58 protein-coding genes (1 of these 58 running past the window's edge) are annotated in these 53370 nt (G+C 68.1%); 28 read left to right on the top strand and 30 right to left on the bottom strand.

What is annotated here, in order from left to right; translation table 11 throughout:
• The 3 genes from IFJ75_RS09960 to IFJ75_RS09950 form a co-directional block, all read left to right on the top strand.
• Window positions 1–47: the 3' end of a hypothetical protein gene (locus IFJ75_RS09960; protein ID WP_207867786.1), read on the top strand. It extends 550 nt beyond the left edge of the window; only the last 47 of its 597 coding nucleotides appear in the window; its start codon lies off the left edge, out of view; its stop codon occupies window positions 45–47.
• A 69-nt stretch (window positions 48–116) separates the two neighbouring features.
• Complete coding sequence (gene gor / locus IFJ75_RS09955; RefSeq protein WP_207932401.1) at window positions 117–1514, top strand: glutathione-disulfide reductase; 1398 nt, start codon at window positions 117–119, stop codon at window positions 1512–1514.
• 120 nt (window positions 1515–1634) lie between these two features.
• Window positions 1635–3005 carry a class II 3-deoxy-7-phosphoheptulonate synthase gene (locus IFJ75_RS09950; protein WP_207932400.1) on the top strand — a complete coding sequence of 457 codons (1371 nt, stop codon included), beginning with the start codon at window positions 1635–1637 and terminating at the stop codon, window positions 3003–3005.
• Here IFJ75_RS09950 and IFJ75_RS09945 read toward each other — a convergent pair whose 3' ends face one another.
• Window positions 3006–4274 (bottom strand): FAD-dependent oxidoreductase, encoded by a 1269-nt coding sequence (locus IFJ75_RS09945; protein ID WP_207932399.1) that lies wholly within the window; start codon window positions 4272–4274, stop codon window positions 3006–3008.
• 153 nt (window positions 4275–4427) lie between these two features.
• Between IFJ75_RS09945 and IFJ75_RS09940 the strand changes: the two genes are divergently transcribed.
• From IFJ75_RS09940 to IFJ75_RS09925, 4 genes are all read left to right on the top strand, one after another.
• Window positions 4428–5009 (top strand): prephenate dehydratase domain-containing protein, encoded by a 582-nt coding sequence (locus IFJ75_RS09940; protein ID WP_207932398.1) that lies wholly within the window; start codon window positions 4428–4430, stop codon window positions 5007–5009.
• Window positions 5010–5297: 288 nt separating this feature from the next.
• The gene (locus IFJ75_RS09935; protein ID WP_207932397.1) at window positions 5298–6089 is read left to right on the top strand and encodes a chorismate mutase; all 792 of its coding nucleotides are present in this window, start codon (window positions 5298–5300) and stop codon (window positions 6087–6089) included.
• A 38-nt stretch (window positions 6090–6127) separates the two neighbouring features.
• Complete coding sequence (locus tag IFJ75_RS09930; protein WP_207932396.1) at window positions 6128–6961, top strand: hypothetical protein; 834 nt, start codon at window positions 6128–6130, stop codon at window positions 6959–6961.
• A 73-nt stretch (window positions 6962–7034) separates the two neighbouring features.
• Entirely contained in the window at window positions 7035–7502 is a 468-nt protein-coding gene (locus IFJ75_RS09925; RefSeq protein ID WP_207932395.1) for a Gmad2 immunoglobulin-like domain-containing protein, read from the top strand.
• A 54-nt stretch (window positions 7503–7556) separates the two neighbouring features.
• Here IFJ75_RS09925 and panC read toward each other — a convergent pair whose 3' ends face one another.
• Window positions 7557–8408: a pantoate--beta-alanine ligase gene (gene panC, locus IFJ75_RS09920; protein WP_404822099.1), complete on the bottom strand. Its 852-nt coding sequence runs from the start codon at window positions 8406–8408 to the stop codon at window positions 7557–7559.
• Window positions 8409–8525: 117 nt separating this feature from the next.
• On the opposite strand from panC, the gene IFJ75_RS09915 reads away from it, so the two are divergent.
• The 3 genes from IFJ75_RS09915 to IFJ75_RS09905 all read left to right on the top strand — a co-directional run bounded on the left by IFJ75_RS09915 (window position 8526) and on the right by IFJ75_RS09905 (window position 10612).
• Complete coding sequence (locus IFJ75_RS09915) at window positions 8526–9203, top strand: SPOR domain-containing protein (protein ID WP_225897073.1); 678 nt, start codon at window positions 8526–8528, stop codon at window positions 9201–9203.
• A gap of 116 nt (window positions 9204–9319) precedes the next feature.
• Window positions 9320–10162 carry a division plane positioning ATPase MipZ gene (locus tag IFJ75_RS09910; protein ID WP_207932393.1) on the top strand — a complete coding sequence of 281 codons (843 nt, stop codon included), beginning with the start codon at window positions 9320–9322 and terminating at the stop codon, window positions 10160–10162.
• A 9-nt stretch (window positions 10163–10171) separates the two neighbouring features.
• The gene (locus tag IFJ75_RS09905; RefSeq protein ID WP_207932392.1) at window positions 10172–10612 is read left to right on the top strand and encodes a J domain-containing protein; all 441 of its coding nucleotides are present in this window, start codon (window positions 10172–10174) and stop codon (window positions 10610–10612) included.
• 157 nt (window positions 10613–10769) lie between these two features.
• On the opposite strand, the gene IFJ75_RS09900 is transcribed toward IFJ75_RS09905, so the two are convergent.
• Window positions 10770–12314 carry a D-alanyl-D-alanine carboxypeptidase gene (locus IFJ75_RS09900; protein WP_207932391.1) on the bottom strand — a complete coding sequence of 515 codons (1545 nt, stop codon included), beginning with the start codon at window positions 12312–12314 and terminating at the stop codon, window positions 10770–10772.
• A gap of 355 nt (window positions 12315–12669) precedes the next feature.
• Here IFJ75_RS09900 and IFJ75_RS09895 point away from each other — a divergent pair, with 355 nt between their 5' ends.
• Entirely contained in the window at window positions 12670–13140 is a 471-nt protein-coding gene (locus IFJ75_RS09895) for a phasin family protein (RefSeq protein ID WP_207932390.1), read from the top strand.
• Window positions 13141–13222: 82 nt separating this feature from the next.
• Here the strand turns inward: IFJ75_RS09895 and IFJ75_RS09890 are convergent, their stop codons facing one another.
• The 5 genes from IFJ75_RS09890 to IFJ75_RS09870 all read right to left on the bottom strand — a co-directional run bounded on the left by IFJ75_RS09890 (window position 13223) and on the right by IFJ75_RS09870 (window position 15622).
• Window positions 13223–13753: a nuclear transport factor 2 family protein gene (locus IFJ75_RS09890; RefSeq protein ID WP_207932389.1), complete on the bottom strand. Its 531-nt coding sequence runs from the start codon at window positions 13751–13753 to the stop codon at window positions 13223–13225.
• Between the two features lie 123 nt (window positions 13754–13876).
• The gene (locus tag IFJ75_RS09885; RefSeq protein ID WP_207932388.1) at window positions 13877–14599 is read right to left on the bottom strand and encodes a DUF4386 domain-containing protein; all 723 of its coding nucleotides are present in this window, start codon (window positions 14597–14599) and stop codon (window positions 13877–13879) included.
• A 36-nt stretch (window positions 14600–14635) separates the two neighbouring features.
• Window positions 14636–15082, bottom strand: coding sequence for a hypothetical protein (locus IFJ75_RS09880; protein WP_207932387.1), 447 nt, complete (start codon window positions 15080–15082; stop codon window positions 14636–14638).
• Window positions 15082–15297: a hypothetical protein gene (locus IFJ75_RS09875; protein ID WP_207932386.1), complete on the bottom strand. Its 216-nt coding sequence runs from the start codon at window positions 15295–15297 to the stop codon at window positions 15082–15084. Before IFJ75_RS09875 ends, IFJ75_RS09880 begins: the two co-directional genes overlap by 1 nt.
• A gap of 10 nt (window positions 15298–15307) precedes the next feature.
• Window positions 15308–15622: an ArsR/SmtB family transcription factor gene (locus tag IFJ75_RS09870; RefSeq protein ID WP_207932385.1), complete on the bottom strand. Its 315-nt coding sequence runs from the start codon at window positions 15620–15622 to the stop codon at window positions 15308–15310.
• A gap of 216 nt (window positions 15623–15838) precedes the next feature.
• On the opposite strand from IFJ75_RS09870, the gene clpS reads away from it, so the two are divergent.
• From clpS to IFJ75_RS09855, 3 genes are all read left to right on the top strand, one after another.
• Entirely contained in the window at window positions 15839–16171 is a 333-nt protein-coding gene (gene clpS / locus IFJ75_RS09865; protein ID WP_207932384.1) for an ATP-dependent Clp protease adapter ClpS, read from the top strand.
• A gap of 12 nt (window positions 16172–16183) precedes the next feature.
• Entirely contained in the window at window positions 16184–18493 is a 2310-nt protein-coding gene (gene clpA / locus IFJ75_RS09860) for an ATP-dependent Clp protease ATP-binding subunit ClpA (protein WP_207932383.1), read from the top strand.
• 142 nt (window positions 18494–18635) lie between these two features.
• On the top strand, window positions 18636–19583 hold the full coding sequence (locus IFJ75_RS09855; RefSeq protein WP_207932382.1) for an intradiol ring-cleavage dioxygenase: 948 nt from the start codon (window positions 18636–18638) through the stop codon (window positions 19581–19583).
• A 57-nt stretch (window positions 19584–19640) separates the two neighbouring features.
• Here IFJ75_RS09855 and IFJ75_RS09850 read toward each other — a convergent pair whose 3' ends face one another.
• Window positions 19641–19949, bottom strand: coding sequence for a CsbD family protein (locus IFJ75_RS09850; RefSeq protein WP_207932381.1), 309 nt, complete (start codon window positions 19947–19949; stop codon window positions 19641–19643).
• A gap of 131 nt (window positions 19950–20080) precedes the next feature.
• Between IFJ75_RS09850 and IFJ75_RS09845 the strand changes: the two genes are divergently transcribed.
• The 3 genes from IFJ75_RS09845 (at window position 20081) to IFJ75_RS09835 (ending at window position 22535) form a co-directional block, all read left to right on the top strand.
• A complete protein-coding gene (locus IFJ75_RS09845) occupies window positions 20081–20431 on the top strand; it encodes a phage holin family protein (protein WP_207932380.1) in 351 nt (116 codons plus the stop codon).
• 3 nt (window positions 20432–20434) lie between these two features.
• A complete protein-coding gene (locus IFJ75_RS09840; protein WP_207932379.1) occupies window positions 20435–21025 on the top strand; it encodes a DUF4287 domain-containing protein in 591 nt (196 codons plus the stop codon).
• Window positions 21026–21104: 79 nt separating this feature from the next.
• Window positions 21105–22535 (top strand): M20/M25/M40 family metallo-hydrolase, encoded by a 1431-nt coding sequence (locus IFJ75_RS09835; RefSeq protein ID WP_207932378.1) that lies wholly within the window; start codon window positions 21105–21107, stop codon window positions 22533–22535.
• A 48-nt stretch (window positions 22536–22583) separates the two neighbouring features.
• Here the strand turns inward: IFJ75_RS09835 and IFJ75_RS09830 are convergent, their stop codons facing one another.
• On the bottom strand, window positions 22584–23888 hold the full coding sequence (locus IFJ75_RS09830) for a UDP-glucose dehydrogenase family protein (protein WP_207932377.1): 1305 nt from the start codon (window positions 23886–23888) through the stop codon (window positions 22584–22586).
• Window positions 23889–24152: 264 nt separating this feature from the next.
• Here IFJ75_RS09830 and IFJ75_RS09825 point away from each other — a divergent pair, with 264 nt between their 5' ends.
• Window positions 24153–25826 carry a copper resistance system multicopper oxidase gene (locus tag IFJ75_RS09825; protein WP_404822098.1) on the top strand — a complete coding sequence of 558 codons (1674 nt, stop codon included), beginning with the start codon at window positions 24153–24155 and terminating at the stop codon, window positions 25824–25826.
• On the top strand, window positions 25826–26827 hold the full coding sequence (locus tag IFJ75_RS09820; RefSeq protein WP_207932376.1) for a copper resistance protein B: 1002 nt from the start codon (window positions 25826–25828) through the stop codon (window positions 26825–26827). The genes IFJ75_RS09825 and IFJ75_RS09820 overlap by 1 nt, the downstream gene beginning before the upstream one ends.
• 148 nt (window positions 26828–26975) lie before the next feature.
• On the opposite strand, the gene tipF is transcribed toward IFJ75_RS09820, so the two are convergent.
• The gene (gene tipF / locus IFJ75_RS09815; RefSeq protein WP_207932375.1) at window positions 26976–28250 is read right to left on the bottom strand and encodes a flagella assembly cyclic-di-GMP phosphodiesterase TipF; all 1275 of its coding nucleotides are present in this window, start codon (window positions 28248–28250) and stop codon (window positions 26976–26978) included.
• A gap of 153 nt (window positions 28251–28403) precedes the next feature.
• Between tipF and IFJ75_RS09810 the strand changes: the two genes are divergently transcribed.
• Window positions 28404–29174 (top strand): SDR family NAD(P)-dependent oxidoreductase, encoded by a 771-nt coding sequence (locus tag IFJ75_RS09810; protein WP_207932374.1) that lies wholly within the window; start codon window positions 28404–28406, stop codon window positions 29172–29174.
• The gene (locus IFJ75_RS09805; RefSeq protein WP_404822088.1) at window positions 29164–30093 is read left to right on the top strand and encodes a lysophospholipid acyltransferase family protein; all 930 of its coding nucleotides are present in this window, start codon (window positions 29164–29166) and stop codon (window positions 30091–30093) included. Before IFJ75_RS09810 ends, IFJ75_RS09805 begins: the two co-directional genes overlap by 11 nt.
• A 9-nt stretch (window positions 30094–30102) precedes the next feature.
• Here the strand turns inward: IFJ75_RS09805 and IFJ75_RS09800 are convergent, their stop codons facing one another.
• The 4 genes from IFJ75_RS09800 to xseA form a co-directional block, all read right to left on the bottom strand.
• The gene (locus tag IFJ75_RS09800; RefSeq protein ID WP_404822087.1) at window positions 30103–30543 is read right to left on the bottom strand and encodes a response regulator; all 441 of its coding nucleotides are present in this window, start codon (window positions 30541–30543) and stop codon (window positions 30103–30105) included.
• A gap of 168 nt (window positions 30544–30711) precedes the next feature.
• Window positions 30712–31563, bottom strand: coding sequence for a M23 family metallopeptidase (locus IFJ75_RS09795; RefSeq protein WP_207932372.1), 852 nt, complete (start codon window positions 31561–31563; stop codon window positions 30712–30714).
• Window positions 31560–31766 carry a DUF2093 domain-containing protein gene (locus IFJ75_RS09790; protein ID WP_207932371.1) on the bottom strand — a complete coding sequence of 69 codons (207 nt, stop codon included), beginning with the start codon at window positions 31764–31766 and terminating at the stop codon, window positions 31560–31562. Before IFJ75_RS09790 ends, IFJ75_RS09795 begins: the two co-directional genes overlap by 4 nt.
• Before the next feature lie 214 nt (window positions 31767–31980).
• Window positions 31981–33459, bottom strand: a complete 1479-nt coding sequence (xseA, locus tag IFJ75_RS09785; RefSeq protein ID WP_207932370.1) for an exodeoxyribonuclease VII large subunit — start codon at window positions 33457–33459, stop codon at window positions 31981–31983.
• Between the two features lie 41 nt (window positions 33460–33500).
• On the opposite strand from xseA, the gene IFJ75_RS09780 reads away from it, so the two are divergent.
• Window positions 33501–33677: a hypothetical protein gene (locus IFJ75_RS09780; RefSeq protein WP_207932697.1), complete on the top strand. Its 177-nt coding sequence runs from the start codon at window positions 33501–33503 to the stop codon at window positions 33675–33677.
• A gap of 70 nt (window positions 33678–33747) precedes the next feature.
• Window positions 33748–35025 (top strand): phosphoribosylamine--glycine ligase, encoded by a 1278-nt coding sequence (gene purD, locus IFJ75_RS09775; protein WP_207932369.1) that lies wholly within the window; start codon window positions 33748–33750, stop codon window positions 35023–35025.
• Between the two features lie 3 nt (window positions 35026–35028).
• Here the strand turns inward: purD and IFJ75_RS09770 are convergent, their stop codons facing one another.
• The gene (locus IFJ75_RS09770) at window positions 35029–35721 is read right to left on the bottom strand and encodes a murein L,D-transpeptidase catalytic domain-containing protein (protein WP_207932368.1); all 693 of its coding nucleotides are present in this window, start codon (window positions 35719–35721) and stop codon (window positions 35029–35031) included.
• Window positions 35722–35847: 126 nt separating this feature from the next.
• Here IFJ75_RS09770 and IFJ75_RS09765 point away from each other — a divergent pair, with 126 nt between their 5' ends.
• Entirely contained in the window at window positions 35848–37176 is a 1329-nt protein-coding gene (locus IFJ75_RS09765) for a metal-dependent hydrolase family protein (RefSeq protein WP_207932367.1), read from the top strand.
• On the opposite strand, the gene lpxK is transcribed toward IFJ75_RS09765, so the two are convergent.
• From lpxK to IFJ75_RS09740, 5 genes are read right to left on the bottom strand one after another with little or no spacing between them, the layout of a single operon-like run.
• Window positions 37161–38168 carry a tetraacyldisaccharide 4'-kinase gene (gene lpxK, locus IFJ75_RS09760; RefSeq protein ID WP_207932366.1) on the bottom strand — a complete coding sequence of 336 codons (1008 nt, stop codon included), beginning with the start codon at window positions 38166–38168 and terminating at the stop codon, window positions 37161–37163. The two genes, IFJ75_RS09765 and lpxK, sit on opposite strands and share 16 nt — an antisense overlap.
• The gene (locus IFJ75_RS09755) at window positions 38165–39454 is read right to left on the bottom strand and encodes a 3-deoxy-D-manno-octulosonic acid transferase (protein ID WP_207932365.1); all 1290 of its coding nucleotides are present in this window, start codon (window positions 39452–39454) and stop codon (window positions 38165–38167) included. Before IFJ75_RS09755 ends, lpxK begins: the two co-directional genes overlap by 4 nt.
• A complete protein-coding gene (locus tag IFJ75_RS09750) occupies window positions 39451–40134 on the bottom strand; it encodes a lysophospholipid acyltransferase family protein (RefSeq protein ID WP_207932364.1) in 684 nt (227 codons plus the stop codon). The genes IFJ75_RS09755 and IFJ75_RS09750 overlap by 4 nt, the downstream gene beginning before the upstream one ends.
• A gap of 1 nt (window position 40135) precedes the next feature.
• On the bottom strand, window positions 40136–41971 hold the full coding sequence (locus tag IFJ75_RS09745) for an ABC transporter ATP-binding protein (RefSeq protein WP_207932363.1): 1836 nt from the start codon (window positions 41969–41971) through the stop codon (window positions 40136–40138).
• Between the two features lie 49 nt (window positions 41972–42020).
• Window positions 42021–42593 (bottom strand): hypothetical protein, encoded by a 573-nt coding sequence (locus tag IFJ75_RS09740; RefSeq protein ID WP_207932362.1) that lies wholly within the window; start codon window positions 42591–42593, stop codon window positions 42021–42023.
• 95 nt (window positions 42594–42688) lie between these two features.
• On the opposite strand from IFJ75_RS09740, the gene IFJ75_RS09735 reads away from it, so the two are divergent.
• Window positions 42689–43354, top strand: a complete 666-nt coding sequence (locus tag IFJ75_RS09735; RefSeq protein WP_207932361.1) for a fused DSP-PTPase phosphatase/NAD kinase-like protein — start codon at window positions 42689–42691, stop codon at window positions 43352–43354.
• 67 nt (window positions 43355–43421) lie between these two features.
• Complete coding sequence (locus IFJ75_RS09730; protein ID WP_207932360.1) at window positions 43422–44021, top strand: hypothetical protein; 600 nt, start codon at window positions 43422–43424, stop codon at window positions 44019–44021.
• 40 nt (window positions 44022–44061) lie between these two features.
• Here the strand turns inward: IFJ75_RS09730 and IFJ75_RS09725 are convergent, their stop codons facing one another.
• The 6 genes from IFJ75_RS09725 to IFJ75_RS09700 form a co-directional block, all read right to left on the bottom strand.
• Window positions 44062–44304 carry a hypothetical protein gene (locus IFJ75_RS09725; protein WP_207932359.1) on the bottom strand — a complete coding sequence of 81 codons (243 nt, stop codon included), beginning with the start codon at window positions 44302–44304 and terminating at the stop codon, window positions 44062–44064.
• On the bottom strand, window positions 44301–44633 hold the full coding sequence (locus IFJ75_RS09720) for a hypothetical protein (protein WP_207932358.1): 333 nt from the start codon (window positions 44631–44633) through the stop codon (window positions 44301–44303). Before IFJ75_RS09720 ends, IFJ75_RS09725 begins: the two co-directional genes overlap by 4 nt.
• A gap of 81 nt (window positions 44634–44714) precedes the next feature.
• On the bottom strand, window positions 44715–44960 hold the full coding sequence (locus IFJ75_RS09715) for a DUF4170 domain-containing protein (RefSeq protein ID WP_207932357.1): 246 nt from the start codon (window positions 44958–44960) through the stop codon (window positions 44715–44717).
• A 27-nt stretch (window positions 44961–44987) separates the two neighbouring features.
• Window positions 44988–45782: a 3'(2'),5'-bisphosphate nucleotidase CysQ gene (locus IFJ75_RS09710; protein WP_207932356.1), complete on the bottom strand. Its 795-nt coding sequence runs from the start codon at window positions 45780–45782 to the stop codon at window positions 44988–44990.
• Complete coding sequence (locus tag IFJ75_RS09705; protein ID WP_207932355.1) at window positions 45779–47122, bottom strand: TldD/PmbA family protein; 1344 nt, start codon at window positions 47120–47122, stop codon at window positions 45779–45781. Before IFJ75_RS09705 ends, IFJ75_RS09710 begins: the two co-directional genes overlap by 4 nt.
• Before the next feature lie 106 nt (window positions 47123–47228).
• Window positions 47229–47846, bottom strand: a complete 618-nt coding sequence (locus IFJ75_RS09700; protein ID WP_225897072.1) for a DUF2306 domain-containing protein — start codon at window positions 47844–47846, stop codon at window positions 47229–47231.
• Window positions 47847–47953: 107 nt separating this feature from the next.
• Here IFJ75_RS09700 and IFJ75_RS09695 point away from each other — a divergent pair, with 107 nt between their 5' ends.
• Both IFJ75_RS09695 and IFJ75_RS09690 read left to right on the top strand, forming a co-directional pair.
• Complete coding sequence (locus IFJ75_RS09695; protein ID WP_207932354.1) at window positions 47954–48730, top strand: LytTR family DNA-binding domain-containing protein; 777 nt, start codon at window positions 47954–47956, stop codon at window positions 48728–48730.
• A gap of 130 nt (window positions 48731–48860) precedes the next feature.
• Window positions 48861–50165 carry a cation:proton antiporter gene (locus tag IFJ75_RS09690; protein WP_225897071.1) on the top strand — a complete coding sequence of 435 codons (1305 nt, stop codon included), beginning with the start codon at window positions 48861–48863 and terminating at the stop codon, window positions 50163–50165.
• Here IFJ75_RS09690 and IFJ75_RS09685 read toward each other — a convergent pair.
• From IFJ75_RS09685 to IFJ75_RS09675, 3 genes are all read right to left on the bottom strand, one after another.
• A protein-coding gene (locus IFJ75_RS09685) for an IS5 family transposase (protein WP_207869564.1) occupies window positions 50162–50928 on the bottom strand; the annotation gives its coding sequence in 2 pieces (ribosomal slippage) (window positions 50162–50604 and window positions 50604–50928; 768 coding nt in all). The genes IFJ75_RS09690 and IFJ75_RS09685 overlap by 4 nt on opposite strands.
• Before the next feature lie 203 nt (window positions 50929–51131).
• Window positions 51132–51539 carry an MAPEG family protein gene (locus IFJ75_RS09680; RefSeq protein WP_225897070.1) on the bottom strand — a complete coding sequence of 136 codons (408 nt, stop codon included), beginning with the start codon at window positions 51537–51539 and terminating at the stop codon, window positions 51132–51134.
• 20 nt (window positions 51540–51559) lie between these two features.
• Window positions 51560–53329: a M14 family metallopeptidase gene (locus IFJ75_RS09675; RefSeq protein WP_207932556.1), complete on the bottom strand. Its 1770-nt coding sequence runs from the start codon at window positions 53327–53329 to the stop codon at window positions 51560–51562.
• Window positions 53330–53370: the final 41 nt, after the last annotated feature.

Genomic DNA, 53370 nt, shown 5'->3' with positions numbered 1-53370 from the left:
ACTATTGTCGCGGACGAGAGCGATACGCCGCCCAGGTCGGGCAATAGCCACGCTCGATCATTGAACCTTCGCCCGCCGCTTCCGATATTCGCCCATCTTCCCGCCGAAAGCACACAATGACCCAGACCTACGACTACGACCTCTTCGTCATCGGGGCGGGCTCCGGCGGGGTTCGGGCGGCGCGGCTGACGGCGCTGGGCGGCAAGCGGGTGGCCATCGCGGAAGAGTTCCGGGTCGGCGGCACCTGCGTGATCCGCGGCTGCGTGCCCAAGAAATTCATGGTCATGGCCAGTGACTTCGCCCACGATTTCGAGATCGCCGAGGGCTATGGCTGGACCATCGACGCCAAGTTCGACTGGCCGAAATTCCTCGAGGCCAAGGACGTCGAGATCGCGCGTCTGTCGGGCATCTATGCCGCCAACCTCGGCAAGGCCGGGGTCGATCTGGTCAACGGCCGGGCGGTGCTGACCGACGCCCATACCGTGAAGGTCACCAAGCGGGACGGCACGGACGGCGGGACCTTCACCGCCGAGAAGATCCTGATCGCCACGGGCGGCCGGCCCTGGGTTCCGGAGACGATGACCGGGATCGAACACGTGATCACCTCGGAAGAGGCCTTCCACCTGCCCGAACTGCCCAAGCGCATCCTGATCGCCGGCGGCGGCTATATCGCGGTGGAGTTCGCGGGCATCTTCGCGGGGCTGGGCGTCGAGACGACCCTGGTCTATCGCGGGCCGAACATCCTGCGCGGCTTCGACGACGACGTGCGCGCCCATCTGGCCGGCGAGATCGAGAAGCGCGGCATCAAGGTGATCCTGGGCTGCCAGCATTCCAGCATCGAGAAGACCGAGACGGGGCTGGTGAACCACCTCGAGAACGGTATGACCATAGAGACCGATGTGGTCATGTTCGCCACCGGCCGGATTCCCTACGTCAAGGATCTGGGCCTCGAGAAGGCCGGCGTCGAACTGAGCGACAACGGCGCGATCAAGGTCGATGCGCTGTCGAAGACGACGGCGGAGAACATCTGGGCCATCGGCGACGTGACCGACCGGATGAACCTGACGCCCGTCGCCATCCGCGAGGCGGTGGCCTTCCACCAGACCGTCTACAAGAACAATCCGCAGCATTTCGACTATGAGGCCGTGGCCACGGCGGTCTTCTCCCAGCCGCCGGTGGGTGTGGTGGGACTGTCGGAGAACGAGGCGCGCCATACCTGCAAGGGCGAGGTCGACGTCTATCTGACCCGCTTCCGGCCGATGAAATACGCCTTCACCGGCTCGGACGAGCGGGTCTTGATGAAGCTGGTCGTCGACGCCGACAGCCAGAAGGTCATCGGCGTCCATATCGTCGGGCCCGAGGCGCCGGAGATGATCCAGCTGGCCGCCATCGCCGTGAAGGCCGGCCTGACCAAGGCCCAATGGGACGCCACCTGCGCCGTCCACCCGACCATGGCCGAGGAACTGGTGACGCTGAAGGACAAGCAGACCCCGGCGTCGATGTCGGCAGGCTGACGAGCTGACTGCGCACGGTTGATGCGCGGCCCTGTGCCGCGCCGCCCTTCAGCTAAGCTGAGAGGCGTTTGCAGGGGTAATTCATTGTCCGTGCGCGCCCTTCGGATTATGTAGCGCGGCATGAGTATCCGTTGGACCCCAGAGAGCTGGAGATCGAAGCCCGTCGCGCACATGCCGACGGACTATCCTGACGCGCGCGCACTGACCGCCGTCGAAGACGAACTGCGCGCGATGCCGCCGCTCGTGTTTGCCGGCGAGGCCCGCACCCTTACCTCCAAGCTCGCCCAGGTCGAAAAGGGCGAGGCCTTCCTGCTGCAGGGCGGCGACTGCGCCGAGAGCTTCAAGGAGTTCTCGACCGACAACATCCGCGACACTTTCCGTCTGATCCTGCAGATGGCCGTGGTCCTGACCTTCGCCGGCCGCAAGCCGGTGGTGAAGGTCGGGCGTATCGCCGGCCAGTTCGCCAAGCCGCGCTCTTCTCCGGTCGAGGAGATCGGCGGCGTCGAGCTGCCGTCCTATCGCGGCGACAACATCAACGGTTCGGGCTTCACCCTGGAGGAGCGGCTTCCCGATCCCCAGCGGCTGATCAAGGCCTATAACCAGTCGGCCTCGACCCTGAACCTGCTGCGCGCCTTCGCCAGCGGCGGCTATGCCGATCTGTACAACATCCACCGCTGGACCCTGGGCTTCGCCGACAACGGCGCGGGGGCCCAGTACCGCGAGCTGGCCGACAAGATCACCGAGGCCCTGGCCTTCATGGAAGCGGTCGGCGTCACCCCGGAGACCCATCCGGACCTGAGCCGCGTCGAGGTCTTCACCTCGCACGAGGCCCTGCTGCTGAACGTCGAAAGCGCCCTGACGCGTCTGGACGGCGGTTCAGGCGAATGGTTCGATACCTCGGCCCATATGCTGTGGATCGGCGAGCGCACCCGTCAGCTGGACGGCGCCCACGTCGAGTTCATGCGCGGCATCAAGAACCCCATCGGGGTGAAGTGCGGCCCGACCATGGAGCCGGACGATCTGCTGCCGCTGCTGGACAAGCTGAACCCCGACAACATCTCGGGGCGGATGACGGTCATCGGCCGCTTCGGTCACGACAAGGTCGGCAAGCGCCTGCCCAACCTGATGAAGGCGGTCAAGGACAGCGGCCACAAGGTCATCTGGTCGATCGACCCGATGCACGGCAACACCCTGAAGGCCGACAACGGCTACAAGACCCGGCCCTTCGACCGGATCATGACCGAAGTCCGCACCTTCATCGACGTGGCCGAGGCCGAGGGCGTTCACCCAGGCGGCGTCCATCTGGAAATGACCGGTCAGAACGTCACCGAATGCATCGGCGGGGCCACGGCCGTGACCGAGGACGATCTGTCGAGCCGCTACCACACCCACTGCGACCCGCGCCTGAACGCTGATCAGGCGCTGGAGCTGGCCTTCCTGGTGGCCGAGCGGCTTAAGGTCGGGCGTCTGAACCAGTCGCGCGCCGCCTGATCAGGCGGCCGTAGCGCTCGCGAAAGCCCGGGCGAACAGCGGGGCGGCCCTTTCGATGGCCGCCTCGGCTTCGGCGCGGTCGGCGGTCTCGTTGTCGAGGCCATAGCCGAACATGTCGCCGCCGCGCAGGGCCTGGACCCCGATGCCGTCGGGCCGGGAAACCAGGCCGACGCCGTTGTAATAGAGGCTGTAGCGGACCTCCGGCTGGGGCGGCAGCCAGGCCATCTGGCCGCGCACCGGGACGATGCTGTCGTCGCCGAACAGTGCCCGTGCGCCATAGCCCGTGCAGTTGACGATGACCGGCTGAGGCAGGGTCGCGAGGTCGGCCGGGGTGTTGAAGGTCCGCTGCTCGATCCGGCCGCCCTCGGCGATGAAATCGGTCATCAGCCGGTGGCCCAGCTCGGCGATGTTGAACTGCATGTTCGAGGTCTGGCGCGCGGAGGCGACCGGGAAGGGATGCTGGTCCGGGGTCAGGGCGTGGGAGCGGGGCGTGATGTCGCGCAGACGGCCCTCATAGTCGGCGAAGCGGATGACGCCGGGCGGAGACGGCGGGGTCGCGGCGGTGATGGCCGGGTTCGAGGACGGCGGGGGCGGCGGGCCGGACGGTTCGGAAGACGGCGCCGTGTCGGACAGAATGTAGCGATCGAGGAAGGCCACCGGCTCGCCCGGTTGGCCGACGTACGTCTGGTGCATGGCCCAGGAGGCGCGAGCCATCTTTTCCCAGAGGTCGGGGAAGGCCGCGTCGATGTGGTTCTCATCGGCGATGCGGGAGGAGGGGGTCCAGGTCCCCGTGGCCCGGGCCGACCGGGTCTGGGGCAGGCGGTCGGCGGCGTAGATGGTCACCTTCGCCCCCGCGCGTTGAAGCGTGGTGGCGGCGGTGAGGCCGAGCGCGCCACAGCCGATCACCGCGATGTCGGTCGTCCCGCCCTGCATCGCCAGGTCGCGCACCAGCTGGGCCGAGCCCCACGAAAGCGACCAGCCCGAGCCGCCGTGGCCATAGTTGTGCACGACCCGCTTGTCGCCGATCCGCTCGGCCTCGATGCGCGGTCCGGCGGCGCGAAAGGGGCGCAGGCAGACGGTCATCCGGGTGATCCGGTCGGCCCTGAGGTTGATCGGCGCCAATGGCGGAACGACGAAGCGCGGGGTCGGCGGAACCGTGAGGGCTGGGGCGGGCGCGGCGCCGGTCACGCAGCCGGCGAGACTGCTCGCGCCCAGCCCCCCGAGCCCCATCAGGACCAGACGGCGGCTCTTCAGCATGGCGTCCGTCATCCGTGTTCCCCTGAAGCTTTGGCGATGTTCGAGGCTTAGCGGGAATGTCGGGGCTTGTCCCGCGCGCCCGGGCGCTGCAATTGCGATGAAGTGTGGACGCATGGCGGCCATTACCGCCCGGTCCAACGCCGGGACGCCAAGGCGAGAAGACAGATGACCACCCCCGTTGCCCCCATCGAAGACGACCGCAACGCCCGCGTGGCGTTCCAGGGCGCGCCCGGCGCCTTCAGCCACGAGGCCTGCGTCGCCCTGAGGCCGTGGGACGAGGCCGTGCCGTTCGAGACCTTCGCGGAGGCGCTGGGAGCGGTGCGGACCGGCGACTGCGACATGGCCCTGATCCCGATCGAGAACTCGACCATCGGGGCGGTCGAGCCGGCCGCGACCCTGGTGCGCGAAGCGGGGTTTGAAACCCTGGCCGACGTCTGGCGGCCCATCCGACACTGCCTGATGGCCATCGACGGCGCGCGGATGGCGGACATCCGCACTATCGAAAGCCACCCCATCGCGCTGGATCAGTGCCGTGAGACCCTGTCCCATATCAATGCGAAGATCGTGGTCGCCTTCGACACCGCCGGGGCCGCCCGCGACGTCGCCGAGGCCGGAGACCGCAGCCGCGCGGCCCTGGCCCCCATGGCCGCGGCCGAGGTCTATGGGCTGTCGATTCTGCGTCACGACCTGCAGGATTCCGCCGATAACCGGACGCGTTTTGTCCTGTTGGCGTGCAAAAAGGGTTGACGATGCACGATCGTTGCGTGTCTTAAGACCCTAACGGACCACCCCGGTCCGCGATTGGACCCTCCCATGTCCCCGCTGCGCGCTTCTGTTCTGACCCTTTCGACCCGTTCGCGCGCGGTTGCCGGCTTTTATTTTAGCGGCTCCTATTACGGCTTTCGATACGCCGGCTGAGGCCTCGAGCGCGGTTCGCTCCTGACAGCCTCACCGGCGACCGCTCGGACCCCGAGCGGCTGCGCGCCTGTTGGCGCCCCCACATCGAAATTCCCGTATCCCGAAAGCCCTTCTTAAATGACCGTCTCCACCCTGAATCCGAATTCCAATCTCAAGCAGGTCTGGCCCGCTGACATGAACCCTGCCGACATGACGCCCGAACAGATGGCCCTGACCGCCCTGCGCCACGAGATCGACCTGATCGACGACCAGATCCTGGAGCTGTTCGAGCGCCGTCTCGCCATCGCGGCCAGCGTCGGCAAGGCCAAGGACGCGCCGCACGGCCCGCACACCAAGCTGCGCCCCGACCGCGAACAGACCGTGCTGGGCCGTATGCTCGGCCAGTGCCAGCCCGAGAACGCCGAGGCCGTCGCCGGCCTGTGGCGCGAGATCGTCGGCTGGGGGCTGGCCCGTCAGGGCACGCTTCAGGTCCAGGTCTGGGCCCCAAACGATCCGACCCGCGCCTTCGACGGCGCCCGCCAGCGCTTCGGCATGGCCGCCGACATCCGCATGGTCCGCGATCCGCAAGCCGCGCTGGCCTTCGCCGCCGAGGGGCATGGCGTCGCCGTTCTGGCCGTCAACACCGACGACGCCTGGTGGGTCGGCCTGCGCCGCGAATGGTCCAGCCTGTCGGTGTTCGACGGCTTCGGCCTGGGCGGCGGTCAGCCCACCGCTCTGGCAGTCGGCAAGATCGATCCGCCGGCCCTGCCGACCGGCCGCCGGGTGGTTGTCGCCGCCGGCGGCGACGCGGGCGACGGCGGCGGCGCGCGCCGCTGGGGCCTGGCCACCGACCACGGCTGGACCCTGGCCCTGACCGACGCCGACCTGGCGCCGGGAGAGGTCGAAGGCTGCGTCGGCGCCATCGGCTGAGACTTGGACACGGGGCGGGCTCCGGGCAGTATCGCCCCATGCCCGCCCTTCGCCCTCTGCTGATCCTGATGTTCGCGCTGTTCGCCGGATCGGCGACGGCGCAGGAGAACCTGCCCTGGTCGCGCGGCGGCCGGGTTCCCGACCCTTCGGTGCGACTGGACGCCCAGGATCTGGCCGACCGTATCGGCGTGGCCTGCCGGGTCGGCCGGGCCGAGGCGCGAGGCATGGACGCCGACCGCGCGGCCCAGTTCGAGGTCACCTGCGCTGAAGGCCCCGGCTATCTGTTGGTGGACGGGGCGCGGCCGCGGGCGCTGGACTGTCTGTCGCTGGAGGCCTCGCGTCTCGCCAGCGACGGCCGGTCGCCCGGCTGCCGGATCGCCGCCAACCGCGACCCTGTGCCGGTCATCGCCCCGTTGGCGAGGGAGGCCGGGATCGGCTGTCGGGTCGACGGCGGGGCCCTGCGTGGCCGGACCCCGACGGACGGGACCCTCTATGAGGTCGGTTGCGCGGGCGAGGACGGCTTCTGGCTCGAACGGGCCGCGACCGGCTGGACCGTCAGCGCCTGTCTGAAGGTCGTCTCCCAAGGCGGTGCTTGCCGTTTCACCACCCCGGCCGAACAGGTTGCGACCGTCCGGCGCTGGCTGGCAGGGGGCCTGGCGTCCGGCTGCGACGTCGCCGAGGCCCGCTTCATGGGGCAGGGACGCGGGGATCAGGCCGGGACGGAGCTCTATGAGGCGCGGTGCCGGTCAGGCGATGGCTGGCTGGTCCGCGCGGTGTCGGAACCCGACGGACCGCCGAGGCGGGTGGTCGTGGTCTACCCCTGCGCCGAGGCCGGGCACATCGGCGGCGGCTGTCGCCTGACGCACTTCTGATACCGATCTTGACGAGAGGCAGGCGGGGCGCGCAGCGTCCCGATCGGTCCCCGGTTCGGCTCAGGAAGCATCGATGCGTCAACACCTTGCTCTCGGCGCCGTGATGCTGGGTTTGGCGGCCTGCGGTCAGCCCGCGACGTCGTCCGCGCCGTCTGACGCCTCAGCCCCGCCTGCGGAGGCCCCGTCTCCGGCCGTGACCTTCCCGACAGGGGTCAGCGTAACCTCGCCCGCTGCGGGGGCGACGACCGCCAGCCCGCTGACGGTCACCGGCGTGGCGCCCAATGACTGGTATTTCGAGGCGGTGTTCGACGCCGTCCTGCTGGACGCCCAGGGCAATCTGCTGACCCAGGCGCCCGCCCAGGCCCAGACGGACTGGACCCAACCCGGCCCCGTGCCGTTCAAGGCGGTGCTCAGCTATGCCGTCGATGCGACCCAGACGGGGACGGTGGTCCTGACCGAGGACCAGACCGCCAAGGGCGAGGACGGCGACGACGCCCCGGTGCGCGAGGTGCGGATCCCGGTGGTTCTGAGGGCTCACTGATCCCTCATCCCCAACCCCGAGGATGACGGTGGTGGGGAAGCGCTCGGCGGCGTCCTAAACAGCCATATTGTCGATCAGCCGCGTCCGTCCGATAGCGGCGGCGACGAGAATGCGGGCGGGGCCGGTCACCACGCCTTCCGCGAAGGGCGTCAGGTCATCGGCGTGACGGATCACGACATAGTCGACCCGGTCGAAGCCCGCCTTGAGAATGGCCCCATAGGCGTCGCGCTCGACGGCGGCGAGGGGGCGTTTGGCGGCGGCCTGATCGGCGGCCTGACGCAGGATGACGTTCAGCTTGCGCGCCACGGCCAGCTCGGCCTCGGACAGATAGGCGTTGCGCGAGGACAGGGCCAGGCCGTGGTCGTCGCGCAGGGTGGGGCTGCCCACGATCTCGGTGGGGATGTCGAGGTCGGCGGCCATGCGGCGCACCACCATCAGCTGTTGCCAGTCCTTCTCGCCGAAGACGGCGACGTCGGCCTGGACCTGATTGAGCAGTTTGGAGACCACCACGGCGACGCCGCCAAACATGGCCGGGCGGAACTCACCTTCCAGTCCCTGTGAGGGTCCGCCCCTGGCGGCGTCTCCGACGGCGACCGAGGTGACGAAGCCGGCCGGATACATCTCCGCGACCGTCGGGGCGAACATCACCGCGCCGCCGGCGGCCGTCAGAAGCGCGGCGTCCTGGGCCTCCTGACGCGGATAGGTGCCCAGATCCTCATGGGCGGCGAACTGGGTCGGGTTGACGAAGACGCTGGTCACGACCCGGTCCGCGCGGCGTTTGGCCTCTTCCACCAGCGTCAGGTGCCCCGCGTGCAGGGCGCCCATGGTGGGAACCAGACCGACACTCAAACCTTGCAGTCTCCAGCCCCGCACAACCGCGCGCAGTTCGCTGACGGTGCGGATGATTGGAAGGGTCTCAGGGTTTTCGGGGATGGTTATGACGTTAACCCTTCGCTTTAAGCGTGTTCGTGAACGGCGTTTCAAAGCCTGTTTTGTAGGGTTGCGCTTATGACGCCCAGCAGAATGCTTCGTCCAGTCCTGGTTTCGCTCGCCCTGTCGGGGGTCGGTCTCACGACCGCTTCCTGCGGCATGGTGGAGGGGGACCCGCACCGGTTTGAGAACCTTGCCCAGCAGGTCGCCGACATCCGTCTGGATGGATCGGAGGCCCCTGTATCGGCCGCCGAGGCGCCGAAACCCCTGACGGGAACCGCCGCCGAATCCGGGCTGCGCTCCGGCCTGCGTGTCGAGGTCATGGATCCGCATGAGTTGTGGGACGCTCGCGACGGCCTGACCCACGCGGTTCGCCAGGAGAGCGCGGCTGTCGTCGAGGCCGCCGCCCCTGCCGTGGCCCAGGCGGCGATGGGCGCTGTCGTCCAGCAGGTCTCGACCCGCGCCGCCGAGGTCGCTCGTCCCGCCCGGGCGGACGGCCTGCGCTCCGGCCTGTCCGCTGCGCCTGCTACCGCACGCACCACCATCCAGCTCGGCGCCTATTCCAGCGAGGCCGCCGCCCGGTCCGCCTGGACCACGGTCAAGGCCGGCGCCGCCCGCAATGCCCTGAACGGCCTGTCGCCGGTGTTCGAGCGGGTCACAGTGAATGGGCGCGCCCTGACGCGGCTGAAGGTCGCGGCCCCCACGGCCGCCGCCGTCGCCATCTGCCGCGCGGCCCAGGTCAACGACCCGTGGTGTGCGCGTCAGGCTTGAGGCCCTCGTCCACAGCTACGCATTAACCCTTCATTGACGTTCTGGGGCGGGCGCCCGAGTCTGGCCTTCATTGACGACGCGTGAGTGAGTCGTCGCCAGCATCGGGTCATCGCAACATGGCGCAGCCTCAGGTCGTCGTCGTCGGCAATGAAAAGGGCGGGGCGGGCAAGTCCACCCTCGCCATCCATATCGTCGTGGGCCTGCTGCACGCCGGCCATAAGGTGGCGATCATCGACCTGGACCTGCGCCAGCGGTCCCTGTCGCATTTCTTCGCCAACCGCGCCGCCTGGACCGCCGCAAACGGCCATGTCCTGCCGATGCCGACCGAGCCGGATCTGGGCGACGGCAAGGCCCTGGCCCGCGCCTCGGATGAGGACCAGCTGGCGACCTTCGAGGCCGCCTACGCCCAGTGCGGCGAGGTCGACATCATCCTGATCGACACCCCCGGCGGCGACACCGCCCTGTCGCGCGCCGCCCATGCCCGCGCCGACCAGATCGTCACCCCGATGAACGACAGCTTCGTCGACTTCGACCTGCTGGGTCAGGTCGATCCGGTGACGCTGGAGCTGCTCAAGCCCTCCATCTATTCCGAAAGCGTCTGGGAGGCCCGCAAGCAGCGCGCCATCAAGGAAGGCCGCCACGCCACGATCGACTGGCTGGTGGTGACCAACCGTCTGGCCGTCGCCGAGGCCCGCAACCGCCGCCGTCTGGAAGAGCGGATGGCCAAGCTGGCCAAGCGCGTCGGTTTCCGCGTCGGGCCGGGCCTGCGCGACCGGGTCATCTATCGCGAACTCTTCCCCTTCGGCCTGACGGTCGCGGACCTGTCCAACGATGTCCGCCCGGTGGCGGTGTCCCTGGCCCACGTCGCCGCGCGTCAGGAGATGCGCAACCTGATGATGGCCATGGGTCTGGATGAGGCCTCGCTGAACAGCCTGTCCGCGCTGGACGCGGCGGCCTAAGCGAACCTTATGGGTCTGATCTGGCTGGCTCTGGCGGCGATCGCCGTCTGGGCCCTGGTCCGGCTGGGGCGACAATCCGAGAAGCCGGGAAGAGGGCAGTGGCGTATCGCCGCGACCGTGCTCGGCGCGGTGCTGCTGGCCGGGGCGGTGCTGGCGGGTTCGCACGGGGCGTGGCTGGCGACGGCCGGGATGGTCGGGGCCGGTCTCTATCTGATCTTCTCGTCACGCATCCGCGCCAACCTGCAGAGGGCGGCGCCGAAGGCCGCGAGGCCGGAAGCCCTGTCGGAGGCTGAGGCGCGGTCGATCCTCGGGGTTGGGCCGACCGCGACAAAGGTTGAGATCAACGAAGCCTGGCGCCGGCTGATGGGCCGCGCCCATCCCGATCAGGGCGGCACCGAAGGATTGGCCGCGCGGGTCAATTCCGCGCGGGACAGGCTGCTGAGGCGGTAAACCCCATCACCGCTCATCCCGGCGAATGCCGGGATCCAGATCCAGATAAGGCGCATGCTGCAAGGACGCGGCCCTCGCGAAACTTCAGTCACCGATTTGCATCTGAATCCCGGCATTCGCCGGGATGAGCGGTGGAAGTGGTGAGCGGTAGGGGCGCTCAAGCCCCCGGGCGGATCACCGAACAGGTCACGCGGCGGGCGGCGAGGGCTTCGCAGGCGTCCTCGGCCTTGGCTTGGGTCATGCCGGTGAAGCGCGAACGGAACCAGCCGTCGTTCGACTGCACCGCGCGCTCGGCGTCCGTGAACTGCGCCCGGAAGCGGCGGTTGACCTCGGTCAGCCAGTCGCGGGCGACGGACTCGCTGCGGAAGGCGCCGACCTGAACGGCCCAGCGGCCTGCGGGCGGACGCGCCGGGGCGGCCGGACGCGTGGCGGCGGGCGGGGTGCGGGCCGGGGTCGTCGTACGGGGTGCTGCGACGCCGCCATTCAGGGAGGCGGTCAGGTTGGCGGGATCGTTGGCGACGGCCCGGTTCTCGGGCCGGGGCGCGGGCGTCGGAACCGGCGGCGGGGCGTTGGCGACGGCGGCGTAGCTGCGGGCGGTGTTCGAGGCGGTTACTTCCGATCCGGCGACATGGATGGGCGAGGACACGGGGGCGGGCTGACGCGGCGCGGCGGTATAGGCGACGGCGGTCGAACCTTCGCCGTCCTCGTCGTCACGCGCCGGAGAGCCGCGCTCGCCGTTCAGCGAGGCATAGGCGATGGCGCCGGCCCCGTCGGACAGGCCCCTGCCGTCGACGCCGAAGCCGCGTTGTTCGAAGAAGGTCTGGGCGACCTGGATGGTCTCGCCCTGGGCGCGGCGGTTCTCGACCTCGAAGCCGGTGTTCATCAGCTCGGCGACATGGGCGTTGCGGGTGGCGCTGGACCGTCCGCCCATGACGATGACGATGATCCGGCGATGGTTGCGCACCGCCGAGGCGGCGAGGTTATAGCCCGAGGCGTTGGTGAAGCCGGTCTTGATGCCGTCATAGCCGTTGCCGCCCAGCAGCAGGCCGTTGGTGTTGCGGTAGTCGCGGCCCTGGAAGGCCCAGTCATGCAGGCCGAAATAGCTGTAATACTGGGGATAGTCGCGCATGATGGCGCGGGCCAGGATGGCCAGGTCGCGGGCCGAGGTGACCTGGCGGCTGTCGGGCAGGCCGTTCGGATTGACGTAGTTTGTCTGGGTCATGCCCAGCTGGCGGGCCTTGAGCGTCGCCATGGCCGCGAACCGGGCCTGGGACCCGCCGACGTGCTCGGCCAGGACCATGGCCATGTCGTTGCAGGATCGGACGGTTGTGGCGCGCATGGCGTCGTCGAAGCGGATGGTCTGGCCGGCGGCGAGGCCCAGCTTGGACGGCGGCTGGGAGGCGGCGAGAGGGGAGACGGTGACGATATCGTCCAGCTTGACGCGTCCGGCCTGAAGCGCCTCGAACGTCAGGTACAGGGTCATCATCTTGGTGACCGAGGCCGGATAGCGCGGGTCGTCGGCACGGCGCGCGAACAGGACCTCGCCCGTCTGGGCGTCGACGACGATGGCGGCGTAGCGGGCGTTGTCGGACGACTGGGCCTCGACCATCGACGAGATCGGCGACAGGGGCGAAACCGAGACGGCTGTCACCGCCAGAACGGCCATGACGCCGACGGCGATACGGCGGAAGAAAGCGGTCATCGGCAACCGAATAGCCTCGTAACTGTGACGTCCCTGTGGCCAGGGACGCAACGCGAATGTCGGGCGGCCCCCCGGCGCAATGGGTGAGAGCCTAGCATGCGAGTTTCGGGTTTCACGGTGGTTAACGAGGTCTCAACGGAGATTTGAACGGTTCGCCCGAAAAGCGAAAGCTGAGCCGTTTCCGTCGCCTGACAGTTTATCGTCGATCATATTGTGCACTGCACAAAAAACCTTGACCCGTGTTCGCACATGCACCATATGAGCCGTGTCGCGAGGGAGAAATCCGTCGTGAGGGAAATCATTACGGGTCCGTCGAAACGAACAGGGCTCGATCACCGGGTTCAGGAGACTTCACATGGCCGACACCGCCGAAGCCGTCAAAAAGACCGTCGAACAAACCGCCGCCAACACCAAGGCCCAGACCGAGAAGGTCCAGGCCGCCGGCGCCCAGGCGTTCAAGGACGGTCTGGAAAAGACCACCGCCTCGCTGTCCGAACTGGGCGCCCAGTCCAAGCTGAACCTCGACGCCGTGGTCGCCTCGACCACCGCCGCCCAGAAGGGCGCCGAGGCCCTGTCGGCCCAGGCCCTGTCCTACGGCAAGTCGAGCTGGGAAACCGGCGTCGCCGCCGCCCAGTCGATGTCGAAGGCCCGTTCGGTTCAGGAACTGATCGAGCTGCAGACCAGCTTCACCAAGTCGGCCATGGAGGTCTACATGGCCGAAATGACCAAGATGACCGAGACCCTGACCTCGTCGGTCAAGGACAGCTTCAAGCCGATCAACGAGCGCGTCACCGCCTCGGTCGAAAAGTTCCAGGCCGCTCGCTAATCAGCGACCTGACACTGCAGTAGCGTACCAGTTCCGAGTACCAGAAGGGTCCGGCGCGAAAGCGCCGGGCCCTTTTGTTTGTTCAGTTTGCCGACGGGGGCGCCGACGCCGCCGCATGATCGATGCTGAAGGCGCGCGCCAGTCGCCACTGGCCGTCGGCGTCCAGCTTCCAGAACATCGAGAACCGGGCCCGGCCGACCAGTTTCTCGGGCCCGTCGCCCTGGCGTTCGTAGAAGAGATGGGTTCCCTCCTCGACGGCGCCCGACCCGGGAATGGCGTAGACCCGCATCGAGCCGGGGACGAGTTCACGCCGCGAGCGGAAGGCGTCGGGCGCCTTCTTCGCTTCGCAACCCCTGGCGTAGTCGGCGACGAAGGCCGTGCGCCCCGCCATCAGCCCGCCGCGGTCGTGATAGAATTCGAGGTCCTCGGTCACCAGATCGCTCAGGGCCGCCGGGTCGCAGTCGTCGGACATGACGCGAAACAGAACGGCGTCCCGATCCCCGATGGCGGCGCTCAGGGCAGGTTCGGCCGGGACCGTGACGGCGGCGGACGGGGCCGTTCCCTGACCCGGCACAGCCAATACCAGAGCGAGGAAGAGCGCGGGAATCGTCATCGGTTCGTCTCCGTTGCCGAACATCACGGCCAAGCTCACGATGTGTCCACGGAACGCCGGAGTCCCGTGAATCTTTGGTCATGGCCGGCTCTGGGCTCGACCTGAACGCGACTCCGCCCGCCGTCAGGGCTGGCCTCGTGCGATCGAGTCCTGACGCTCGTTCCATTTGCGGACGTTCACGCCCCGGATCAGCAGCCACAGGCAGAAGCTCGTCTCGCCCACCAGCACGGGAAGCAGGATGGCCGGGCTTATCATGCGGGCGAACGACGGCGCCAGCAGTTCGGAGAACGAGGCGACGAGATAGCAGAGGCCGGCGATCTGCATCAGTACGCCGATGAACCGCGGCAGATAGCCTGAGCGCCAGATCAGCGTCCCGCTGACGAGACAGGCCGCGCCGAAGAAGATCAGCGCGATGTTGAACGCCACGCCGTGGGCCGTCAGGGCGAAGGTCGCCATGGCCTCGGAGAGCGCCCCGCCGGCGCCGCCCGAGGCGAGCGGCACGACCATCAGCTGGAACATCTTGCTGACCGCCTCCACCGCCAGGGAGGCGAGGTTGAGCAGCAGGAACAGCAGGGCCAGCCCGCGTCCGGCCGGCCGGAGCAGCATGTATTCGATCCAGAGCTGGACCACCGCGATCAGGGGGATGACGAGGTTCGCCGCCAGACCCCAGGTCCAGAGCGAGGAGTGGGCGAGAATCGCGCGGATCGTCCCCGCGTCGTCGCCCGGAACCGTCACGGTGTTCATGACGATGCCCTCGGCGAGGGCCCCCGCCACGATGACGACGAGATAGATGGCGCCGGCGAGGCGGGCATAGGCGAGCGGGCGGCTGCGGATGTCGAAGGGCATGAAACGGTCCGGATCGGAAAGGGCGCGGCGTCTGGCTCAGCGCCAGCGGTCGCCGCGCGCCGTGATGAAGAGGGAAGCGACCCGGCGCCAGGGCGTCACGATGGGGAAGACGACGACCAGAAGGCAGGCCGACAGGGTGGACCAGGCGCCGTCGTCCATCTGTCCCGCCATCAGGCGGGGCGCGGCGACGAAGCCCAGCCAGAGCGCCTTCCAAAGCATCTCGAAGAACAGCAGCGGCAGCATGCGGACGGGGTAGCGCAGGCCGAGCAGCGCCAGCAGGCCGATCGCGCCCAGCATGCACTGGACCACGCCTTCCATCAGTTCCCAGTCCGAGTGGTCCGCGAGGATCCCGGGCCAGACCTGAACGCCCAGACCCACGGCCAGCAGCAGATAGCCGGCGCGCAGTCCGTACAGCCGCCAGAGGGGAAGGGGAGCGTCTTCGGGACGGGCCAGGGGGCCAGGCGCGATAGCGGCCTCGGTCACTATTCGACGTCCTTGAGGATCTTCTCGATGCCGTCGAGCCGCGCCTGCATGGCGGTCAGGGCGGCGCGCGTGCTTTCGGCGAGGGCTCTGTAGGCCTCGTCCTGATCCGTCTTCGCCTTCGCCTGACGGATCGCGGCGAGATAACGCATGCCAAACACCAGCAGGATGGTGCCGAGCGGCAGGCAGAGCGTCAGGAGGTAGATATCTTCCGACACGGGCGGTCTCCTATTTTTCAGTCTTGGCCGTCAGGGAGGCGGCAGCGTCCACGATGGACCGGGGTGTGACTTCCAGGTGGAAGGGGGCGATCTCGAAGTAGTTGAGCGCCTTGCCCTCCTGCGAGAGTTCGAGGTGGCTCGTCACGAGGCCGGCTTCTTCCAGCTTGTTCAGATGCAGATGCAGCAGGGGGCGGCTGATGCCGATCTCCCGCGCCAGCCGGCTGACGTAGTTGCGACCCCCGGCCTGCAAGGCGGCGAGCACCCGCAGCCGGTGCGGATTGTCCAAGGCTGACAGGACGGTCAGCAAACGATCACCGGGGGTCATAATGCATCCGTCCTTTCATGTGTAAGAAATATCTGACGCATGTAAGGTGTCAAGCTATTTTGGGGTCGCCTTGCTTTGACGCTGGAATTTACGGCGTGTGCGGCGACCGTTTGACGGGCGTGAACGGCGTTCACGAAACCCGTGACTGGACGAGGCTTAAAAACCGTCGAACACTGCCTATCTAGTGTTTCGACTCCCCGAAACTCCGGAATGCGAATGCCGTCACAAAGGCCAGGTGATCAACAGGGTGGAGGCCTCGGCGCCACCACGATCACCGAAACAAAGCCCAAGCTTCAGAAGCCCTCGCTGTATCGGGTGCTGATCCTGAACGACGACTACACGCCCATGGAATTCGTCGTCTATGTGCTGGAGCGGTTCTTTCAGAAGAGCCGCGAAGACGCGACCCGCATCATGCTGCATGTGCACCAGCATGGCGTCGGGGTGTGCGGCGTCTTCACCTACGAAGTGGCCGAAACCAAGGTCGCCCAGGTGGTCGAGACGGCGCGCCGTCACCAGCATCCGCTGCAATGCACGATGGAAAAAGACTGAGAGGATCTCCCCATGCCCTCATTTTCACGTCCTCTCGAAGACACGCTGCAACGTGCCCTGGTTTACGCCAACGAGCGCCGTCATGAGTACGCGACGCTCGAGCACCTCCTGCTGGCGTTGATCGACGACCCCGACGCCACGGCGGTGATGACCGCCTGCAACGTCGATCTCAAGAATCTCAAGACCGCCTTGACGCTCTATGTCGACACCGACCTGGCGGCGCTCGCCACCTCGGACGGCGACGACGCCAAGCCGACCGCCGGCTTCCAGCGGGTGATTCAGCGCGCGGTGATCCACGTCCAGTCTTCGGGCCGCGAAGAAGTGACCGGCGCCAACGTCCTGGTCGCTATCTTCTCCGAGCGCGAAAGCCACGCCGCCTACTTCCTGCAGGAGCAGGACATGACGCGGTACGATGCGGTCAACTTCATCGCCCACGGCATCGCCAAGAAGGCCGGGTCCGCCGAGGCCCGCCCCGCCAAGGGCTCCTCGCCTGAGGAGGCCGAGGACGCCGCCGCCGTCAAACAGGGCGGCGAGGCGCTGGAAGCCTATTGCGTCGACCTCAACGAGAAGTCGAAGAAGGGCAAGATCGACCCCCTGATCGGCCGTCACGCCGAGGTCGAGCGCGCCATCCAGATCCTGTGCCGGCGCACCAAGAACAACCCGCTGCTGGTCGGCGAGCCCGGCGTCGGCAAGACCGCCATCGCCGAAGGTCTGGCCCGCAAGATCGTCAACCACGAGGTCCCGGCCGTGCTGGAAGGCGCGACCATCTACAGCCTGGACATGGGCGCTCTTCTGGCCGGGACGCGCTATCGCGGCGACTTCGAGGAGCGGCTGAAGCAGGTCGTCAAGGAACTCGAGAACCACGAGAACGCCATCCTGTTCATCGACGAGATCCACACGGTGATCGGCGCCGGCGCGACCTCGGGCGGGGCGATGGATGCGTCCAACCTGCTGAAGCCCGCTCTGGCTTCGGGCAGCCTGCGCTGCATGGGTTCGACGACCTACAAGGAATACCGCCAGCATTTCGAGAAGGACCGGGCCCTGGTCCGGCGCTTCCAGAAGATCGACGTCAACGAGCCGACGGTCGAGGACTCGATCAAGATCCTGCGCGGCCTCAAGGCCTCGTACGAGAGCCACCACAAGCTGCGCTATACCGAGGCGGCCATCCGCTCGGCGGTCGAGCTGTCGGCCCGCTACATGACGGACCGCAAACTGCCGGACAAGGCGATCGACGTCATCGACGAGGCCGGCGCCTCGCAGATGCTGCTGGCCGAGTCCAAGCGGAAGAAGGTCATCGGTCAGAAGGAGGTCGAGGCCGTCATCGCCAAGATGGCCCGCATCCCGCCGAAGTCGGTCTCCAAGTCCGACGTCGAAGGCCTGCGCGAACTGCAGACCGACCTGAACCGCGCCGTCTTCGGCCAGGACGCGGCGATCGAACAGGTCTCCTCGGCCATGAAGCTGGCCCGGGCGGGGCTGCGCGATCCGCAGAAGCCCATCGGCTCCTTCCTGTTCGCCGGCCCGACCGGCGTGGGCAAGACCGAGGTCGCCAAGCAGCTGGCCTCCACGCTCGGCATCGAGATGCTGCGCTTCGACATGTCGGAGTACATGGAGCGGCACACCGTCTCGCGTCTGATCGGCGCGCCTCCGGGCTATGTCGGCCATGACCAGGGCGGCCTGCTGACCGACGCCGTCGACCAGCACCCGCACGCCGTGGTCCTGCTGGACGAGATCGAGAAGGCCCACCCCGACGTCTACAACATCCTGCTGCAGGTGATGGACAACGGGATGCTGACCGACGCCATCGGCAAGAAGGTCGACTTCCGCAACGTGGTCCTGATCATGACCACCAATGCGGGTGCCGCCGACAATGCCCGGGCCTCGATCGGCTTCGGCCGCGGCAAGGTCGAGGGCGAGGACGACAAGGCCATCCAGCGCCTGTTCGCGCCGGAGTTCCGCAACCGTCTGGACGCCATCGTCAGCTTCAAGCCGCTGCAGCCCGAGACCATCCGTCAGGTGGTGACCAAGTTCGTCCTGCAGCTGGAAGCCCAGCTGGCGGATCGCAACATCACCATCGAACTGTCGGACGACGCTGCCGACTGGCTGGCCAAGAACGGCTTCGACGAACTGTACGGCGCGCGCCCCCTGGGCCGGGTCATTCAGGAGAACATCAAGAAGCCGCTGGCCGACGACATCCTGTTCGGACGCCTCACCCGCGGCGGCCACGTCAAGGTTCTGCTCAAGGACGGCAAGATCGCCTTCGACATCGCCTCGGCGAGCGGCGAAGCGGTCAAGGAAGCCGCCAACGAGGAACAGGCGGTCTAGCGACCGTCACAGGCTGAAAGTGGGAGGCCCCGGTGGAAACGCCGGGGCCTTTTTCTTCGTTTGTCTCAGGCGTTGCAGCGCTGAAACACGCGCGGCTCGCAGGGTCTTTAAGGCTCGGGTTCAGACTGAAGAGAGAGCCGCCTTGCCGGAAGACACCAAGATCAACATCGCCCTGTCCCGCCGTCACGCCCTGACCGCCGGCCTGTTCGGAGGTTTCGCGGCCGTGGCCGGGCCCGCCAGCGCGAGGACGACGACCACCGGCGCCACCGCGGCCGGCGAAGTCTGCCTGATCACGCCCCAGGCGACCCAGGGGCCCTACTGGTTCGATCCGAAGCTGGAGCGGGCGGACATCACCGAGGGCCGCAAGGGCCTGCCTCTCCGCATCGCCATCAAGGTTCTCGAGGGGGCGACCTGTGCGCCGATCAAGGACGCCCGCGTCGACATCTGGCACTGCGACGCGCTAGGCGTCTACTCCGGCTATGAAGGGCAGGGGCCGACCGGCACGACCGAGGGCGAGACCTTCCTGCGTGGGCATCAGCCGACGGGGGTGGACGGCACAGCCCACTTCCTGACCGTCTATCCGGGTTGGTATCAGGGCCGCACGCCCCATGTGCATGTGAAGGTGTTCCTCGACAAAGAGGGCACGACCAATGTCCTGACCTGCCAGCTCTTCTTCCCCGACGCCCTGAGCGAATGGCTCTACGCCCATGCCCCCGGCTATGTGCGCGAGGGCCAGACGCGCGACACCCTGAACCGCACCGACGGCATCGCCCAGGGGCAGGGCTGGTCGACCTTCGGCGCCATCAGCGAACAGGCCGACCACTATGCGATGACCGTGACCCTCGGCGTCGGCCGGACCGCGCGGTCTCAGGAGTTGGGCTTCGGGCCCGGTGGTCCGGGTGGACCGCCGCCGGGGATGATGGGACCGCCTCCGGGCGGCATGAACGGTCCCCCTCCGGGCGGAATGCGGGGTCCGCCGCCGGGCGGCTTCGGTCCCGGCGGCCCGGGCGGCGAAGGCGGGCCGCCGCATCAGGAGATCCTGACCGGCGCCGAACGGATCGCGGCCATCCTGCCCAGGACGGCGTCCTGAAACGCAAAAGGCCCGGACGTCGCCGTCCGGGCCTTTCTCATACAGTCAGTGCCGAACTCAGCGGCGGCGGCGGCCCGCGCCGGCCAGCAGCAGGCCGAGGCCCGCGACGATGGCCGTGGTCAGGAAGGGCTTCTTGCGCGCGAAGTCGAGGCCGACGCGGGCCGGCTCCTGCAGATCAGTCGGGGCCTTGGCCACGAAGCCGTCGAGGCCGTCGATGACCTTGCCGTAGCCGTCGAGGTATTTGCCTTTCACCTGATCCAGCTTGCCGTCGAGCTGAAGCCTGGTGTCGCCGGTCAGCTTGCCCAGACCTTCCTGCAGCTTGCCGCCGAGGTTCGAGAGGCCGCCATTGATGCGCTGATCGGTCATGGGAGTGTCCTTTGCGGGGAGAGAGGGTTCGCACCCATAGTGCACGTGGACGGTCGCGGTTCCAGCGCCGGTGAAGACGCCGCACAGGATCGATGGCAGAGTGTCGGAACCACCACAGACAGGCGCCCTCCATGCTGCGTTTCATCGCCCAGTTCCTCGTCACCGCCCTTGGCCTCTGGCTGGCCTCGCGGATCGTGCCGGGGGTCAGTTTCACCGATACCGGGACCCTGCTGCTGGCGGCCATCCTGCTGGGGATCGTCAACGCCATCGTGCGGCCGATCCTGACGGTTCTGACCTTCCCGATCACCGTCATCACCCTGGGCCTGTTCCTCCTGGTGGTGAACGCGGCGATGATCGGACTGGTGGCGGTGCTGCTGGGCGGCTTCGTCGTCGACGGCCTGGCCGCGGGTATCGGGGCGGCGATCATCACCGGCATCGTCAGCTGGCTGGCCGGCGCCTTCATCAGCGACGGAAAGGCCTGAGCCATGGCCCCCGTCCTGACCACCCTCGTCCTGACCGAACGCCAGCAGAAGTGGTTCGCCACCGTCCAGGCCAATTTCGAGAAGAACACCGGCAAGCCCATGTCCGAGTGGCTCGAGATCATGAAGACCTGCCCCGAGACCAAACCACGCGCCCGGATGACCTGGCTGAAGGCCGAGCACGGCGTCGGCCAGAACAGCGCCGCCTTCATCCTCGACAGTCTGAAGACCGAAGGCGCCGGCATGGGCTGGGACGAGCCCGACCTGCGCGCCGCCCTGTGGAAAGAGCCCGGCTCTCTGGCGGTGCTGGAGGCGGTGGAGGCTGTGGCGGGTAGGCTGGACGGCGTCATCTCGGGTCAGAGGAAGAGCTTCACCTCCTTCTCGCGCGCGGTGCAGTTCGCGGCGGCGCGTCCGCTGAAGACCGGCGGGCTGCTGCTGGGTGTCAAACTCGAGCCCGCCGTCTCTCCGCGGCTGTCTCCATCGGTGAAGAAGGAAAGCTGGTCGGAGCGGCTGTCGGCCGTGGTCGAGCTGACCGCGCCCGATCAGGTCGATGCGGACCTGGCCGACCTGTTTGCACAGGCTGCTGACAACGGTTGACCCTGGGGCTGACGCAGACGCCTTGCCGGATGCGGCGGAGCCGTTAGGGTCACGCTTCCCGTTTGTCCGGAGTCGTTCCATGTCCCGCCGTCTGCTCGCCGCCAGCGCCCTTGCGCTCGCCTTCGCCGCCGCTCCGTTCGCGGCCTCCGCACAGGACGAGGCGACCATCCGTCAGGCCGAGCTGCTGCGCGACAAGGCGATGACTTCCAACGTCGCCCTCGACTACGTCACCCAGCTCACGACCCGCTTCGGTCCGCGCCCGGCGGGCTCGCATTCGGAACAGGCCGCCGCCGCCTGGGCCGCCGACTATCTGAAGGGCCTCGGCTTCCAGAACGTGCACATCCAGGAGTTCCCGCTGGTCGGCTGGGAACGGGGTCAGGACAGCGGCTCGATCCTCGGCGACAATCCGCAGCCCCTGGCCGTGGCCGCGCTCGGCCATTCGCCCGCCACGCCTGAAGGCGGGATCGAGGCCGAGGTGGTGCGCTTCACCAGCCTGGAAGCCCTGCAGGCCGTTCCGGACGGCTCGCTGGCCGGCAAGATCGCCCTCGTCGACGTGGGCCAGATGCACGCCATGCAGGACGGTTCGGGCTATGGCCCGCAGACGCGCATCCGCGGCGCCGGTCCCGATGTGGCGGCGAAGAAGGGGGCCGCGGCCTTTCTGATCCGCTCGGTCGGCTCCGACGAGAACCGCCTGCCGCACACGGGCACGACCCGCTATGTCGACGGCAAGGTAGCCATTCCGGGTTTCGCTGTCTCCGCGCCCGACGCCGACCAGATCGCCCGGCTGATGGACCTCGGCCAGACGGTGCGGGTGCGGCTGTCCTCGACCGCCCATGTCTATGAGACCCACTCCCAGAACGTGATCGCCGACATCCCGGGCCGGACGCGTCCGAATGAGGTCATCGTCCTGGGTTCGCACATGGACAGCTGGGATCTGGGCACCGGCGCCATCGACGACGGCGCGGGCGGGGCCATCACCATCGCGGCGGCCAAGGCGATCGCCGAGAGCGGCCAGAGGCCTGAACGCACCATCCGCGTGATCCTGTACGGGTCGGAAGAGGTGGCCCAGCCGACCAATACCGGCAACGGCGGCGGCGCCTATGCGCGGGAGCAGGGCGGCAAGGTCGCCGACCACATCATCGCGGGCGAGAGCGACTTCGGCGCAGACCGCGTCTATGCCTTCGCCCTGCCGCCGGGCGCGCAAGGGACGGCGTTCCAGCGCATCGTCACGCGCGTCCTCTATCCGATCGGCGTCCTGACCTCGGCCCGGCCCGAGACCGAGGGCGGTGCGGACGTCGGGCCACTGGCCGAGGCGGGCGTGCCGGTGTTCGGCCTCAAGCAGGATGGGACCCGCTACTTCGACCTGCACCACACGGCGAACGATACGCTGGACAAGATCGACCCGGCCCAGCTGAACCAGAACGTCGCCGCCTGGACGGCGCTGGTCTGGCTGATCGCCAATTCGAACGTGGAGTTCCGCTCGGCCATGCCGAAGCCGGCCGCCCAGTAAGGCTCGCTATCCCTCACCGGCCTGCGACAGGCCGGTGAGGAGCTGGGCTCAGGCCCGGCCGATCGAGGTGTATTTGAAGCCGCGGGCGCGCATGTCGTCGGGGCGGTAGACGTTGCGCAGATCGACGACGATCGGCGTCTTGAGCAGCAGCTTGACCTTGTCGAGGTCGAGGGCCCGGAACTGGTCCCACTCGGTCAGGATGACCACAACGTCGGCGCCGGTGATGGCGGCGTAGGGATCTTCCTTGAAGTCGACGCCGGTCAGCATCTTGCCGGCCTCATGCATCCCCTCGGGATCGAAGGCCTGAACCGTGGCGCCGGCGGCGATCAGGGCGGGGATCACGTCCAGAGACGGCGCGTCGCGCATGTCGTCGGTGTTCGGTTTGAAGGTCAGGCCCAGGACCGCGATGGTCTTGTTCTTGAGCTCCCCATCCAGCGCCTTCTCGACGCGCCCGGCCATGGCCTTCTTGCGGGCGTCGTTGACGGCGACCGTGGTCTCGACCAGCCGCACGGGCGTGCCGGCGTCGCTGGCCGTGCGGACCAGGGCCAGGGTGTCCTTGGGGAAGCAGGAGCCGCCGTAGCCGGGGCCGGCGTGCAGGAATTTCGAGCCGATCCTATTGTCCAGACCGATGCCGCGCGCGACCTGCTGGACGTTGGCGTCCACGGCCTCGCACAGGTCTGCCATCTCGTTGATGAAGGTGATCTTCAGCGCCAGGAAGGCGTTGGCGGCGTATTTGATCAGTTCCGAGGTGCGGCGGCCGACGTACAGCAGCGGGCTCTCGTTGAGGTTCAGCGGGCGATAGATCTCGGCCATGACGGCGCGGGCGCGGTCGTCCTCGACGCCGACCACGACGCGGTCGGGGCGTTTGAAGTCGTCGATGGCGGCGCCTTCGCGTAGGAACTCGGGGTTGGAGACGACGGCGAAGTCGGCGTCCGGGCGAATCTCGCGGATGATGCGCTCGATCTCGTCGCCGGTGCCGACCGGTACGGTCGACTTGGTCACGACCACGGTGAAGCCGTCCATCAGCTCGGCGACTTCCCGGGCGACCGCATAGACGAAGCTGAGGTCGGCATGGCCGTCGCCGCGCCGCGAGGGGGTGCCCACGGCGATGAAAACGGCATCGGCGGCCTTGATGGCTTCAGCCCCGTCCACGGCGAAGGACAGCCGTCCGCCGGCGACATTGGTCTCGACCAGACGGTCCAGCCCGGGCTCGAAGATCGGCATGATCCCCTGATGCAGGCGCTCGATCTTGCCCGCGTCCTTGTCGATGCATGTAACGGTATGACCGAAGTCGGCGAAACAGGCTCCGGACACCAGCCCGACATAGCCGGTGCCGATCATGGCGATACGCATTGGTCGTACTCCCTCGACGTCGAGGGGCTAGCTAGCTCGCGGCCCCCCATCGCGCAACAAAGGGCGCAACAAAGGGGTGCAACAAATGCGTCGGTGACCGTCCGTGACGTGCGTCGAATGGCCAACTGTGAAAGACACGCCTGGTCCGATCCGATGTCGGATCCGATGCGGGGCGACGGGAATGAGGACTTGGGTTTGACGGCTTCGACAGGACTGGATCGGCGGGCGCTTCTGAGGGGCGGTGCGCTCGGCGGCGGTCTGGCGATGCTGCAGGGACTGACCCCGGCCTGGGCGCGGACGGTGTCGCCGGGATCGCTGGCCGAGCCCTTGAACGGTCCCGAGGTCGCCCTCAGCATCGGCCATCAGATGTTTACCGCAGGCGGCAAGACGGCCCATGCGGTGACCGTCAACGGCAGCCTGCCCGGACCGCTGATCCGGCTGCGCGAAGGCCAGACGGCGCGGCTGTCGGTGACCAACACCCTGGACGAGGACACGTCCATCCACTGGCACGGCCTGCTGCTGCCGTTCCAGATGGACGGGGTGCCGGGCATCAGCTTCCCCGGCATCCGGCCGCGCGAGACCTTCGTCTACGAGTTCCTGGTCCGCCAGCACGGGACCTACTGGTATCACAGCCACTCCAACATGCAGGAGGCGATCGGCCTCTATGGCCCGCTGATCATCGACCCCTTGACGCCCGATCCGGTCGAGTACGACCGCGAGCATGTGCTGGTCCTGTCGGACTGGAGCGCCCTGCATCCGCACCAGATTCTCGACCGGCTGAAGAAGTCCCCCGGCTATTTCAACCACCAGCGCACGACCCTGGCCGGGCTGATCGACGGGTCGGACCGGATGAGCCTTGAGGAACGGCGCCGGTGGGGCGCGATGCGGATGGACCCGCGCGACATCCTCGACGTCAACGGCACGACCTACAGCTATCTGATCAACGGCCATGCGACCGATCAGAACTGGACCGGCCTGTTCCGCGCCGGGGAGCGCGTTCGCTTGAGGATCATCAACGCCTCGGCCATGTCGATCTTCAACTTCCGCATTCCCGGCCTGCCGATGACGGTGGTCGCGGCCGATGGTTGCGACGTGCGTCCGGTCGAGACCGACGAGTTCCAGCTCTCGGTCGCCGAGACCTATGACGTCGTCGTCCGCCCGACGGAGGACCGCGCTTTCGCGCTCGTCGCCGAGGCCATCGACCGGTCGGGGATGGCGGTCGCGACCCTGGCCCCCCGCGCCGGGATGCGGGCCGAGGCGCCGCCGCTGAGGCCGGTCCCCAACCTGACCATGCGCGACATGGGGATGGGCGGCATGGGCGCCATGGATCACTCGGGAATGGCCGGGATGGATCACGGGGCGATGAACCATTCACCGGGCGCCATGCGCGACCCGGAAAATGCGCCCGCGGAGATGGCGGTCGGCGTCGGGGTGGACATGATCGCGCCTGATCCGGTCGACCGGTTGGGCGAGCGGCCGCTGGGGCTGCAGGACGTCGATCACCGGGTGCTGGTCTATACCGACCTCGTCGCCCTGACCGCCAACCGCGACCAGAGGGCGCCGTCGCGGTCGCTGGAGATCCACCTGACCGGCAACATGGAACGGTTCATGTGGGGCTTTGACGGGCGGAAATTCTCCGAGCTGGTCGAGCCGATCCGGTTCGAGCGCAACGAGCGGGTGCGGGTGACGCTGGTCAACGACACCATGATGTCCCACCCGATCCATCTGCACGGCCATTTCTTCGAACTGGTCACCGGCGGGCCGCGCGGGCGTCAGCCGCTGAAGCACACGGTCAATGTCGCGCCGGGCTCGAAGGTGACCTTCGACCTGACCGCCGACGCGCCCGGCGACTGGGCCTTCCACTGCCACCTGCTGATGCACATGCATGCGGGGATGTTCAACGTCGTCACTGTGCGGCCGCTCGAGGCAGAGGGCTGATGCGCGCCGCTCTGCTTCCGATGCTTCTGCCGCTGGCCGTCGCGACGCCCGTGCTCGCCCAGACCGCCGATCCCCATGCGGGCCACGACATGAGCGGGATGACGATGGCGCCCGCCCAGACACCGCCCGCCCAGACACCGCCTGCCCAGACCCCCGCAAAGCCAACAGCCGATCCCCACGCCGGGCACGACATGAGCGGCATGAGCATGCCCGGGATGACCATGAGGCCGCCGGAAATCCCGAGCAGCGCCGACGACGCCGGGCGGCCGCCGCGCCAGCCGACGCCCGCCGCCGCCCTGAGCGGGCCGGCCCACGCCGCCGATCGCTATTTCGACCCGACCGCCATGGCCGCCGCGCGCGAGGCCATGCTGGCCGAGAACGGGGACGTGCGAACGACCGGCGTGGTCGTCGACCGGCTGGAAGCGGGGTTAGGCGACGGCGACACCACCTGGCTCTGGGACGTCCAGGGCTGGAGCGGCGGCGACATCAACCGCTTCTGGTGGAAGTCGGAGGGGGAGGGCGGCTCGGAACTCGAGGAGGCCGAGGTTCAGGCCCTCTACAGCCGCGCCGTCCGGCCCTTCTGGGACCTGCAGGCCGGTGTCCGCCAGACCTTCCGGCCCGATCTGAAGGACACGACCGACCTTGTGCTGGGCGTTCAGGGTCTCGCCCCGCACTGGTTCGAGATCGACGCCGCCGCCTTCCTCTCGACCGAAGGCGATCTCTCGGCCCGGATCGAGGCCGAGTACGACCAGAGGCTCACGCAGAAATGGATCCTGCAGCCGCGCGCCGAGGTGACGCTGGCGGCGTCTGACGCGCCGGATATCGAGGTGGGTTCGGGCCTGTCGTCGCTCGAGCTGGGTCTGCGCCTGCGCTACGAGATCCGGCGCGAGTTCGCGCCCTATGCCGGTGTCGAATGGACCCGTAGGTTCGGTGAGACGGCCGATCTCGCGGGGGAGGGGGAAGACCTGCGGGTGGTCGTCGGCCTCAGGACCTGGTTCTAAACCCGCACCCCACCACCGCTCATCCCGGCGAATGCCGGGATCCAGATGCAAATGGGATGTCTGGCGGTTTCCCACCGACAGAGTCTGAACGGCGAACGCCGCGTGTGAATCTGGATCCCGGCATTCGCCGGGATGAGCGGTGAGGGATTTACGCGTACCGACGCCTCTTCTCCGCCGACAGCAGGGTCGAGCGGACGAAGTCGGCGGGCGGATCGGTCTCAGCCAGCACCTGCTCCTTGATGGCGCGCGGCTCGCCGAACAAATGGCCTTGGCCCATGGAGATGTCGAGCTCGAGGATGTCGACGATCTGGCGCTCGTTCTCACACTTTTCGGCAATGACCTCGATGCCGTAGCGGCGGGTCAGATGGGCGAAGTCGGCGGCCTGGATGTCGCGCAGGCTTGGGATCGGCGAACCGCCGTCCAGATCCAGCAGCTGTTCGATCAGCAGGTCGGCGGCGACCTTGATGAAGCGGACGTCCGAGCGCTGCAGGTCGGCGAAGTTCAGATCCAGCGTCTGGACCTTGTCGATCGAGAAGCGGAAGCCGAGATCGGCCAGACGGGCCATGTTGCGGGCCTCGACCGCGCCGCGCGCGTCGAAGTTCGCCTGACCCAGTTCGAAGATCAGGGCCTGGTTCAGGTCGCGGTTCTCCGAGAGGAAGTCGAGGAACTGCGGGAAGAAGGTCTCATCGCCCAGCGAGGACAGCGCCACGTTGCAGAAGACGCCGACCTTGCGGTCCTGACGCGCCAGACGGCGCACGATCTGGGCGCAGCGGAACAGCAGCAGGTTGTCAATGGCGGGCACCAGACCCTCGCCCTCGGCGATCGACAGATATTCGGCCGGCATCATGATGCGGTCGGTCGAGTCGCGCAGGCGGGTGAAGCTCTCGTAGAAGATGGTCCGGCGCTGCGGCAGGCTGACGACCGGCTGCAGATAGAGGTCGACGCGGTTCTCCGACAGGGCGTCGTGCACCGTCTTGAGCAGGATATTGCCCTGCTGGCGGCGGATGGCGTCGGGGCTGTCGGGGGCGATCATCGGGGCGACGGTCAGCCGCTCCTCGATGGATTCGCTCATCTGCTGGATCAGGCCTTCGAGGATGCGGACCTCGCCCGTCAGCTCCTCGGTATTGGTCAGGGCGCCGGCCTCGATGGCCTGGGCCAGTTCGGTCAGGGCGCCTTGCGTCGACTCCATCGCGTCGGCCAGCAGCCGGTGCGCCTCGCGGACCTGGGCGATCTCGGCGCGCAGGGCCTTACGCTGCGATCCGCCGGTCAGGAACAGGTGCAGGGTCCCCAGCAGACCGAGCGAGCCCACGGCCGCGGCGAAGGCCGAGCCACCGCCCAGGCCCAGTCGCCACAGAAAGGCGCCCACCGTCATCGCCAGGAAGACGTAGCCGAAGAACAGGAAGGCGGTCGTCAGTGCGCGCATCGGCTGCCAGACTGGGGAGCCTCGCTTGATCAGACGAGGTTCCGGGTGGAATCGCCCGAGTATCAGGGTATCAGGACGGATCGGCTAGAGCGTCGCGGAAAGAAACCCGCGATGAAGCCTGGAAACGCCAACGAAAAGACAAGGGGATACGCGATGGAACTGTTCGATCTGACCGGCAAGGTCGCCATCATCACCGGATCGTCCAAGGGAATCGGCAAGGCCATCGCCGAGCGGCTGGCCGAACACGGCGCCAAGGTGGTCATCTCCTCGCGCAAGGCCGGGCCCTGCGACGAGGTCGCCGAGGCCATCAACGGCAAGTACGGCGAGGGCACGGCCATCGCCGTTCCCGCCAACATCGCCTCTAAGGAGGATCTGCAGCGGCTGGTCGATGAGACCAACAAGACCTTCGGCAAGATCGACATCCTGGTCTGCAACGCCGCGTCGAACCCCTATGCCGGGCCGATGGCGGGGATCGCCGACGAGCAGTTCGAGAAGATCTTCCACAACAACGTCCTGGCCAACCACTGGCTGGTCCAGATGGTCGCGCCCCAGATGCTGGAGCGGAAGGACGGGGCCATCCTGATCATCTCGTCGATCGGCGGTCTTCGCGGGAACGCCCTGATCGGCGCCTACAACGTATCGAAGGCCGCCGACATGCAGCTGGCGCGCAACCTGGCCGTCGAGTTCGGGCCGTCGAACGTGCGGGTGAACTGCATCGCGCCCGGCCTGGTCCAGACCGACTTCGCCAAATACCTGTGGGAGAACCCCGAGATCCTGGAAAAGACCGTCGAGCCCAATCCGCTGAAGCGGATCGGCCAGCCGGACGAGATCGCCGGCACCGCCGTCTATCTCTGCTCCCCGGCGGCGGCCTATGTGACGGGCCAGACGCTGGTCGTGGACGGCGGACTGACGATTGCCTGGTGAAGACCACAGGATTCCGCTGGGTCAGGACCTGATCTGGCGGATCGAGGCCGTGGCGTTCGCGGCCCTCTTCGCCCTGCTCAGGGCGTTGGGGGTCGAGCGCGCCTCGAATTTCGGCGGCTGGCTGCTGCGGACCCTCGGGCCGCTGGTCGGGACGCACAAGATCGTCCGCCGCAATCTGAAGATCGCCTTCCCCGACATGCCCGTCGCCGAGCGCGACCGGCTGGCGGTGGAGCAATGGGATCGGACGGGCCGTACCTTCGCCGAGCTGGCCGTCATGGACCGGCTGACGCCCGAGGGCGGCCGGGTCGAGGTCGTGGGCATCGAGCGGCTGCACGCCGTGCGCGACAGCGGCAAGCCTGTAGTGCTGATCTCGGGCCACCTGGCCAATTTCGAGGTCATGGCGGCGGTGATCATGTCGGCGGGCGTGCCGTGCCAGGTGACCTACCGCGCCGCCAACAACCCCTATGTCGACGCCCTCATCCGCCAGAGCCGCGAGCGCTACGGCATCCGTCTGTTCGCGCCCAAGGGCGACGGCACGCGCGAACTGATGGCCGGGATGAAGCGCGGCGATTCCATCGCCCTGCTGGTCGACCAGAAATACAATCAGGGCCCCGAGGTCCGCTTCTTCGACGAGCCGGTCAACGCCTCGCCGGGCGCCGCGCGTCTGGCCCTGAGGTTCGGCACGGTGATGCAGCCCCTGTCGGTGGTGCGCCTGCCCGGCGTGCGCTTCCGTGTCACCGCCCATGAGCCGATCGCGGTTCCGGACACCGGCGACAAGACCGGCGACGTCCTGCGCGGCATCCAGGCGGCCAATACCTTCGTCGAGGACCGCGTGCGCGAGGTCCCGGAGGACTGGTTCTGGGTTCACAAGCGCTGGCCTGACAGCGTCTATCAGGCGCTCGGCCCGCTCGACGCCTGAGCCGCGCCGCTATTTGCCGTCGGTGATCCGGCGGAACGGCCCTGCATAGCCGGCGGCGTTGGCGCGGCGGCGATCCGGTCCGAAATAGTCGTCGGCCTTCACGAAGGCGCGGGGGCGCACGATCACGGCCTGGATGCGGTCGAAGATGGCCTTGGCGGTGATCGGCTTGACCACGAACTCGGTCACCCCGGCGTCGCGCGCCGCCATGACCTTATGCCTCTCCGAATGACCGGTCATCATGATGATCGGCAGGTAGGGATTGGGGCTGTCCGGGCTGTTGCGGACCAGGCGGGTGAACTCGACCCCGTCCAGCGGGAACATGTTGAAGTCGACGATCGCGATATCGACGGGCGCCTCGCGCAGGGCCTCGAGCGCGGCGGCGCCGTCGCCGACCTCGCGGATCTTGCGGATGCCGGCGGATTGCAGGATCGCGGACGCGATCGTGCGCATAGGGGGGTTATCGTCGACCAGCAGGACGCTGAGCGCGTGAAGAGATGACATTGAGTATTCTGACCGTAATGCCGAATCCGGCACGCACAGCTGTATGTTAGGCGCCTTCGACGCGTCCGGTCCATCGGGTTGAGAATTCTCAACTCGCTACGGTTAAGCTTTCTAGCCTCAGGTTGTGGGCACCGAGACGCCGATCATCTGCGACGGGTCCATGTTCCGGTCCCGCCATTTCATGCGCCAGCACAGGTGAGGACCGGTGGCGCGGCCCTCCATCCCGACGCAGCCGATTTCCTGACCGCGCGTCAGCCTCTGGCCCACGGCGACGTCGATCTGCGACTGGTGCAGGTAACAGCTGACCAAGCCCTGACCGTGGTCGATCAACACCAGGCCGCCCTCGAAATGCATGCCCGAGCGGCTGAAGGCCACGACGCCGTCGGCGGGCGCGCGGATCGGGGTCCCCTGGGGCGCGGCCAGGTCGATGCCGTAGTGGGGCCGGGCAGGGGTGCCGTTCAGGATCCGCTGCGCCCCCCACAGGCTTGAAATCCGGTAGGTTTCCAAAGGCCAGATGAAGCCGTCGCGGAAATCGTCCGTATCGGCCTTGCTGGCGAAGCCGACGGCCTTGAGCGCCGCCTCTTCCTTGATCCGCTCCAGCAGGGCCGGATCGGTCGGCTCGACCGTTGCGGGCGGCAGGCCGTCGATCCGGCTCTCGGGGAAGGTCCCGGGGGCGATGTCCAGGGTGCGGCTCAGGCTCGTTAGGGCCGAGCGCGCCTCGATCGTGGTCGAGGGGCCGGCGTCGCGGTCGAAGCCGACCACGAACAGGCCGTGCTCCGACGCCGCCGTCAGGGGCTCGCCGTCGACATAGATGGCGGCGCGGGGCCAGGTGCGGCCGAAGGCGAAGCCGCCCTGTTTCCACTGGCCGTTCAGCGTCAGGCTGGGCGCGTCGGCGAAGACCGGCGGGGCCGTGGAGGCCAGCAAGGCCGACCCGGCGCCGACGATCAGGCCCCGACGGCTGGGGGTCACTCGGCGGGGACCATACGGGTCAGGGCCTCGGCCGGGCTGGCGTAGGGCTCCTGCCGTTCCGCCGACCAGTAGCGCAGCGCCTCCAGCGGGATGGTCTTGCCCGACACGGCGCAGACCACATAGGGGCCGGGCTTGAGCACGGCGAACTCGCCGTCGCCATAGTGCAGGGAGGCGGGGCCGGAGGAGGGATCGATGGCGTTCATGAGCGGAAGATAGCGCGGGTCTCAGGCGTTCGCCATCAAGACTGCGTCACTACTTTTCACCGCTCATCTCCCTCCCTCACCGCTCATCCCGGCGAATGCCGGGATTCAGATGCACATCGGGTGTCGGGAGTTTCGCGCCGTATGCATCCTTGCGGCCCGCACCGCGTCTGGATCTGGATCCCGGCATTCGCCGGGATGAGCGGTGTGAGGTGGGCTAGAACAAGTCGCCTTGATCCACAGGTCCGGCCTTGGGGCGCGGAGCGGGCTTCGGTCGCGCGACGGGAGCCGGGGAGGCCGCCTCATCCCCGCCATCGATCCTTGCGCCCTTCGAGCCATCCGGGAAGACGAGCGTCACCGACTGGCCGGGCGACAGGGCGGCGGCGCTGGCGATCATTTTGCCCGTCTCGTCGTCGATGCGGGCGAAGCCGGGCTTGGGCTTCTTGGGGTCAAGGCTGGCCAGGGCGCGCGACAGGCCGTTGAGTTGGTCTCGCGCCCGCTCCAGACGACGCGGGATCGGAACCGCCAGCCGGGCGGCGACGCCGTCCAGCCGGTCGCTACGGCGCTCGATGGCCCGGTCGAGCAGGGCGCGGCTCAGGCGGCCGCCCGTCGCGACCAGACGGCGCTCGTGCAGGTCGGCGTTCCGCTGCAGGCCCGAGGCCAGACGGCTCGAGGCATGGTCCAGACGCTGCTGGGCCACCGCCACCAGCTCCTCGGGGCGGGCGGGCAGGCCCCGCGCCACGGCCCTGAGGCGCGTGCGTCGGTCCTCCAGCAGCCGCGATCCGGCCCGGTCCAGCCGCCGCTCCAGATCGGCGACGGCGAAGCGGAGGTCGGACAGCACGGGGGTCGCGATCTCGGCCGCGCCCGTCGGCGTCGGCGCGCGCCGGTCGGAAACGAAGTCGATCAGTGTGGTGTCGGTCTCGTGCCCCACGGCCGAGATGATCGGGATGGTCGCCGCCGCCACCGTCCGGGCCAGGGCCTCGTCGTTGAAGCACCACAGGTCCTCGACCGAGCCGCCGCCGCGCGCCACGATCAGCAGGTCCGGGCGGGGCATGGCGCCGCCCGGGCTCATCGCATCGAAGCCGCGAATGGCGTTGGCGACCTGACCCGAGGCGGCGTCGCCCTGAACCACCACAGGCCAGACGATGACCCGGCACGGCCAGCGTTCGGCGATGCGGTGCAGGATGTCGCGGATCACGGCGCCGGTCGGGCTGGTGATCACCCCGATGGTCGCGGGGAAGGTCGGGACGGGCTTCTTGCGCCCGACGTCGAACAGGCCTTCGCCGCTGAGCTTGACCTTCAGTCGCTCCAGCTGGGCCAGCAGGGCGCCGGCGCCCGCCGCCTCCATCGATTCGATCACGATCTGGTACGACGACCGCGCCGGATAGGAGGTGATCTTGCCGGTGACGATGACTTCCAGACCGCTCTCCGGCTGGACGCCGAGGCCGCGCACCGACCCCTTCCAGATGACGCCGTCGATGGCCGACTTGTCGTCCTTCAGCGTCAGATAGACGTGGCCCGAGGCGTGGCGATTGACCTTGGACACCTCGCCCCGCAGCCGGACATGGCCGAACCGGTCCTCGAGCGTGCGCTTCAGCGCGAACGACAGCTCGCTGATCGACAGGGGCGGATTATTGTCCCGCGCGGGCTGGGGCGCCTCCGCGGGGCCTTCGAAAACATAGGAGTCGTCGCTCATGGCGACACTCTAGCGCGGCGTAGTGATTGGCGGAAACGGCGATGACCGACTATCCTCAGCCCATGGCTGATCCTCCCGGAACCGATCCCGACGACCGCGACCCTCGCGAGCAGGACCTTGAGCGCCGCAGCGACGCGCCCGCCATCAGTCCCTGGCTGGTCATCGGGTTGATCCTGATGCTCGGTGTGCTGGTCTACATCGTTTCGGCAATGCTCTGATCGGGGCTGTAACGCCTCGTAAACCCAACACCCGCTTGACCGGAGCGGTTCTGGCGGTCATTGCCCGCGCATGAACATCCTGCTTGTCGGATCGGGAGGGCGCGAACACGCCCTGGCCTGGAAAATCGCCGCGTCGCCGCTGACGAAGCGACTGGTGATCGCGCCCGGCAATCCGGGGATGGAGAAACTCGGCGAGCTGCGCGGCGACCTGAAGGCCGACGACGCCGACGGCCTGGCCGCCCTGGCGCGCGAGATCAAGGCGGACCTGGTCGTGGTCGGGCCCGAGCTGGCCCTGGCCGCCGGCCTCGCCGACCGTCTGGCGGCGGCGGGCATTCCCTGTTTCGGCCCGACCCAGAAGGCGGCCCAGCTTGAAACCTCCAAGGCCTTCTCCAAGGGCTTCCTCGAGCGGCACGAGATCCCGACGGCCGGCTACGGCGTCTATGACCGCGTCGCCGACGCCCGCGCGGCCCTGAACGTCTTCAAGCCCCCGTATGTGATCAAGGCCGACGGCCTGGCCGCCGGCAAGGGGGTGGCCATCAGCCCCGACAAGCCCGACGCCGAGGCCGAGATCGAGCGCATGCTGGGCGGCCGCTTCGGCACGGCCGGCGCCCGCGTGGTCATCGAGGAGTTCATGGACGGGGAGGAGGGCTCCCTCTTCGCCCTGTGCGACGGTCAGCGCGCGGTGCTGTTCGGCGGCGCCCAGGACCACAAGCGCGCCTTTGACGGCGACACCGGCCCCAACACCGGCGGCATGGGCGCCTATTCGCCCGCGCCCGTCTTCACGCCCGAACTGGTCGAGACGGTCGAGCGCGATATCGTCGCCCCGACCATGACCGGCATGGCCTCCGAGGGCGCGCCCTATCGCGGCGTTCTCTACGTGGGTCTGATGGCCACGGCCGAAGGGCCCAAGGTCGTCGAATACAACGCCCGTTTCGGCGATCCGGAGTGCCAGGTGCTGATGATGCGGCTGGCCGGGGACATCGTGCCCGTGCTGCTGGCCTGCGCGCGCGGCGATGTGTCGAAGGTCACGCCGCCCGCCTTCAAGCCCCAGACGGTGATCTGCGTCGTCATGGCCGCCAAGGGCTATCCGGACAGCCCGCTGGAAGGCTCGATCATCCGCGGCGCCGAGCAGGATTTCGGCCCGCACGTTCAGGTCTTTCACGCCGGCACCAAGCGCCGTCCGGACGGCCAGCTGGTCGCCGCCGGCGGCCGCGTGCTCAACGTCTGCGCCGAGGGCGACGACATCGCCCAGGCCCGCGAACGCGCCTATGAGGCGGTGCGCAAGATCGACTGGCCGGGCGGTTTCAGCCGCTCCGACATCGGCTGGCGCGCGTTGGACAGAGAGTAGGCTTTAAGCCCAGGCGAACAGCAGGCGGCCCGTGCCCATGCGCTCGCGCAGGGCGGGCAGATCGGTGTGGGCGGTGGAGAAGCAGCCATAGCTGCGACCCAGCTTGCCTTCGCGGGCCAGGAAGTCCGGATCGGCATAGTTGGCGCCGTGGACGATGATGGCGCGCTCGCGGGCCATGTTGTTGGTGTACTCCAGCCCGTCCAGCAGCACGTTCGGGCCCTGAGACGCGCCCCAGCTGGCGCCGGCGGTGGCGTATGCGCCGACCGAGGACATGAAGCTTTCCGGGGTGTTGGAGAAGTTGCGGGCGTAACCCGAGTGCTGGGGGTCCGAGCCGCGGCCGTGGCAGGTGCGGAAGGCCTTGACCTGACCGCTGTACAGATCGACCTCGTACAGACGCTCCTCGCCCGAGAATTTCTGGAAATCGACCAAATACATGCGGTCGCGCAGCGGCAGGCGGTCGTGGTGCACGTCCAGGGCCTGCATGGCGCGCTGCATCAGCTCGGGCCGGACCTGACGATAGGGATCCAGCGGCGGCGGCGTGTACTGCGTCGGCTGAACCACCACGCGCGGCGCGGGAGGCGGAACCGGGACGGAGGCCTGTGCGAGCTGAACCGGGGCCTGAACGGCCTGGTTGGTGGCGCAACCGGCGAGCATCGCCGATCCGCCCAGAATAAGGCCTCGTCTCGAAAGCCGCATGCGACGCCCCTCGCGCGGTTGATGTTACGAACTAACGTGTCCCATGAAATTGCCGGGGGTCCAACCTTGGCCTTGGCTCGGGAGGCATTCCGCCTATGGTGAAGCCGCTGTTTTCAGGAGGGGTGTATGACCAAGGTGAGCGTAGCCTTAGGGCTAATGTGTCTGGCGTTTGGCGGAAGCGTCGCCGCGCAAACCCCCACGGCCCCGACCAATTCTCCTGATACGGGAACTACGTTCGTTCAAGTGGGGCGGCTTTTGGCCGATCCGTCCACCGGCGTTGTGCAGCGCGATAAAACTCTCGTGATCGCAGGGAACAAAGTCGTGGATATCCGCGACGGCTTCGTCGGCGGGGGCCCGGAAGGGGGTCTGGTCGTCGATCTGCGCGACGAATTCGTCCTGCCGGGACTCATCGACAGCCATGTCCACCTGACCAGCCAGCAGGGTGCCGGCAGCCGGCTGGATCAGGTGACCCAGTCCGACGCCGATCAGGCGATGGTCGGCGCGGGCTATGCGCGCAAGACCCTGATGGCGGGCTTCACCACCGTCGCCGATCTGGGGGCCTCGAACGAGGCCATCTTCGCCTTGAGGAACGCCGTGAGGCGCGGCGACGTGCCGGGGCCGCGCATCATCGCGGCGGGCTCGGCGGTGTCGATCCACGGCGGGCACGGCGACGTCAACGGCTTCAGCGAAGACATCATGCACATCCTGTCGCCCGAGAGCGTCTGCTCCGGCGCCGACGACTGCATGCGCGCCGTGCGGCTTCAGGTTCGGTCGGGGGCCGACATCATCAAGATCACCGCCACGGGCGGGGTGCTGTCCAACACCGCCGCGGGCCTGGCCCAGCAGTTCACCGACGAGGAGTTGGCCGCCATCGTGGGCGCCGCCCACCGCATGGGCCGTCAGGTCACCGCCCACGCCCACGGCACGGACGGCATCAACGCCTTCCTGCGCGCCGGCGGCGACTCGATCGAGCACGGCACCTATCTGGACGACGAGTCGATCCGGCTGTTTCATCGTGAAGGCGTCTGGTTGGTGCCGACCCTGATGGCGGGCGATTTCGTCTATCGAATCGCGTCCGGGCCCAACAATTTCTTCACCCCGGCCCAGACCGCCAAGGCTCTGGAAGCGGGCCCGAAGATGCTCGACATGGCGCGCAGAGCCCATGAGGGCGGGGTGCGGATCGCGTTTGGAACCGACACGGGCGTTTCGGCGCACGGCGACAACGCCGGGGAGTTCGCGCTTCTGGTGCGGGCCGGGCTGACGCCGCTGGAGGCGGTGCAGACGGCGACGGTCGGGGCGGCCGAGCATCTGCGCATCTCGAACGAGGCGGGCAGGATCGCGGTCGGGATGCCGGCGGATCTCGTCGGCGTCCACGGCGATCCGCTGAGCGACGTCACGACGCTTGAGCATATGGCCTTCGTGATGAAGGGCGGGGTCGTCTACCGCGAGGACTGAAGCAGGAAGGCGGCGAACCCCGCCTCGTCCTCGAACCGCGCCACGACGGGCCAGGAGACGACCTTCGCGCGCCATTCGGGGCTCAGCCGGACCCAGTCCTTCTCGGTGGTGACCAGACCCGCGCCGTGCAGTTCGGCGCGCCCGGCGAGGAAGCGCAGGTCTTCGGGCCGGTAGTCGGCGTGGTCGGGGAAGGGGGCGAAGTCGACCAGATCGCAGCCCGCCGCGATCAACGACCGCTCGACCTTCCACGGCTTGGCGATGCCGGCGAACCCGACCTGCGGCCCCGGCGGCGGCGGTCTGGCGGGCTCCAGCCGGGCGATGAAGACGGGCAGGTCGCCGAAGGTCGCGACCAGTTCCGGATCGGCCTCGGGCAGGTCGGCGGGCAGCAGGATCACCACGGCGTCCGCCCGGGCCAGCCCGGCCTTCAGCGGTTCGCGCATCGGCCCCGACGGGAAGACCGAGCCGTCGCCGAACGGCCATTCGTCGCCGCGCGTCTCGCCGTCGACGACGATCAGGCTGAGAGTCTTCTTCAGCTTCATGTTCTGGTGGGCGTCGTCGAGGACGAGCGCCTTCGCCCCCGCCGCCACGGCGGCCTGCGCCCCCGCGACCCGGTCGGCCGAGATCCAGGCCGGGCTGTCGATGGCCAGCATCAGAGGCTCGTCCCCGACGTCGGCGGCGGTGTGGACGGCCGGATCGACCCGCAGCGGTCCCTTCAGCGTCCCGCCATAGCCGCGCGACAATCCTTGCGCCTCCACACCCGCCGCACGCAGCAGCCGCAGGGTCTCGCGCGCCACCGGCGTCTTGCCCGAACCCCCGACCGTCAGATTGCCGATGGAGACGACCGGGACGCCCGGATCGACCGGCGTCGCCCTGGCGATCCTGTTCGCGGTCACGGCGGCCCAGAGCCAGGAGGCGGGCTTGAGCAGGGTGCGGGTCACCCGGGCGTGGTTGCTGTCCCGGACATACCACCAGCGGGGCGTGGACAGCTTCATCGTCCGGCTCCTGACGGCGGCAGCAACGGCTGAAGCGCGTCCCACAGCCGGTCGAGGCCCGCGCCGGCGTCGGCGGCGGCCTTCCTCGCCCGCTCGCCCATGGCCCGGGCGGCGGCGGGATTGTCCAGCAGAGGCGTGATCACGTGCGGCAGGTCGGCGGGGGCCGCGACCACGGTCAGGCCGCCCGCCTCATGCAGGGCTTCGGTGACCTCGATCCAGTTGGGATAGTCGGCGCCCGAGACCGACGGCTTGGCCAGCCGCGCCGGCTCCAGCGGATTGTGCCCGCCGACCGAGGCCTGACCGATGGCCGGGCCGAAGCTGCCGCCCATGATCACCACATCGGCCAGCCGCAGGAACAGGCCCAGCTCGCCGAGGGTATCGGCGACATAGAGGTCGGTGCCGCCGTCGAGCTGGCCGCCGCGCGAGCGCATCACGAAGCGATAGCCGTCCCGTGTCAGCAGGCCCGCGATCTCGGCCGCCCGCTCCGGATGACGCGGCACGATCACCAGACAGACCCTCACCGGCAGGGCGTCGAGGGCGTGCACGATGGCGATCTCCTCGCCCTCGTGGGTGCTGGCGGCGACGATCACCGGCCGGTCGCCGATCGCGGCGCTCAGGCGGCTGAAGGCGGCGGTGTCATGGGGCAGGGGGGCGCCCGAGAGCTTCAGATTGACCAGCCCGTCGACCCGCGCGCCGAGCCGCTCCAGCCGCCCCGCCGAGGCCTGATCCTGGGGCAGGATGCGGTCATAGCTCGACAGGATCTGACGGATCGCACCGGGGAAGCGGCCCCAGCCTTTCGCCGTCTTCTCGGTGATGCGGGCGCTGACGAGGGCCAGTTTGACGCCCCGCGCCTTCGCCGCCGCGATCAGATTGGGCCACAGCTCGCTCTCGACGAAGACGCCCAGCGTCGGCTTCCAGTGGTCGAGGAAGGTGGCGACGGCCTGTGGCCCGTCGACCGGCGCGAACTGGTGGATCACGCCCGCCGGCAGTCGCTGCGCCAGCAGGGTCGCCGAGGTCAGGGTGCCGGAGGTGACCAGCACGGTCAGCTCGGGCCGCGCCTTGCGGATGCGCTCCACGACCGGCAGCAGGGACAGGGTCTCGCCCACGCTGACGCCGTGCAGCCAGATCAGGTCGCCTGGGGGCCGCGCCATGCGCGTCAGGCCCAGCCGCTCATCGACCCGGACCGGATCCTCCTTGCCCTGTTTGACCCGCGCATCGAGCAGGCGCGGCGCCAGAGGCTCCAGCATCCGGGTCAGCAGGCGATAGGCGAAAAGGGCGGGGCTCACTCGGTGAGGCCCGTGATCGCGTCCGCCCGCGCCTCGACCGCGTTCAGCCTGGCGGTCCAGTCCAGGGCCACCTCGGCCAGATCACCGTCCGCCGGGAAGCGGTCGATGTCCCAGACGATGGCGCCCTTCGAAAAGGGCAGGGGCAGGATGGCCTTGTCCCAGCTCTTCAGCCGGATTGCGGGGCTGCAGCTCATGCCGATGAACAGGACCGGCGCCTTCGACAGTTTCGCCATCAGCGGCAGGCCTTCCGCCATCTGGCGGGCCGGGCCGCGCGGTCCGTCGGGGGTGATGGCCAGGGCGCCGAGCTTGAGCTGTTTCAGCCCGTCGCGCAGGGCCTGGGTCCCGCCCTTGGCGACTTCCGCCTTGTCCTTGTTGGCCGAGGAGCCGCGTACGGCCGGAAAGCCCTGCAGGGCCACGGCCTTGGCGATGAACTGGCCGTCGGGCGACAGGGAGATCAGGGCCTTGGCCGGCTGGGCCACGTCCAGCGGCCAGCAAGAGGGGCTGAGGCCGATGCGCGAATGCCAGAAGGCGCACAGCACCCCGCCGCCCTCGGCCCAGACGCCCTCCGCGACGCCGCGGTTCTCATAGGTCCAACGGATGGTGCGGAAGCAGAACTGCATCCAGCCCGCCAGCACATGGGACAGGATCGACTGGATAACGGGATTTCGGAGCGGCCTCACCTCAGGCGACCGTTTCCACCGACGGCGTGCCGTCCAGCGACTGCTGCCGGGCCAGACGGGCGTAGAGGCCGCCCTTCTTCACCAGCTGCTTGTGGGTTCCGGTCTCGACGATGCGGCCGGCCTCCAGCACATGGATGCGGTCGGCGTTCATCACGGTCGACAGGCGGTGAGCGATCATCAGGGTGGCGCGGCCCTGCATCAGCCGCTCCAGCGCCGCCTGGACCAGGGCCTCGCTCTCGGTGTCGAGCGCCGAGGTGGCCTCGTCGAGCAGCAGGATGGGGGCGTTCTTCAGGAAGGCGCGGGCGATGGCCACCCGTTGCCTCTGACCGCCCGACAGCCGCATCCCGGCCTCGCCCGCCCGGGTCTGATAACCCTGCGGCAGGGCGGTGATGAAGTCGTGGGCGGCGGCGGCGCGGGCGGCGGCCTCGATCTCGTCCTGGGTCACGCTTTCGCGGCCATAGGTGATGTTGGCCGCGATGGTGTCGTCGAACAGGAAGGGCTCCTGGGTCACCAGGGCGATGCGGTCGCGCAGATCCGGCGTGGCCAGGTCGCGAATGTCGATCCCGCCCAGGGTCACCGCCCCGGCCGTCACGTCATAGAAGCGCGGCAACAGGCTCAGGATCGTCGACTTGCCCCCGCCCGACGGACCGACCAGCGCCACGGTCTCGCCGGGCGCGACGGTCAGGGAGACGTCCGACAGGGTCGGGGCCACGCCGTCCTGCAGGCCGCCATAGGCGAAGGAGATGCCGTTCAGGGCCACGGTCAGCGGTCCCTCAGGGATGGCTTGCGGTTCAGCGGCTTCGCGGATCTCCGGCTGGATGTCGAGAGCGGCGAACAGGCGGCGCGCCGCCGTAAGCCCCTCGGCCATCACGGTCTGCAGGTTGGTCACCTGCCGCAACGACTGGCCGGCGGACATCAGCAGGCCGATGAAGGCGGCGAACTCGCCCACGCTCATATGGCCTTCGCGCGCGCGCCAGCCGGCATAGGCCATGACCGCCGCCACGATCACCATGGCGAAGAAGTTGGAGAAGGGACCGGCGAAGGCGCGGCTGTCGGCGCTCTTGATCACATGGCGCTGGCGGCGGCCGACGACCTCGCCCACGCGGGCCTCCTCGGCGGCTTCCCGGTTCTCGATCTTGATCAGCCGCACCCCGTCCAGGTTCTCCATCAGGGCGGTCGACAGGTTCTCGGTCTCCAGCATGGCGCCGGTCGTGGCCTTGCGGGTGCGCTTGGAGAAGCGGCGCAGCACATAGGTGATGGCCGGCACGCCCAGCAGGACGATCAGGGTCAGCTGCCAGTCGCTCCAGGCCATGAAGGCGATGACGGCGATCAAGGTCAGGCCGTGCTGGGTGTAGTTGACCACCCCGTTGGTGAAGGCCTCGCGCACCAGATTGGCGTCGAACAGGACGCTGGAGACGAAGGCGCCCGAGTGCTGGCTGCGCAGCCGGGCAAGGTCGGCGCGGATCATGGCTCCGAACAGCCTGATCTGGATGTCGCCGACGATGCCGTGGCCCAGCCGGTTGACCAGGGCCGCCTGACCCAGCGCCGCCACCGTCCAGATCACCGCCATGCCGACGATGAACGCCGGGATAGCCCACAGGGCCTCCGACGGCGGAATGGGGAACAGGCCCCAGATCTTGACCGGCGTACCGAGGAACAGGCCGTTGATGGCCGGCTCCAGCAGTTGCAGCACGGTCGCGGCGACCACCCCGACGATGCCGGCGCACAGGATGGAGGCGAACAGGGCCGTCTTGTGCCGCGAGAGATAGTCGCGCCAGATCCGCGCCAGCAGCGGGCGCAGGCGTTCGTCTTCGTCAGTTACGGCAGGCGTCGTCATCGGACGGAGGTCGGACGGACGGCCCGGCAAGTCAAGCGGGACCCATGCGTTACTCGCGGACTGTGACCTTCGGCGTGTCGTCGGTGATCAGGGTCTGGCCCGGCGCCGCGCCCTCGATCGGCCTGGCGGGGGCGACCGTGGGGTTGGAGGCGTAGCGGGTCCCGTCGAACGGGATCAGGGCCTCATGCGGCGTCGCTCCGCCGCCCGCGACGCCCACCGCCAGATCGGGCAGGCCGTGGCTGCGGCTGTCCAGCACCCGGATCGGGGCGCGCACCACCGTCAGACGCCCTATCCGCTCGAAGCCGGCATCAGTTTTGCGCGCCGCCAGCAGCACGCAGCCGCCCGAGCCGCAATAGTCGCCGCCGGTCAGATAGACGAGGTTCAGACCGTCCGGGCCCGCAGCCGCCGCATAGCGCAAGGGCATGCCGCCGTCCTTGACCTGATCCCGCACCCAGGCGTCGAGCGCCGGATCGACAGCGGGCGCGGCGACGTCCGCTGCCGGAACCGCCGGTGCGGGCGCGGCGGCCGGTTCAGTGGCCTTGGCGGGCGCGTCCGCCGGTGGGGAGCAGGCTGAGAGAACGGCCGCTCCGGCGGTGGCGAGGAACAGGGCGGCACGGGTCATGAGGGCGCTCCATTTGTCACAGCCACTCTAGCGAGAATTTCGCAGATGTGTTCCGCCGGGATGACGCAGCGCCCCGGAACCTCTATCTGCGCCCCATGCCGCGTTTCGACCTTTCCACGCCCGCTGGCCGGTTCCACGCCGGCTGGGACTATTTCTGGAGCGACCACGCCTTCCTCAGGCTGGCGTTCTCGAACGCGCACTGGCTGGGGCCGGACCTGGTTCGCACCAACCAGCCTTCGCCGCGCCAGCTCAAGGGCTGGGCCGACCGGGGGATCAGGACGGTCATCAATCTGCGCGGCGAGCGGGACGAGAGCTATTATTGGCTGGAGAAGGCGGCGTGTCAGGCGCTCGGCCTGACACTGATCGACGCTCCGCTGGATTCGCGCGACGTGCCCGAGCCCTATCGCATCCACCGCGCCATCAAGCTTTTCCAGACCGTCGAATATCCGGTCCTGATCCACTGCAAGTCGGGCGCGGACCGGGCCGGGCTGATGGCGGTGCTCTACCGCCACTTCCACCTCGGCGAGCCGATCTCGGTCGCCATGGAACAGCTGTCGAAGAAGTATCTGCACAGCCGCGAGGGTCTGACCGGCGTCCTCGACTATTTCCTCGAGAAGTATGTGCGCGAGATCGAGCCGACGGGGATGAGCTTCATCGACTGGATCGACAGCCCCCTCTACGACCCCGAGACCATCAAGGCCGAGTTCAAGGCCGGCTGGTGGGGCACCCTGTTGACCGACAAGCTGCTGCGGCGGGAGTAAGTCGGGCTGGAGGCTCTAAGGGCCTATATTCGCCGAAAAATGTCACGACCTCTTGGGAGTCCGAAATATGAGTGATCAGCCCATCATCGTCGCCCAGCTTGAATATGAGGGAAAGGAACTGATCCATAACGATCTGATCAGTTCGGCTTTCAATCTGAAAGAGCGAATTGAAAAGAATATGGAAAAGGGCGAACGACTGGGTATCGGCTTGGATATCATGGCCGCCGTAACCATGACTGCATTCGCTTTCGAAGCTTATCTCAATTTTGTTGGCTTCAAAATCATCGATGATTTTGAAAAGTACGAGCGAGAAGCCGGTAAGAAGAAGCGTAGGCGTATTATGGCTGCCCTTGCTCTGAAATGGGATGATGAGGTTCGGCCGTTTTCGACAATCAACCGGCTCATCTCAGTCCGCGACGCCATGGCTCATGGAAAGCCGCTCTACGTCAAGGATGAGTGGGAAGCGGTTGGTACTCACAACGAGCTCGAAGAGCAAATTCGGACCTACAGAAAGGGTATCGAGGAACGAGTGACCTATGATTTGCTGTGCGAAGCGTATGAGGATGTTGAGATTATCTGGAGGATGATGTTGAAGGCCGGAAAAATTAGATACTTCGACACTTTGGATGGCGGCAGCAGCGGTATCACATTCAAGTCGTACGCCTAACCACTCCTTCGGTAATCTTTATGGGAGCGCATTCGCGCGATCAGCCCCAAGGCCCACGGTTCCCGCCCGATATGGGTGGAGGAGGCGTCTCTCCCTGATCGGCGCCTTGCTCAGCCTCAATCTCCGCGTCCCGCCGCGCCTTGCGGTCGGCTTCCCATTTGCGGAAGACGGTCAGGGCGCCCTGTTCGCGGCGCAGGGCCATGATCCAGAACAGCAGCAGGGCCAGCAGGCTGACCAGCCCGGCGATCTGCTCCGCGTCGAGTGTCTTGCCGAACAGGGTCAATGGCGTGTCTCCGACTGCGATAGCCCGGCGTCCGACAGGTCGGACACGCTGGGCGCATGGGCGAAGGGATCGTTGGGCGAGGCCGGGGCGGGCGGCCGGGCGGCGGCCTGCTCGGCGAAGAACGACCGCGACAGCGGGGCCTGCGCGAAGGCGTCCGGCTCGGCCGGATACGCAGGCTCTTCAGCCATCGCGGCGGCCTTTCCGGCGCGGGTCAGGGGCGGCTGGGGCAGCAGGTGGGCGACGAAATGCCACCAGGTCTCACGCGTGTGCCAGGCGACGATCGCCACGCCCAGCAGCAGCAGGCCGAGGATGACGAGGAAGGGGGCCATGGAACACTCCGGTACGAACGCCCGTCCTGACTACACGAAGCGTGCCAGAACGGGGGTTCGTTCCCCTCGCGGGGGTGCGGCTTAGTGATCGCCGCGCGGGTCGATCATCTTGTGGGCGTGCAGGATGAAGAAGCGCATATGGGCGTTGTCGACGGTGGCCTGGGCGCGGGCCTTCCACGCCTTCTTGGCCTCTTCGTAGTTCGGGTAGGCGCCGACGAACTCGACCTGCGACAGGTCGCGGAACACCGGGGCATCCAGGTGGCGCAGCTCGCCGCCGATCACGAGGTGGAGCAGTTGCGGGGTTTCGACTTCGGTATGGGCGCTCATCGGGGGTCCTTGACGGCGGGGAGGGGGCTATGAGGCCAGCGGGATAGGCGCTGTGCGCCGGATGATCAACGGGTGCAGGGCTGGTGCGCTGCAAACCAGGCTGGCCTGACGCGGGTCCGGGCGGTTGAACAGCCACGGCCGACCCTTGTGATCCGAGACCCTGGCTCCCGCCTCGGTGGCGATCAGCCAGCCGGCCGCGACGTCCCAGTCCCACTTCGGCCCCATGGCGATGGCGGCGTCGAAGGCGCCCGCCGCGACCAGGGCCATGCGATAGGCGAGGGCGTTGCGCTTCTCGTATCGCATGGCCGGCCAGGGCTCTGGCCATTCAGGCCGTTCCATCAGCTGGGCGTCGGCCAGCACCGATGCGTCGTCCAGACTCTCGGTGTCGGCCGCGGCGATGACCTTGCCATTGCGCCGCGCTCCGCCGCCTGCGGTCGCCACATAGGTCTCGTCCAGCTGGGGCGCATGGATGACGGCGGCGACCGGCAGGCCGTTCTCGACCACGCAGATGGGCACGCACCACCAGGCGGCGTTCTTCAGGAAGGCGCGGGTGCCGTCGATCGGATCGACGATGAAGATGCGCTCCTTCGCCAGCCGATCGCTGGAATCCGCCGTCTCCTCCGACAGCCAACCATAGTCGGGACGGGCGGTTAGCAGCATCTCCTTGAGCAATGCATCAACCGCCAGATCGGCGCTGGTGACCGGCGAACCGCCTGACTTGGACCAGATCTTGATCCCCTTTTCCCGCTCCGCCAGGGCCAGTTCGCCGGCGGCGATCGCGGCGGCGCGGATCAGGTCGAGGTCGGCGGTCAGGTCCATCATTTTCCGGCGATGGCCACCGCGTCGAACAGCAGGGACGGGCTGTTGAAGGCCGAGCGAAACTCCAGATCCGAGCCCGGGACCATTCGCGCCCACAGGGCCTTAAGATTGCCGGCGACGGTAACCTCACTGACCGGATAGGCCGGCTCCCCGTCCTCGAACCAGAAGCCGGACACCCCCGCGGACCAGTCGCCGGTGTTGCCGTTCAGCGAGGGGCCGAACATCGAGGTGACCAGCAGACCCGTCCCGGCGTCGCCGATCAGCCCGGCCTTGTCGCGCAGGCCCGCCGTCAGATGCAGGTTATGGGTCGAGACGCCCGGAGGCCCCGCCAGACCACGCGAGGCGTGCCCCGTCGAGCGCAGGCCCAGCTGTTTGGCCGAGCCCGAGTTGAGCAGCCAGGTCATCAGGGCGCCGTCGTCGACGATATATTGCTTCTCGACCGTCACCCCCTCGTCGTCGAACGGGGTCGAGCCCAGGCCGCGCGGCCGGAACGGATCGTCGATCAGGCTGACGCCCGAGGGCAGCAGCTTCTTGTGCAGATCGTCCTTCAGGAAGCTGGTGCCGCGCGCGATTGACGGGCCCGAGATGGCGCCCAGCAGGGGCGACAGTATCTGGGTCGCGACCCGGTTCTCGAAGATGACCGGGGCGGTGGTCGAGGCGATCTTGCGCGGGCCGGTGCGGGCCACGGCGCGCCTGCCGGCCTCGGCCCCGATGGTCGCGGCGTCGGGCAGGTCGGCGAAGTGGCGGGTCGTCCGGCTTTCGCCGCCGCGCTCCATGCCCCCGTCCTTCTCGGCGATGACGCCGACGCCCAGGGAGTAGGCGCTGCCCTGATAGCGGCCGTCGAACCCGTGCGAGGTCACCAGCCGCCATTCGCTGGACGAGGTCGAGGCGTATCCGCCCTCGGACCGGACCACGCCCTCGATGGCGAGCGCGACGCTCTCGGTCTCGGCGGCGGCGGCCTCCAACTCGGCGGCCGAGCGTTCGGTGGCGTCATAGAGGTCGAGGTCGCGGTGCGGCCCCATGTTCAGCCGGTCCTGCGGGGCCAGCATGGCAAAGGGATCCTCGGGCGCCAGCTTCGCCATCGCCACGACCCGCTCGACCAGCCGGTTGCGGGTGGCCTCGGACAGGTCGGACGCCGAGACCGAGGCCTGCCTCTGGCCGACGAAGACGCGCAGGCCCAGATCGCGCGACTCTTCCCGCTCGACCTCTTCCAGCGCCCCGTTGCGCACCCCCACCGACATCGAGCGCCTCTCGGACGTCACGGCCTCCGCCGCGTCAGCCCCCGCCTTCAGGGCGGCGGCGATCAGATCATGCAGGAGTTCAGGCGAAGCAGCATCGGACATGCCCCGATATGGCGGACGGGGGAGGGAGGCGCAATGAGGGGGCGCCTCACATGCCGGTCATCCCGCCACGCCACCGCTCATCCCCGCACCTCCACTGCTCATCCCGCTACCTCCACCGCACCCATACCTCCGCCAGCAGCAGGTTCGGGACCCAGCACAGGAAGGAAATCGCCTGGTACCAGGGCAGGAAGTCCAGCTCCGCCACCTGCACCAGCGGCAGGTATATTCTCAGCGTCACGGCGGCCAGGGTCAGGGCCCAGGAGCGGATCATCCAGCGGCGGTGGTCGGCGAACCGGCCCTGAACCGCCGCGCGCCAGCCCAGCAGCGTGAAGACGATCCACAGCACGGCAAGACCGCCGAAGCCCGCCGTGGCGATCGGCCCGGCGAAGGACCGGGTCGACAGGATCAGCCCGGCCGCGCCCCCGACCAGCACCCCCAGCACATAGACCCGCCCGACCCAGCGGTGCGGACTGCGAGCCCGGCGCAGGGCGGGGATGAACTGCAGTGACCCCAGCACCAGCGCCGTCACCGCGCCCGCCACATGGATGACCAGGAAGGGCACGCCCAGCGGATTGCCCAGGGCCTCCTCCGCCGTTCGCGGCGGATGGATCAGATATTTGGACGCATAGCCGGCGATGCCCAGGCACATCAGGGCAATCAGCAACCAGCCGATACGGGCGGGCCAGGACATCTTCTGCAGCGTCATCGGGGGAAGGGCAGTCATGGGCGGCGGCTCCTCGTCTCGGGTTCGCCGAACGCCATTGCGGCCCGGGCGGCGGCTCGCTAGGCCTCGTTTCGCGAACGGCGCCGGGGTTGCGCGAACGGGGCGGAATGGACGAAGCGCTGACAGGATCGGATTGGAGGGCGGCCGGGCGGCGGTGGGCGATCGACCTCGCCGTCCTCTGCGCCATGGGCCTTCTTATGGGGTTCCTCGGCCCGTTCGGGTCCGAGCACGGGCCGGTCGGTCTGGTCTATGCCTATTGGCTGATCTGCATCGTCGGCGGTGGGGTGATCGGCGTCGCGGCCGACGAACTGGCCGCGCCGCGCATGCCCCGGCTCTGGCTCAGGACTCTGCTGGTCTCGGTCGCCATGACCCCCGTGGTGACCTTTCTGGTCCTCTTGACCCAGCATCTGATGCTGGACGGCCGGTTCAACTGGGCCGGTTATCGCTGGCTGCTGTGGCAGGTGTTTCCGATCCTGCTGGCGGTGATGGCCGTGCGCGCCCTGGTCTGGCGGCGTCTGCCCGCGCGTATCGAGACCCGCACCATCGTCGCCGCGCCCCTGCCTGAGGCCGAGGCCGCCTTCCGCCGCCGCCTGTCGGCCAAGCGCCGCACCGCCCGGCTGATCGCCGTCGAGGCCCATGACCATTATCTGAAGGTCCATACGGATGCGGGCGAGGAGCTGATCACACTGCGCTTCGCCGACGCCCTGGACGACCTGGCCCTGGCCCACGGCTGGCGGGTGCACCGCTCCTGGTGGGTCGCCGCCGACGCCGTCGAGGCGGTGCGCTGGCGCAAGGGGGCAGGGGAAATCCGTCTCGTCGGCGGTCTGACCGCGCCCGTCAGCCGTTCCTGCGCCCCGGTGCTGCGCGAGGCGGGCTGGTTCTGAGGTCCCGGCCGGGCGCAATGTTTGTGAACGCTCCCAATTCCCGATTGCCAATCCGAACGAAGTTCGCCTAGCGTGGCCCCAAATGGACCGGGCCTGAAGGCGCGGCCGACCCTTTGGGAGGAATTTCGAGATGACGCCTGCGCAACTCAGCGTGGCCTTCTTCCTGCAGATGGCTGTGATAATCGGCGCCTGCCGCGCCGTCGGCTGGCTGGTCAAACGCTATTTCGGCCAGCCCCAGGTAGTGGGGGAGATGATCGCCGGGGTGATCCTCGGCCCATCCCTGTTCGGCCTTCTGGCGCCGGATATTCAGGCCTTCATCTTCCCCAAGGACTCGAAAGAGGTCCTGTTCGTCGGCGCCCAGTTCGGCATCGGCCTCTACATGTTCCTCGTCGGCCTCGGCTTCCGCGGCGACCACTTCAAGGCCAATGCGGCCAGCGCGGCGGCCGTCTCCCTGTCGGGCATGGCCGCGCCCTTCCTGATGGCCGCGCTGATCGCGCCCTGGCTGATGAGCCACAACCTGTTCGGCGAGGGCATCAACAGCCTTCAGGCCTGGCTGTTCATGGGCGCGGCCATCTCGATCACCGCCTTCCCCATGCTGGCCCGGATCATTCATGAGCGGGGCCTGAGCAACACGCCGCTGGGAACCATGGCCCTGTCTGCCGGGGCCATCGATGACGCCGGCGCCTGGTGCGTGCTGGCCGTGGTCCTGGCGACCTTTGGCGACGGCGCGCCCGTGGCGATCAAGGCCATCGGCGGCGGCGTGGCCTTCGTCCTGTTCATGCTCGCCGTCGGACCGCGCCTGCTGGCGCCGCTCGCTCGGATGGCCGAGCGCGAACAGCGGGTCAGCCCGACCATCCTGGGCATCGTCCTGATCCTGTTCCTGCTCTGCGCCTTCTTCACCGACGCCATCGGCATCCATGCGGTCTTCGGCGGCTTCATCCTCGGCGCCGTCATGCCGCGCGGAGTGCTGAGCCGCGAGCTCAAGCGCCAGCTGGAGCCCTTCGCCCTGGTGGTGCTGGTGCCGATGTTCTTCGCCTATTCGGGGCTGAACACCCAGCTGACCATGGTCAACAGCCTGGGTCTGGTCGCCATGGCGGCGGTGATCCTGATCGCCTCTGTCGCGGCAAAGGGCGGGGCCTGCTGGGCCGCCGCCCGCGTCACCGGTCAGGATAACGCCACCGCCATGGGCATCGGCGCCCTGATGAACGCCCGGGGCCTGATGGAGCTGATCATCATCAACATCGGCCTGCAGCGCGGCATCATCGGCCCGGCCCTGTTCTCCATGCTGGTGCTGATGGCCATCGTGACCACCCTGATGGCCTCGCCCCTGTTCGAGCTGGTTTATGGCCGCAAGGCCCGCGCCCGCGGCGACCTGGGCGCCCTGAACGAGATGGAAGAGGACGAGCGTCCGGCGGCGGGGGTGGTGACGCCCTAGGTCGTGGACTCATAAGCTCTGAGCCACAGGCGGGTTGAGGCCAGCAGTACGGCGGCGAGGAAGTTGCGGGCCAGTTTGTCGAAGCGTGTGGCGACGCGGCGGAAGTGCTTGAGCTTGCAGAAGTAGCGCTCCACGACGTTGCGCTGTCGATAGATGGCGGGATCGACGGAGCGCTGGACCTTGCGATCCTTCTGGGTCGGGATATGGGCGCAGCCGCCGCGAGAGCGGACCAGATCGATGACGGCCTGTGCGTCGTAACCTCTGTCGGCGACGAGCGCCTTGGCGGGCTTGAGGCCGTAGATCAGTTCCTCGACGGCGGCCTTGTCGGACGCCTGGCCGGCCGAGAGGGTGATCCTGAGCGGCAATCCGTCCTGATCGACCAGGGCGTTGATCTTGGTGCTCAGTCCCCCACGAGATCGGCCGATGGCGTGATCCGGGCCCCCTTTTTTCCACCGGCGGCGTGCTGGTGGGCCCGAATGATCGAACTGTCGATCAGGTGCATCGAACCCGGCGACGCCGCCGACAGCGCCTCGAACACCCGCACCCAGACGCCTGCTTTGGCCCACCGATTGAAGCGATTGTAGACCGTCGTGTGCGGCCCGTAGCGACCCGGCAGGTCACGCCAGGGCGAACCCGTCCTCAGAATGTAGAAGATGCCGTTGATCACCCGACGGTCGTCCACGCGGGCCACGCCGCGGGGCTTGTTCGGAAGCAACGGCTGGATCAGCCGCCACTCCGTTTCGCTCAGATCGTATCGCGCCATCGACGTCTCCTTCCGAAGACCTCGAATCCCTCAGACCTTTATGGGTTCAGAACCTAGGCCCTGTCGCGTGTGACGAGGTTTTACAGTGGCCCGCCGAGGCCGGTGTTAGGTCTGCGCCGTCAGGCGGGTCCGTTCTACGACCGCGGTCGTCTGACGGCGGCCCGGCCTATTTCCCCCTCCGGACCGGGTCGCCACCCCTCATCCTAGAATGAGGAGGCAAAACACCAGATCAGCGCGCCCGCCGCGCCCAGCAGGGGGACATAGGTCAGCAGCATCCCCGCCATCCGCTGCACTGCCGGCGGCTTTCCCTCACGGGTCACGAACATCCCCCAGGCATGCAGGATGCGGCCCAAGAAGAACGACCCGCCGACGGCGTGTATGGTCCAGACCTGAAACCCGCTGAAGGTCATCAGGGCCAGGGCGATCAGGGCGATGGGCATGTATTCGGCGGCGTTGCCGAAGGCGCGGCCGGCGGCGATCACCTCGGCCTTGCCGCCGTCGCCGATCGAGACCTTGTGCCTGCGCCGGCTGGCCGAGGTCAGACCCGACAGGACCAGCAGCAGCAGGATGCAGAGCCCGGTCCACAGACCCGCCGCATGAATGGCGTCCATCACGCTCAGTCCTCCCGTTTCTAGTTTTCCCGCCCGACCGGATACAGCCGGTAGCGCTGATCATAGAAGGGCGTGCGCTCATAGAACCAGCCCAGCCGCGCGTCCGGATCGGCGGCGAAGGCGGGCTCTGCGGCCAGCTTGGCCTCGAACTCGGCCTTCAGGGCAGGGTCGGCGGCCAGCATCTTCTCGGCCATCGGGGCGATGGCGTAGCCCTCGATATATTCTACGCGGTTCAGGATCTCGGGGAACATGCCCCAGGCGAAGAAGCTCTCCGACGACTGCGGCTCGAGCAGAAGCACGACGATGTCGCCCATCGGCTGGTCCGTCGGCACCCGCACCGAGCCGGCCGGGTACGTCCAGTCGTGGCGCTCGGCCTCGACCGTCTTCACCGAGATCGGCACATGGCCCTCATTGGTCCGGCCCGAGACGACCGGGTCCTCCAGTCGCAGCATATCGACCGAGACGGTGCGCGGCGCCGTCAGGGTCTCCATCTGGACCCCGTGCATCTTCAGCCGCTCGATGACGTCCGTCCGATACGACGGGACCCAATAGGCGGTCGGCCGCTTCAGCGTCAGGGTCGGGTGGGAGGCGTAATAGGGCACCTGCCACAGAATCGGATCCGGCTGGCCCAGCCAGCGCAACTCCTTCCCGCCGGAGGCGACGCTGTCGTAGGTTTCGTAGAGAATGCCCTTGAACGCCCGGGTGTAGGACGGCTTGTCGTCGGGGGCGAAATTGGCCGGGATTTCGGCGGGACGCAGGGCCTTGTCCGCCGCGATGGCGGCCTTCAGATCGGCGCCCTTGTCGGCCAGCAGGGTCAGGGCCTCCTCAAGGAAGACATAGGTCCCCAGCACTCGCTGCTCATGCGGCTTCAGGCTGTGGTTCTCGATCAGGATGGTCGGGAGGTGGGCCGCCGAGCCCCAGCCGTTGGAATAGCGCTCGGCCAGGCCGCCGTCGTTCATCCCGGCCTTCGGATTGCGGTCGTCGATGGCGAAGACCAGCTCGCCCGGGATATGGCCCTGTGTCTCCAGCGCCCCATTCATCGCCGGCTTCAGCGTTCCGTCCAGCCAGGCCGAGATGGCCGGCGACCGCGTATAGCCGCCGTTCTCACCGTTGAAGCCGTAGGTGACGTCGTACTGGTAGTCGATGCCGTCGGTGACGTGGATGTCGACATACAGCGTCGGGTCGTACTTCTCGATCAGCCCCATGACCGCTCGCATCTCGGCCTGGTCCAGCTTCATGAAGTCGCGGTTCAGGTTCTGGTTGGTCGCCGTGTGGCGCCAGCCCTGGATGCGCGGCCCGCGCTGGTTCGGACGGCTGTAGGCGCCGGCCCGCTCATGTCCGTCGACCGACAGGATGGGGATCAGGATCAGATTGACCTTGTCCAGCAGCCCGTCCTTGCCGTTGAAGGCGATGTCCCTCAGCAGCATCATCCCGGCGTCCTTGCCGTCGATCTCGCCCGGGTGGATGCCGGCCTGGGCCAGCAGCACCGGCTTGGACGGATCGAAGGTCGCGCCGTCCTTGGAGGCGATCACCGCATAGATCGGCCGCCCCTCCGGCGAGACGCCGAACTGTTCGATGCGGATCAGATCGCTGGCCGCGTCCAGCCGGTCGAACCAGGCGCGGGTGTCGGCGTAGTTGGGGCTGAAGTCATGCGCCGGATCGGCCTCGAAGCCGCTGGCCCATGGATCGGAGGCCGGCCGTAGCAGGGCCTTCGACGCCCCGTTCCATTCCGGCGCGGGCGGCAGGAAGGGCTGATCCCACGGGGCGATGTTGGGAACCGATTGGGCCATGATGGAACTCGGGAACAGGGCCGCGCCGGTCGCGAGAAGGG

The organism is Brevundimonas goettingensis (assembly GCF_017487405.1).
In the GTDB taxonomy this organism is placed as follows: domain Bacteria; phylum Pseudomonadota; class Alphaproteobacteria; order Caulobacterales; family Caulobacteraceae; genus Brevundimonas; species Brevundimonas goettingensis.
Note: the sequence above shows the minus strand (reverse complement) of the source record. Positions and strands in the feature narration are given on the sequence as shown.

Excerpts from the sequence above, each read along its gene's own strand:
- gor (WP_207932401.1), top strand. The coding sequence starts at position 117 with ATGACCCAGACCTACGACTACGACCTCTTCGTCATCGGGGCGGGCTCC.
- IFJ75_RS09950 (WP_207932400.1), top strand. The coding sequence starts at position 1,635 with ATGAGTATCCGTTGGACCCCAGAGAGCTGGAGATCGAAGCCCGTCGCG.
- IFJ75_RS09945 (WP_207932399.1), bottom strand. The coding sequence starts at position 4,274 with ATGACGGACGCCATGCTGAAGAGCCGCCGTCTGGTCCTGATGGGGCTC.
- IFJ75_RS09940 (WP_207932398.1), top strand. The coding sequence starts at position 4,428 with ATGACCACCCCCGTTGCCCCCATCGAAGACGACCGCAACGCCCGCGTG.
- IFJ75_RS09935 (WP_207932397.1), top strand. The coding sequence starts at position 5,298 with ATGACCGTCTCCACCCTGAATCCGAATTCCAATCTCAAGCAGGTCTGG.
- IFJ75_RS09930 (WP_207932396.1), top strand. The coding sequence starts at position 6,128 with ATGCCCGCCCTTCGCCCTCTGCTGATCCTGATGTTCGCGCTGTTCGCC.
- IFJ75_RS09925 (WP_207932395.1), top strand. The coding sequence starts at position 7,035 with ATGCGTCAACACCTTGCTCTCGGCGCCGTGATGCTGGGTTTGGCGGCC.
- IFJ75_RS09915 (WP_225897073.1), top strand. The coding sequence starts at position 8,526 with ATGCTTCGTCCAGTCCTGGTTTCGCTCGCCCTGTCGGGGGTCGGTCTC.
- IFJ75_RS09910 (WP_207932393.1), top strand. The coding sequence starts at position 9,320 with ATGGCGCAGCCTCAGGTCGTCGTCGTCGGCAATGAAAAGGGCGGGGCG.
- IFJ75_RS09905 (WP_207932392.1), top strand. The coding sequence starts at position 10,172 with ATGGGTCTGATCTGGCTGGCTCTGGCGGCGATCGCCGTCTGGGCCCTG.
- IFJ75_RS09900 (WP_207932391.1), bottom strand. The coding sequence starts at position 12,314 with ATGACCGCTTTCTTCCGCCGTATCGCCGTCGGCGTCATGGCCGTTCTG.
- IFJ75_RS09895 (WP_207932390.1), top strand. The coding sequence starts at position 12,670 with ATGGCCGACACCGCCGAAGCCGTCAAAAAGACCGTCGAACAAACCGCC.
- IFJ75_RS09890 (WP_207932389.1), bottom strand. The coding sequence starts at position 13,753 with ATGACGATTCCCGCGCTCTTCCTCGCTCTGGTATTGGCTGTGCCGGGT.
- IFJ75_RS09885 (WP_207932388.1), bottom strand. The coding sequence starts at position 14,599 with ATGCCCTTCGACATCCGCAGCCGCCCGCTCGCCTATGCCCGCCTCGCC.
- IFJ75_RS09870 (WP_207932385.1), bottom strand. The coding sequence starts at position 15,622 with ATGACCCCCGGTGATCGTTTGCTGACCGTCCTGTCAGCCTTGGACAAT.
- clpS (WP_207932384.1), top strand. The coding sequence starts at position 15,839 with ATGCCGTCACAAAGGCCAGGTGATCAACAGGGTGGAGGCCTCGGCGCC.
- clpA (WP_207932383.1), top strand. The coding sequence starts at position 16,184 with ATGCCCTCATTTTCACGTCCTCTCGAAGACACGCTGCAACGTGCCCTG.
- IFJ75_RS09850 (WP_207932381.1), bottom strand. The coding sequence starts at position 19,949 with ATGACCGATCAGCGCATCAATGGCGGCCTCTCGAACCTCGGCGGCAAG.
- IFJ75_RS09845 (WP_207932380.1), top strand. The coding sequence starts at position 20,081 with ATGCTGCGTTTCATCGCCCAGTTCCTCGTCACCGCCCTTGGCCTCTGG.
- IFJ75_RS09840 (WP_207932379.1), top strand. The coding sequence starts at position 20,435 with ATGGCCCCCGTCCTGACCACCCTCGTCCTGACCGAACGCCAGCAGAAG.
- IFJ75_RS09835 (WP_207932378.1), top strand. The coding sequence starts at position 21,105 with ATGTCCCGCCGTCTGCTCGCCGCCAGCGCCCTTGCGCTCGCCTTCGCC.
- IFJ75_RS09830 (WP_207932377.1), bottom strand. The coding sequence starts at position 23,888 with ATGCGTATCGCCATGATCGGCACCGGCTATGTCGGGCTGGTGTCCGGA.
- IFJ75_RS09825 (WP_404822098.1), top strand. The coding sequence starts at position 24,153 with ATGCTGCAGGGACTGACCCCGGCCTGGGCGCGGACGGTGTCGCCGGGA.
- IFJ75_RS09820 (WP_207932376.1), top strand. The coding sequence starts at position 25,826 with ATGCGCGCCGCTCTGCTTCCGATGCTTCTGCCGCTGGCCGTCGCGACG.
- tipF (WP_207932375.1), bottom strand. The coding sequence starts at position 28,250 with ATGCGCGCACTGACGACCGCCTTCCTGTTCTTCGGCTACGTCTTCCTG.
- IFJ75_RS09810 (WP_207932374.1), top strand. The coding sequence starts at position 28,404 with ATGGAACTGTTCGATCTGACCGGCAAGGTCGCCATCATCACCGGATCG.
- IFJ75_RS09800 (WP_404822087.1), bottom strand. The coding sequence starts at position 30,543 with ATGCGCACGATCGCGTCCGCGATCCTGCAATCCGCCGGCATCCGCAAG.
- IFJ75_RS09790 (WP_207932371.1), bottom strand. The coding sequence starts at position 31,766 with ATGAACGCCATCGATCCCTCCTCCGGCCCCGCCTCCCTGCACTATGGC.
- xseA (WP_207932370.1), bottom strand. The coding sequence starts at position 33,459 with ATGAGCGACGACTCCTATGTTTTCGAAGGCCCCGCGGAGGCGCCCCAG.
- IFJ75_RS09780 (WP_207932697.1), top strand. The coding sequence starts at position 33,501 with ATGACCGACTATCCTCAGCCCATGGCTGATCCTCCCGGAACCGATCCC.
- purD (WP_207932369.1), top strand. The coding sequence starts at position 33,748 with ATGAACATCCTGCTTGTCGGATCGGGAGGGCGCGAACACGCCCTGGCC.
- IFJ75_RS09770 (WP_207932368.1), bottom strand. The coding sequence starts at position 35,721 with ATGCGGCTTTCGAGACGAGGCCTTATTCTGGGCGGATCGGCGATGCTC.
- IFJ75_RS09765 (WP_207932367.1), top strand. The coding sequence starts at position 35,848 with ATGACCAAGGTGAGCGTAGCCTTAGGGCTAATGTGTCTGGCGTTTGGC.
- lpxK (WP_207932366.1), bottom strand. The coding sequence starts at position 38,168 with ATGAAGCTGTCCACGCCCCGCTGGTGGTATGTCCGGGACAGCAACCAC.
- IFJ75_RS09745 (WP_207932363.1), bottom strand. The coding sequence starts at position 41,971 with ATGACGACGCCTGCCGTAACTGACGAAGACGAACGCCTGCGCCCGCTG.
- IFJ75_RS09740 (WP_207932362.1), bottom strand. The coding sequence starts at position 42,593 with ATGACCCGTGCCGCCCTGTTCCTCGCCACCGCCGGAGCGGCCGTTCTC.
- IFJ75_RS09735 (WP_207932361.1), top strand. The coding sequence starts at position 42,689 with ATGCCGCGTTTCGACCTTTCCACGCCCGCTGGCCGGTTCCACGCCGGC.
- IFJ75_RS09730 (WP_207932360.1), top strand. The coding sequence starts at position 43,422 with ATGAGTGATCAGCCCATCATCGTCGCCCAGCTTGAATATGAGGGAAAG.
- IFJ75_RS09720 (WP_207932358.1), bottom strand. The coding sequence starts at position 44,633 with ATGGCCCCCTTCCTCGTCATCCTCGGCCTGCTGCTGCTGGGCGTGGCG.
- IFJ75_RS09715 (WP_207932357.1), bottom strand. The coding sequence starts at position 44,960 with ATGAGCGCCCATACCGAAGTCGAAACCCCGCAACTGCTCCACCTCGTG.
- IFJ75_RS09710 (WP_207932356.1), bottom strand. The coding sequence starts at position 45,782 with ATGATGGACCTGACCGCCGACCTCGACCTGATCCGCGCCGCCGCGATC.
- IFJ75_RS09705 (WP_207932355.1), bottom strand. The coding sequence starts at position 47,122 with ATGTCCGATGCTGCTTCGCCTGAACTCCTGCATGATCTGATCGCCGCC.
- IFJ75_RS09700 (WP_225897072.1), bottom strand. The coding sequence starts at position 47,846 with ATGACTGCCCTTCCCCCGATGACGCTGCAGAAGATGTCCTGGCCCGCC.
- IFJ75_RS09695 (WP_207932354.1), top strand. The coding sequence starts at position 47,954 with ATGGACGAAGCGCTGACAGGATCGGATTGGAGGGCGGCCGGGCGGCGG.
- IFJ75_RS09690 (WP_225897071.1), top strand. The coding sequence starts at position 48,861 with ATGACGCCTGCGCAACTCAGCGTGGCCTTCTTCCTGCAGATGGCTGTG.
- IFJ75_RS09680 (WP_225897070.1), bottom strand. The coding sequence starts at position 51,539 with ATGGACGCCATTCATGCGGCGGGTCTGTGGACCGGGCTCTGCATCCTG.
- IFJ75_RS09675 (WP_207932556.1), bottom strand. The coding sequence starts at position 53,329 with ATGGCCCAATCGGTTCCCAACATCGCCCCGTGGGATCAGCCCTTCCTG.